Origin of the sequence: Luteibacter sp. Sphag1AF (assembly GCF_014192715.1) — a bacterium.
Taxonomy (GTDB): Bacteria; Pseudomonadota; Gammaproteobacteria; order Xanthomonadales; family Rhodanobacteraceae; genus Luteibacter.
The window spans coordinates 564,575-619,612 of sequence record NZ_JACHYH010000001.1 but is presented as its reverse complement, the minus strand read 5'-3'; the positions used below and the strand labels follow the sequence as shown (position 1 = coordinate 619,612).

Annotated in this window: 56 protein-coding genes (2 of these 56 only partly in view); 32 read left to right on the top strand and 24 right to left on the bottom strand. The window is 62.6% G+C overall.

Annotation, left to right across the window (positions count from 1 at the left end):
- The 3 genes from FHW69_RS02855 to FHW69_RS02845 all read left to right on the top strand — a co-directional run.
- Positions 1–161: the 3' portion of a Gfo/Idh/MocA family oxidoreductase gene (locus FHW69_RS02855; protein WP_183421497.1), read on the top strand. It extends 859 nt beyond the left edge of the window; 161 of the gene's 1,020 nt are visible here — the last part of the coding sequence; its start codon lies beyond the left edge, outside the window; it ends in the stop codon at positions 159–161.
- A gap of 104 nt (positions 162–265) precedes the next feature.
- The gene (locus tag FHW69_RS02850; RefSeq protein WP_183421496.1) at positions 266–1,483 is read left to right on the top strand and encodes an MFS transporter; all 1,218 of its coding nucleotides are present in this window, start codon (positions 266–268) and stop codon (positions 1,481–1,483) included.
- 32 nt (positions 1,484–1,515) lie between these two features.
- The gene (locus FHW69_RS02845; RefSeq protein ID WP_183421495.1) at positions 1,516–1,908 is read left to right on the top strand and encodes a hypothetical protein; all 393 of its coding nucleotides are present in this window, start codon (positions 1,516–1,518) and stop codon (positions 1,906–1,908) included.
- Here FHW69_RS02845 and FHW69_RS02840 read toward each other — a convergent pair.
- Complete coding sequence (locus tag FHW69_RS02840; RefSeq protein WP_183421494.1) at positions 1,905–2,675, bottom strand: prolyl oligopeptidase family serine peptidase; 771 nt, start codon at positions 2,673–2,675, stop codon at positions 1,905–1,907. The two genes, FHW69_RS02845 and FHW69_RS02840, sit on opposite strands and share 4 nt — an antisense overlap.
- Before the next feature lie 59 nt (positions 2,676–2,734).
- Positions 2,735–4,156 carry a cardiolipin synthase gene (cls, locus tag FHW69_RS02835; RefSeq protein ID WP_183421493.1) on the bottom strand — a complete coding sequence of 474 codons (1,422 nt, stop codon included), beginning with the start codon at positions 4,154–4,156 and terminating at the stop codon, positions 2,735–2,737.
- 178 nt (positions 4,157–4,334) lie between these two features.
- On the opposite strand from cls, the gene FHW69_RS02830 reads away from it, so the two are divergent.
- Complete coding sequence (locus FHW69_RS02830) at positions 4,335–5,348, top strand: zinc-binding alcohol dehydrogenase family protein (RefSeq protein WP_183421492.1); 1,014 nt, start codon at positions 4,335–4,337, stop codon at positions 5,346–5,348.
- Positions 5,349–5,359: 11 nt separating this feature from the next.
- Here FHW69_RS02830 and FHW69_RS02825 read toward each other — a convergent pair whose 3' ends face one another.
- Positions 5,360–5,611, bottom strand: a complete 252-nt coding sequence (locus FHW69_RS02825; protein WP_183421491.1) for a hypothetical protein — start codon at positions 5,609–5,611, stop codon at positions 5,360–5,362.
- Between the two features lie 130 nt (positions 5,612–5,741).
- On the opposite strand from FHW69_RS02825, the gene FHW69_RS02820 reads away from it, so the two are divergent.
- Positions 5,742–7,625 (top strand): tetratricopeptide repeat protein, encoded by a 1,884-nt coding sequence (locus tag FHW69_RS02820; RefSeq protein WP_183421490.1) that lies wholly within the window; start codon positions 5,742–5,744, stop codon positions 7,623–7,625.
- Between the two features lie 9 nt (positions 7,626–7,634).
- On the opposite strand, the gene FHW69_RS02815 is transcribed toward FHW69_RS02820, so the two are convergent.
- The gene (locus FHW69_RS02815) at positions 7,635–8,537 is read right to left on the bottom strand and encodes a LysR family transcriptional regulator (RefSeq protein WP_183421489.1); all 903 of its coding nucleotides are present in this window, start codon (positions 8,535–8,537) and stop codon (positions 7,635–7,637) included.
- Between the two features lie 128 nt (positions 8,538–8,665).
- Between FHW69_RS02815 and FHW69_RS02810 the strand changes: the two genes are divergently transcribed.
- A complete protein-coding gene (locus FHW69_RS02810; RefSeq protein ID WP_221195355.1) occupies positions 8,666–10,021 on the top strand; it encodes an MFS transporter in 1,356 nt (451 codons plus the stop codon).
- 44 nt (positions 10,022–10,065) lie between these two features.
- Here FHW69_RS02810 and FHW69_RS02805 read toward each other — a convergent pair whose 3' ends face one another.
- Complete coding sequence (locus FHW69_RS02805) at positions 10,066–11,433, bottom strand: FAD/NAD(P)-binding protein (RefSeq protein WP_183421487.1); 1,368 nt, start codon at positions 11,431–11,433, stop codon at positions 10,066–10,068.
- Positions 11,434–11,473: 40 nt separating this feature from the next.
- Positions 11,474–12,052 carry a cysteine dioxygenase family protein gene (locus FHW69_RS02800; RefSeq protein ID WP_183421486.1) on the bottom strand — a complete coding sequence of 193 codons (579 nt, stop codon included), beginning with the start codon at positions 12,050–12,052 and terminating at the stop codon, positions 11,474–11,476.
- A gap of 163 nt (positions 12,053–12,215) precedes the next feature.
- Between FHW69_RS02800 and FHW69_RS02795 the strand changes: the two genes are divergently transcribed.
- Positions 12,216–12,515 (top strand): hypothetical protein, encoded by a 300-nt coding sequence (locus tag FHW69_RS02795; RefSeq protein WP_183421485.1) that lies wholly within the window; start codon positions 12,216–12,218, stop codon positions 12,513–12,515.
- Between the two features lie 52 nt (positions 12,516–12,567).
- Here FHW69_RS02795 and FHW69_RS02790 read toward each other — a convergent pair whose 3' ends face one another.
- Positions 12,568–13,239, bottom strand: coding sequence for an energy transducer TonB (locus FHW69_RS02790; RefSeq protein ID WP_183421484.1), 672 nt, complete (start codon positions 13,237–13,239; stop codon positions 12,568–12,570).
- A gap of 151 nt (positions 13,240–13,390) precedes the next feature.
- The gene (locus tag FHW69_RS02785; RefSeq protein ID WP_183421483.1) at positions 13,391–14,218 is read right to left on the bottom strand and encodes a universal stress protein; all 828 of its coding nucleotides are present in this window, start codon (positions 14,216–14,218) and stop codon (positions 13,391–13,393) included.
- Between the two features lie 290 nt (positions 14,219–14,508).
- Here FHW69_RS02785 and FHW69_RS02780 point away from each other — a divergent pair, with 290 nt between their 5' ends.
- Entirely contained in the window at positions 14,509–15,177 is a 669-nt protein-coding gene (locus tag FHW69_RS02780; RefSeq protein ID WP_183421482.1) for a hemolysin III family protein, read from the top strand.
- 10 nt (positions 15,178–15,187) lie between these two features.
- Here FHW69_RS02780 and FHW69_RS02775 read toward each other — a convergent pair whose 3' ends face one another.
- Entirely contained in the window at positions 15,188–15,670 is a 483-nt protein-coding gene (locus FHW69_RS02775) for a DUF456 domain-containing protein (protein WP_183422249.1), read from the bottom strand.
- A 5-nt stretch (positions 15,671–15,675) separates the two neighbouring features.
- Positions 15,676–16,452, bottom strand: a complete 777-nt coding sequence (locus FHW69_RS02770) for a DUF3298 and DUF4163 domain-containing protein (RefSeq protein ID WP_183421481.1) — start codon at positions 16,450–16,452, stop codon at positions 15,676–15,678.
- 85 nt (positions 16,453–16,537) lie between these two features.
- On the opposite strand from FHW69_RS02770, the gene FHW69_RS02765 reads away from it, so the two are divergent.
- Complete coding sequence (locus FHW69_RS02765) at positions 16,538–17,188, top strand: serine/threonine protein kinase (protein WP_183422248.1); 651 nt, start codon at positions 16,538–16,540, stop codon at positions 17,186–17,188.
- A gap of 4 nt (positions 17,189–17,192) precedes the next feature.
- Here FHW69_RS02765 and FHW69_RS02760 read toward each other — a convergent pair whose 3' ends face one another.
- Positions 17,193–17,969: a ferredoxin--NADP reductase gene (locus tag FHW69_RS02760; protein WP_183421480.1), complete on the bottom strand. Its 777-nt coding sequence runs from the start codon at positions 17,967–17,969 to the stop codon at positions 17,193–17,195.
- 207 nt (positions 17,970–18,176) lie between these two features.
- On the opposite strand from FHW69_RS02760, the gene FHW69_RS02755 reads away from it, so the two are divergent.
- Positions 18,177–19,340 (top strand): MFS transporter, encoded by a 1,164-nt coding sequence (locus FHW69_RS02755; protein ID WP_183421479.1) that lies wholly within the window; start codon positions 18,177–18,179, stop codon positions 19,338–19,340.
- A 34-nt stretch (positions 19,341–19,374) separates the two neighbouring features.
- Positions 19,375–19,770, top strand: coding sequence for a hypothetical protein (locus FHW69_RS02750; RefSeq protein ID WP_183421478.1), 396 nt, complete (start codon positions 19,375–19,377; stop codon positions 19,768–19,770).
- Between the two features lie 89 nt (positions 19,771–19,859).
- Here FHW69_RS02750 and FHW69_RS02745 read toward each other — a convergent pair whose 3' ends face one another.
- Entirely contained in the window at positions 19,860–20,180 is a 321-nt protein-coding gene (locus FHW69_RS02745) for a hypothetical protein (protein WP_183421477.1), read from the bottom strand.
- A gap of 463 nt (positions 20,181–20,643) precedes the next feature.
- Here FHW69_RS02745 and FHW69_RS02740 point away from each other — a divergent pair, with 463 nt between their 5' ends.
- From FHW69_RS02740 to FHW69_RS02725, 4 genes are all read left to right on the top strand, one after another.
- Positions 20,644–22,317: a type IV secretory system conjugative DNA transfer family protein gene (locus tag FHW69_RS02740; protein WP_183421476.1), complete on the top strand. Its 1,674-nt coding sequence runs from the start codon at positions 20,644–20,646 to the stop codon at positions 22,315–22,317.
- A 133-nt stretch (positions 22,318–22,450) separates the two neighbouring features.
- Positions 22,451–22,966 carry a hypothetical protein gene (locus tag FHW69_RS02735; RefSeq protein ID WP_183421475.1) on the top strand — a complete coding sequence of 172 codons (516 nt, stop codon included), beginning with the start codon at positions 22,451–22,453 and terminating at the stop codon, positions 22,964–22,966.
- 180 nt (positions 22,967–23,146) lie between these two features.
- A complete protein-coding gene (locus FHW69_RS02730; protein WP_183421474.1) occupies positions 23,147–23,647 on the top strand; it encodes a hypothetical protein in 501 nt (166 codons plus the stop codon).
- 20 nt (positions 23,648–23,667) lie between these two features.
- The gene (locus FHW69_RS02725; protein ID WP_183421473.1) at positions 23,668–25,596 is read left to right on the top strand and encodes a DUF2235 domain-containing protein; all 1,929 of its coding nucleotides are present in this window, start codon (positions 23,668–23,670) and stop codon (positions 25,594–25,596) included.
- Between the two features lie 102 nt (positions 25,597–25,698).
- Here FHW69_RS02725 and FHW69_RS02720 read toward each other — a convergent pair whose 3' ends face one another.
- Entirely contained in the window at positions 25,699–28,734 is a 3,036-nt protein-coding gene (locus FHW69_RS02720; protein WP_183421472.1) for a TonB-dependent receptor plug domain-containing protein, read from the bottom strand.
- Between the two features lie 485 nt (positions 28,735–29,219).
- On the opposite strand from FHW69_RS02720, the gene FHW69_RS02715 reads away from it, so the two are divergent.
- Complete coding sequence (locus tag FHW69_RS02715) at positions 29,220–29,678, top strand: hypothetical protein (protein ID WP_183421471.1); 459 nt, start codon at positions 29,220–29,222, stop codon at positions 29,676–29,678.
- Positions 29,679–29,712: 34 nt separating this feature from the next.
- Here FHW69_RS02715 and FHW69_RS02710 read toward each other — a convergent pair whose 3' ends face one another.
- The 4 genes from FHW69_RS02710 to FHW69_RS02695 form a co-directional block, all read right to left on the bottom strand.
- Complete coding sequence (locus tag FHW69_RS02710; protein ID WP_183421470.1) at positions 29,713–30,591, bottom strand: hypothetical protein; 879 nt, start codon at positions 30,589–30,591, stop codon at positions 29,713–29,715.
- A 30-nt stretch (positions 30,592–30,621) separates the two neighbouring features.
- Positions 30,622–32,115: an esterase-like activity of phytase family protein gene (locus FHW69_RS02705; RefSeq protein ID WP_183421469.1), complete on the bottom strand. Its 1,494-nt coding sequence runs from the start codon at positions 32,113–32,115 to the stop codon at positions 30,622–30,624.
- 12 nt (positions 32,116–32,127) lie between these two features.
- On the bottom strand, positions 32,128–34,473 hold the full coding sequence (locus tag FHW69_RS02700) for a TonB-dependent receptor (RefSeq protein WP_183422247.1): 2,346 nt from the start codon (positions 34,471–34,473) through the stop codon (positions 32,128–32,130).
- A 173-nt stretch (positions 34,474–34,646) separates the two neighbouring features.
- Positions 34,647–36,527, bottom strand: coding sequence for an ABC transporter ATP-binding protein (locus FHW69_RS02695; RefSeq protein WP_183421468.1), 1,881 nt, complete (start codon positions 36,525–36,527; stop codon positions 34,647–34,649).
- A 271-nt stretch (positions 36,528–36,798) separates the two neighbouring features.
- On the opposite strand from FHW69_RS02695, the gene FHW69_RS02690 reads away from it, so the two are divergent.
- Together FHW69_RS02690 and FHW69_RS02685 are read left to right on the top strand one after the other, a co-directional pair.
- Entirely contained in the window at positions 36,799–37,095 is a 297-nt protein-coding gene (locus tag FHW69_RS02690; protein ID WP_183422246.1) for a type II toxin-antitoxin system RelE/ParE family toxin, read from the top strand.
- A 3-nt stretch (positions 37,096–37,098) separates the two neighbouring features.
- Complete coding sequence (locus FHW69_RS02685; RefSeq protein ID WP_183421467.1) at positions 37,099–37,383, top strand: addiction module antidote protein; 285 nt, start codon at positions 37,099–37,101, stop codon at positions 37,381–37,383.
- Positions 37,384–37,389: 6 nt separating this feature from the next.
- Here FHW69_RS02685 and FHW69_RS02680 read toward each other — a convergent pair whose 3' ends face one another.
- Both FHW69_RS02680 and FHW69_RS02675 read right to left on the bottom strand, forming a co-directional pair.
- Positions 37,390–38,457: a dienelactone hydrolase family protein gene (locus tag FHW69_RS02680; RefSeq protein ID WP_183421466.1), complete on the bottom strand. Its 1,068-nt coding sequence runs from the start codon at positions 38,455–38,457 to the stop codon at positions 37,390–37,392.
- A gap of 134 nt (positions 38,458–38,591) precedes the next feature.
- Positions 38,592–40,703 carry a TonB-dependent siderophore receptor gene (locus tag FHW69_RS02675; protein WP_183421465.1) on the bottom strand — a complete coding sequence of 704 codons (2,112 nt, stop codon included), beginning with the start codon at positions 40,701–40,703 and terminating at the stop codon, positions 38,592–38,594.
- A 172-nt stretch (positions 40,704–40,875) separates the two neighbouring features.
- On the opposite strand from FHW69_RS02675, the gene FHW69_RS02670 reads away from it, so the two are divergent.
- From FHW69_RS02670 to FHW69_RS02655, 4 genes are all read left to right on the top strand, one after another.
- Positions 40,876–41,238, top strand: coding sequence for a BlaI/MecI/CopY family transcriptional regulator (locus FHW69_RS02670; protein ID WP_183421464.1), 363 nt, complete (start codon positions 40,876–40,878; stop codon positions 41,236–41,238).
- Positions 41,231–42,712 (top strand): M56 family metallopeptidase, encoded by a 1,482-nt coding sequence (locus tag FHW69_RS02665; RefSeq protein WP_183421463.1) that lies wholly within the window; start codon positions 41,231–41,233, stop codon positions 42,710–42,712. The genes FHW69_RS02670 and FHW69_RS02665 overlap by 8 nt, the downstream gene beginning before the upstream one ends.
- 132 nt (positions 42,713–42,844) lie before the next feature.
- Positions 42,845–43,372, top strand: coding sequence for a fasciclin domain-containing protein (locus tag FHW69_RS02660; RefSeq protein ID WP_255494649.1), 528 nt, complete (start codon positions 42,845–42,847; stop codon positions 43,370–43,372).
- Positions 43,373–43,455: 83 nt separating this feature from the next.
- Positions 43,456–44,211, top strand: coding sequence for a hypothetical protein (locus FHW69_RS02655; RefSeq protein WP_183421461.1), 756 nt, complete (start codon positions 43,456–43,458; stop codon positions 44,209–44,211).
- 7 nt (positions 44,212–44,218) lie between these two features.
- On the opposite strand, the gene FHW69_RS02650 is transcribed toward FHW69_RS02655, so the two are convergent.
- The 4 genes from FHW69_RS02650 to FHW69_RS02635 all read right to left on the bottom strand — a co-directional run bounded on the left by FHW69_RS02650 (position 44,219) and on the right by FHW69_RS02635 (position 48,235).
- Positions 44,219–44,899, bottom strand: a complete 681-nt coding sequence (locus tag FHW69_RS02650) for a hypothetical protein (protein WP_183421460.1) — start codon at positions 44,897–44,899, stop codon at positions 44,219–44,221.
- Positions 44,900–44,954: 55 nt separating this feature from the next.
- Positions 44,955–46,472 carry a DHA2 family efflux MFS transporter permease subunit gene (locus FHW69_RS02645; protein ID WP_183421459.1) on the bottom strand — a complete coding sequence of 506 codons (1,518 nt, stop codon included), beginning with the start codon at positions 46,470–46,472 and terminating at the stop codon, positions 44,955–44,957.
- A 12-nt stretch (positions 46,473–46,484) separates the two neighbouring features.
- Positions 46,485–46,964 carry a MarR family transcriptional regulator gene (locus FHW69_RS02640; protein ID WP_183421458.1) on the bottom strand — a complete coding sequence of 160 codons (480 nt, stop codon included), beginning with the start codon at positions 46,962–46,964 and terminating at the stop codon, positions 46,485–46,487.
- A gap of 68 nt (positions 46,965–47,032) precedes the next feature.
- A complete protein-coding gene (locus tag FHW69_RS02635; protein ID WP_183421457.1) occupies positions 47,033–48,235 on the bottom strand; it encodes an FAD-dependent oxidoreductase in 1,203 nt (400 codons plus the stop codon).
- A gap of 285 nt (positions 48,236–48,520) precedes the next feature.
- Here FHW69_RS02635 and FHW69_RS02630 point away from each other — a divergent pair, with 285 nt between their 5' ends.
- The 4 genes from FHW69_RS02630 to FHW69_RS02615 all read left to right on the top strand — a co-directional run bounded on the left by FHW69_RS02630 (position 48,521) and on the right by FHW69_RS02615 (position 50,942).
- Positions 48,521–48,802 carry a hypothetical protein gene (locus FHW69_RS02630; protein WP_183421456.1) on the top strand — a complete coding sequence of 94 codons (282 nt, stop codon included), beginning with the start codon at positions 48,521–48,523 and terminating at the stop codon, positions 48,800–48,802.
- A gap of 92 nt (positions 48,803–48,894) precedes the next feature.
- Positions 48,895–49,308 (top strand): DUF1801 domain-containing protein, encoded by a 414-nt coding sequence (locus tag FHW69_RS02625; protein WP_183421455.1) that lies wholly within the window; start codon positions 48,895–48,897, stop codon positions 49,306–49,308.
- Between the two features lie 89 nt (positions 49,309–49,397).
- A complete protein-coding gene (locus tag FHW69_RS02620; RefSeq protein ID WP_183421454.1) occupies positions 49,398–49,901 on the top strand; it encodes an ATP-binding protein in 504 nt (167 codons plus the stop codon).
- A gap of 243 nt (positions 49,902–50,144) precedes the next feature.
- On the top strand, positions 50,145–50,942 hold the full coding sequence (locus FHW69_RS02615; protein WP_221195354.1) for a phosphodiester glycosidase family protein: 798 nt from the start codon (positions 50,145–50,147) through the stop codon (positions 50,940–50,942).
- Between the two features lie 25 nt (positions 50,943–50,967).
- Here FHW69_RS02615 and FHW69_RS02610 read toward each other — a convergent pair whose 3' ends face one another.
- Complete coding sequence (locus FHW69_RS02610; protein ID WP_183421452.1) at positions 50,968–51,552, bottom strand: hypothetical protein; 585 nt, start codon at positions 51,550–51,552, stop codon at positions 50,968–50,970.
- A gap of 152 nt (positions 51,553–51,704) precedes the next feature.
- Here FHW69_RS02610 and FHW69_RS02605 point away from each other — a divergent pair, with 152 nt between their 5' ends.
- The 6 genes from FHW69_RS02605 to FHW69_RS02580 all read left to right on the top strand — a co-directional run.
- The gene (locus FHW69_RS02605; RefSeq protein WP_183421451.1) at positions 51,705–52,199 is read left to right on the top strand and encodes a hypothetical protein; all 495 of its coding nucleotides are present in this window, start codon (positions 51,705–51,707) and stop codon (positions 52,197–52,199) included.
- A gap of 12 nt (positions 52,200–52,211) precedes the next feature.
- Positions 52,212–52,559: a hypothetical protein gene (locus tag FHW69_RS02600; RefSeq protein WP_183421450.1), complete on the top strand. Its 348-nt coding sequence runs from the start codon at positions 52,212–52,214 to the stop codon at positions 52,557–52,559.
- A 93-nt stretch (positions 52,560–52,652) separates the two neighbouring features.
- Positions 52,653–53,336: a hypothetical protein gene (locus FHW69_RS02595; RefSeq protein WP_183421449.1), complete on the top strand. Its 684-nt coding sequence runs from the start codon at positions 52,653–52,655 to the stop codon at positions 53,334–53,336.
- A gap of 101 nt (positions 53,337–53,437) precedes the next feature.
- Entirely contained in the window at positions 53,438–54,418 is a 981-nt protein-coding gene (gene dusA, locus FHW69_RS02590; RefSeq protein WP_183421448.1) for a tRNA dihydrouridine(20/20a) synthase DusA, read from the top strand.
- A gap of 77 nt (positions 54,419–54,495) precedes the next feature.
- Positions 54,496–54,786: a PepSY domain-containing protein gene (locus FHW69_RS02585; RefSeq protein WP_183421447.1), complete on the top strand. Its 291-nt coding sequence runs from the start codon at positions 54,496–54,498 to the stop codon at positions 54,784–54,786.
- Positions 54,786–55,038 carry the 5' end (the start) of a response regulator transcription factor gene (locus FHW69_RS02580; protein ID WP_183421446.1) on the top strand. It continues 440 nt past the right edge of the window, so the window shows 253 of its 693 coding nt (coding positions 1–253); it begins with the start codon at positions 54,786–54,788; the stop codon falls past the right edge of the window. The genes FHW69_RS02585 and FHW69_RS02580 overlap by 1 nt, the downstream gene beginning before the upstream one ends.

Genomic DNA, 55,038 nt, shown 5'->3' with positions numbered 1-55,038 from the left:
AGCGCTTTGCACCGGCCTTCGTGACGCAGGCACGGCATTTCGTGGATGCGGTGCTGGATGACACGCCGTTTGAACTGACGATGGAGGATGCCGTGGAGGCCACGCGGATTGCGGTGGCGATGCGGGAGTCGTTGCAGACGGGCAGGGCGGTGGAGCTTTGAGCAAAGCCCTTCGCGGGCAGATTCCCTTCACGGGATGTTGCGATGCAGCAGATATGCGTCCCTTGACCTATAATCACGGTATCCCCGCGTACTGAAAAGCTCCCATGTCTCCCTCCGCACTCCCCGATCTGGTGCCCCACCGTGGGCGGCGATTTGCCATTACTGCGCGAATCCTGTCTGCCGTCGTGTTCTCGTTCCTGTGCTATCTGAGCATCGGTATTCCGCTGGCGGTAATTCCCGGGTTTGTGCACATGGATCTGGGCTACGCCACCGTGTGGGCGGGCCTGGCGGTCAGCGTGCAGTATCTTGCGACGTTGCTCAGCCGGCCGCACGCGGGTCGTCTTGCCGACATCATGGGACCGAAGAAAACGGTCTGCATCGGCCTGGGCGTGCTGGCGGTCAGTGGCGTGTTTCTGGTGGGATGCGGTCTTCTTCGCCATGCCCCGCTTGCTTCGATGGGCATGTTGCTCGGCAGCCGTCTCGCACTGGGCTTCGCCGAAAGCTGGGTGAGCACCGGTTCGATCACCTGGGGCATTGGTGGCATTGGCGGCGAACATACCGCGCGGGTCATCTCGTGGAATGGCATTGCCACCTACGGCGGCATCGCGCTGGGTGCACCGCTGGGTGTGATTCTTGCGCGCGATTACGGCGTTGTGGCGCTTGGCGTGCTGACGTTCCTGCTGGGTGCGCTGGCTCTGCCGTTCGCACTCTGGAAGCGCAAGGTGCCACCCACGGCCGGTGAGCGCCTGCCTTTCCGCAGTGTGGTTGCACGTGTGATGCCGTACGGCGTGGGCCTGGCACTGGGTTCCATCGGGTTCGGTGTGCTGTCCACGTTTGTGGCGCTGTACTACAGCAGCCGGCAGTGGCCCGATGCGGCGTTGTCGCTTTCCGTGTTTGGCGGCTGCTTCATCGGCATCCGGTTGATTCTGGGTAATGCGATCAATCGTTTTGGTGGCTATCGCGTCGCCATGGCCTCGCTGGCCGTGGAGTGCGTGGGCCTCATCCTGCTGTGGCACGCCTCGACGCCGCTGGCCGCGCTGATTGGCGCGGCGATGACCGGCTCGGGTTTCGCGCTGGTGTTTCCCGCGCTGGGCGTGGAAGCCGTGGGTCGGGTCAGCATGCACAACCGTGGCGCTGCGTTGGGCGCATATTCGGTGTTTCTTGATGTTGCGCTTGGACTCACCGGTCCTGTCGGTGGATGGGTCGCAGGACATTACGACTATCCGGCCATTTTCCTCCTGGCCAGCGGTTGTTCGATCGTGGCGGCACTGCTGTCCGGATATCTGTTCATGCGATACGGGCGGAGCAGTGCGCAGGCATAATAAGGTCTGCACCTGACCTCAAGAGCGCTTGCATGCCGTACGACAGATCGTGGATGGGTTATGGCATTGTCGGCGCGTTGCAGGCGGGCGGCATTGCGCTGGTCGTCGCTGTCATCGTGTATGCGCTGGTGCGCGCATACGGCAAACGGCATGGGTGGCATCACGGCCAGGAGCTGGCGGTGGCGTTCTGCTTCGCCGTGGTGCTGGCCGGTGGCGAAGACATGTGGAACCTCTTCTACTTCAACTTCGCGCCGCTGCAATCGCTGCAACTGCTGAAGATCAAACTGGCTGCCGTGCATGACCCGGATGCCATTGGCCTGCGCGCCTTCTTCGAGTTCGTGGGTGCCCTGACCGGCGTGTGCGTGGGCTGGAGCATCTTTTCCGGCGGGCTGCGCGATCTGCTCGCCGGTGACGACAAGCCTTAAGGGCGGGTGTGGGAGAACATCCACGGCCAGAGTTCGGCCGTGGCATATGCTTTTTCCCATGAGCCGTGATTCACCCCGGCAAATTCGGTGTACACCACTTCGCGCCCCTGCGCCTTGAGCGCGGCATTCATGCGGCGCGACTGCTCGGTGGGAACCACGTTGTCATCGCCGCCGTGGAAGATCCACACCGGCAGGTCGCCCACGCGGTCGGCTACCCAGTCGTACGGCTCGGCATCTTTGGGCACGCCACGCACGTAGAGTTCGCGCTCGTCGGTCAGTGGCGTGACGCCGCCGCAGATGACCGCCGCGGCCGCGAACGTGCCCGGGTGATCGGCGGCGAGTTGCCAGGCGCCGTAGCCTCCCATCGACAGGCCGGTGAGATACAGGCGACGCGTGTCGCCATGGAATTCCCGGACGCTGCGCTCCAGGGCCTTCATGGCGGCATCGCCGATCTTCGGGTCATTCCACTCTGCATTGGCCGGCGCCTGCGGGATGACGACGACGGCCTGGAAATCCATGTGCTGTTTCAGCCACGGCGGCAACCCTTGCGAGAGCTGGGCCTGGTTGTCGTCCCCACGCTCGCCGCTGCCGTGCAGGAACAGTACGACGGGAAGCAGCTCGCCCTTCTTCAGGTCCGCCGGCACGAACACCTGATAGCGGAACGGCTTGCCGTTCACGGTGAACTGGCGGGCCACGAAGTGGGCAGGCGCAGCCTGTGCGGCGGTGGTGAGGGTCATGGCAGCAGTAAGGAGCAGGGCGCGGATCATCGTGTGTCTCGCAGGTACGTCACGGTCATCTCAAGGCAGTAACGCGTTTCAGGCAAGTGCTACAGCACCGGATCGAACATGCGGGCAACGTGCATCGCCACCCGGCGCAGGTAGGGAAGCCGGCGGAATTCATCGGGATGGATTTCATCGGCGTTGGCGAGGTCTTCCTCCAGCATGGACGCTACCTCGCCCGCGAATGCCTCGTCGATATTGAGCGCGGCGATTTCAAAGTTGAGCCGGAACGAGCGGTTGTCCAGATTCATGCTGCCGACCACGGAGGTGTCATCGTCGATGAGCATCACTTTCTGGTGGATGAAGCCCGGCCGGTAGCGAAATATGCGCACACCCGCGATCGTGGCTTCGTGGGCATAGAGCGTCGAGGCCATGAACACCGTGCGGTGATCGGGCCGGATGGGAATCAGCACGCGCACATCCACGCCACGGAATACGGCCAGGCGCAGGGCACTGAACACGGCCTGGTCCGGCACGAAGTACGGCGTGGTGATCCACACGCGTTTCCGCGCGGCGTGAATGGCCTGGGTGAAGAACAGCGAGCAGCTTTCCTGGCGGTCGGCAGGGCCGGTGGCCGCGATCATGGTGCGCGCGTTGCCGCAGTGTTCGCGTGGGGGCTGGAAGGGAGGATGTTCGCCCGTGACCCAGTACCAGTCCTCGGTGAAGGAGCGTTGCAGATCGGCGACGGCGGGTCCTTCGATACGCATGTGTGTATCGCGCCACGGCGCAAGCGGCGGTTTCCTGCCGAGGTATTCATCCCCGGCATTCAGGCCGCCCACGAAACCCCGGTAGCCATCCACGACCAGCACCTTGCGGTGATTGCGGAAGTTGAGCTGGAAGCGATTGCGCCAGCGGCGCGTGGCAAACGGATGCACCGTTACGCCGCCATCGCGCAGTGCTGTCACGTAGTGCCGCGGCAGGTCGTGGCTGCCGATGCTGTCGTAGAGCACGCAGATGCGCACGCCTGCCGCAGCACGTTCCAGCAGCGCAGCCTGCAGGCGCCGGCCCAGTTCGTCGTCGTGGATGATGAAGAATTGCAGCAGGATGTAGCGCTCGGCCTCGCCAATGGCCTGAAGCATGGAGGCGAAGGCCGCCTCGCCGTCAATCAGCAGCGTGAGGCCGTGACCGCCGTGGAGGCGCGTTTTCAGCATGGCGCCGATGGCAGCGTAGCGTTGGTCCTGTTCGGTGGCGTGGCGTTGCAGGTACGCCCCCCGGTCGGGCCATTCGGGGCTGTCGCGCAGGATGAACAGCCGTTCCTGGCGCTGGCGGTGCAGGTCCACATAGCCGGAGAAGTGACTCTCGCCGAGAAACAGATACGGGATGAGCGTGACGTACGGCAGCAGCACAAGGCCCAGCGCCCACGCAAAGGCTCCCTGAGCGGTTCGGGCGTGGACCACGGCATGCATCGCCGCGAGGATGCCCGCCACATGCAGGGAGATGGCGGCAAACGCGATCAGGCTTATCCACATGGATGCTGGCACCCGCTCATTGTCAATTATCCGGCAAAAGTATTTCGTGGTTTTCGCGCTTGGCGCAATGCCACGCGGGGCAGAAAATGTGGGTCGTTCCGCCTTCAGCGTAGCGGATGACGTCCGGTCATGTGCATGATGTGCTGAGGCATCCTTTCCCTTTGTTCCGGAGCCATCCATGAAAGCCGTCGCTTATCGCAAGCCTTTGCCCATCACTGACGCGCAGAGCCTGATCGACATCGAGCTGCCCGAGCCGACGGCCTCGGGTCGCGATCTCCTGGTGCGCGTCGAAGCGATCTCGGTCAATCCGGTGGACACGAAGATCCGCCGCCATGTCGATCCGGAAGGCGCCGACAAGGTGCTTGGCTGGGACGTGGCCGGTACGGTCGTGGCGGCAGGCCCGGAAGCGAGCCTGTTCAAGGTGGGCGATGCGGTGTTCTACGCCGGGGCCATTGATCGCCCGGGTGCCAACAGCGAATTTCACGTGGTTGACGAGCGCATTGCGGGACGCAAGCCATCCACGCTGGGCATGGCCGAGGCGGCTGCGCTGCCGTTGACGGCCGTCACGGCGTGGGAGCTGCTGTTTGATCGCCTGGGCGTACCGGCAGGTACTGAGGGAAAGCCGGCCACGCTGCTGGTTGTAGGCGCCGCAGGCGGCGTGGGTTCCATTGCCGTGCAATTGGCGCGTCGCCTTACGGGACTCAATGTCATTGGTACGGCGTCCCGTCCGCAGACGCGTGAGTGGGTATCTGAGATGGGCGCGCATCACGTGGTCGATCACAGCAAGTCGCTGGTGGAGGAAGTGCGGGCGGTGGCGCCAGAGGGCGTGGACTATGTGCTCAGCCTGACCCATACGGAAACCCACTACGCCGCACTGTGCGAACTGCTGAAGCCGCAGGGCAAGCTGGGCCTCATTGACGACCCGGCCGGTCCCATCGACATTACGGCACTGAAACGCAAGAGCATCTCGCTGCACTGGGAATTCATGTATACGCGCTCGTTGTTCCGCACGCACGACATGGAACGTCAGCACCGCATCCTCAACGAAGTGGCTGACCTTGTCGACGCCGGTGTGCTGCGCACCACGATGCGCGAGAATTTCGGTGGCATCAGTGCGGCCAACCTGCGCCGCGCGCACGAAGCACTGGAAAGCGCAGGCACCATCGGCAAGGTCGTGCTTGAAGGATTCTGATCCTTAAGGCGTCAGTGAGGATATTCAGAGTCGTGGGCATGGCGGAGGGCGTCGCGAAGGTCGGCGCCCAGATGGTGCAGATTGAGGATGACCTTGCCCGAGTGCACATCGGCCACGGCCGAAACCGGCACCACGAAGTCACCCGCGTTCTCGATATAGATGACCAGCTCCTCGGTGTCGCGCTTCACGCCGCGCACCGAGCCGATGCCATCCTGGCCATCGGCCACGAACACCATGAAACCTTCTTCGATATCGTTGCGCATCTGCCCTTCCTCCAATCGGTGGATGAATGACTATCCGCCCGCGTTTGTGATGTTTCGGTGGTGACGCCATTGCCTGACAGGCGGACTGTCCCGAGAATGGTCGATCTCCATCGTTTTCGCGGGGTTGTACGTGGGACTGATCAAGAAGCTGTTCGGCAAGAAGGCTCCGGTGCCGCAGGCTGACGCCGCCGCGTTGCCGGAGAAGACGATTTCGGTGACCGATGCCTACGGGCGCAGGCTGGAAGTCAATCGGGAGCAATGGCGCACCAGCATTCTGCCGCATAACTTCGCGCAGAATCTTGCAAAGCCTGACTCTCTGGCCGGCCTCATTATTGACGCGTTGAACAGCGGTTTCGCTGCCGAGGCGCTGGAGCCCGCACGGCATCTCTGTCAGACCGATACCAATCCGCGCCGGGGCGCGGTGCTTCTGGCCGTGACGCTGCTTGACCTGAAGCGCTTCGAGGAAGCCCGAGCCGTTCTGGAAGAGGCCCGCGTGCGCCTGGGCGACGACGTCTCGTTGCTCACCAATCTGGCCAAGGCCCATTCGGGTCTGGGACAGGATGCACAGAGTGCGTCGATCCTGTGGCAGGCCATCGAATGCGACCCGAATTTCGAGAACGCCCTGATGTGGCATGCCGCCATGGCAACCGAGCAGGGCGGAGAAGCCGCGCAACGGGCATTCTTCGCTCGCGTCGCGGAACTGCCGGGTAGCTGGCGAGCACAGTTATGGCTGGCACGTGCGGCGCTGGAGGCGGGTGATCTGCCCCGTGCGCGCGAAATCTACGGCCTTGTGCTGGCACGCGCGATACCGGTTCCTGCCGACGCCTTGCAGCAGATCAGCGGTGATCTGGGACGCAATGGTCATCTGGAGCTGTTGCTGGAACTGGTGTCGCCCGTGTTCGACGTGGATCGGCACGGGCTTGCCGTGGGCAACAACCTGATCAAGGCCAATCTGGACGTGGGCCACATCGCGCAGGCGCGCCGTTTGCTCGAAGCGCTGTACCGGCAGCAGCGACCTGATTGGGAAGAGCATCTGCTGTATTGGGACAACGCGATTGCCACGGCTGAAAAGCGCTTTGGCCCCGTGGAAACTGAAACGCCTCTCACGGTGGGTCTGCTGAAACTGGAGCAGCCCGTGTGGGTGCGCGAAGCGCTGGATGCAGGGAGCCTTCTGCCCACGCGGGACGCAAATTCGCCCGTGGTGGTGTTCATGGCTGGCAGCTGCACGTCGCCGCAGTCAGGCGATAGCGTGATCTCACAACGAACCGACGCGCTGGGTCGTCTGTCGCGCGGCATGCCCATGTATCTTGCGGAGCAGGTGCTGCTGCGAACGTCGGCACGCACCTGCTACATCCAGCCCTGGATGAAGTCCGGCGGCTTCGTGCTGGCCAGGATGCCGTGGGACGTGGATGGCCTGCGCGCGGCACAGATCGCAGGCGATTACGCGGTGCTGTCGCACGTGGACTCCACCGTGACACCGTGGCATTTCCACCTCGACGTGATCCGGATGGCGGATCAGGCCGTGGTGGCTTCGTGGCAGCACGAGCTGGACGTGAATGATCCGTCGGCGGCTATCCGGCGTAGCGAGGATGCGCTGGTGGCGCGTCTGCTCGACGAGCCCGGGCTGTTTGCCACTGCCGTACCTGGGGGGCTGGAGCCGCCGGATCAGAACTGGCTTGCGCATGCTGTGGCGGCGATGGAGCAGGGCCTGGCTGTGTCCTGTGCATCCCTGGACGGCGTACCGGAAGAGTTTCTGTTTGCCGAGCGCAACATCTTCAATTCGATGTTGCAACTATGCCTGCAACTGCCGGCAAATGCCCGTGCGCGTCTGTTGTTGCTGGGTGCGCTTCATCGTGAAGCCATGCGCAAGCCGGCCATCGCGGCGGAATATCGTGACCGTGTTCTGCTGTTGCAGAAGGAACATCCGTTGACGGGTGTGGCGGGCGATGTGGTGGAGGAGGCGACCCGTCGCGTGGTTGAGGCGATGGCTGTCGACACGTCGCAGGTATCGTGAGCAGGGAGCTCAGCGTGCACATCCGGACGCGACCAGCGCATCAATAGTTACACGCAGCCGCGCCGTCATGCTGCGCGATGCGGGCCACACGGCATGGATGGGCAGGCCTTCCACCGCATGCTCATCCAGCACCGTGCGCAGTGCGCCACGCGCCACATGCGCGTCGACCAGCCAACCCGGCAGCTGTGCCAGGCCGTGTCCGGCCAGCGCCGCAGCGAGCACCGCTTCGATGTGTTCAAATCGCAGGCGCGCATGCGGCGACCACGCGTACGCCGTGCCCCGCGCGTCGCGCCATCGCCAGCTTTCGGTCAACCCATCGCGCATGGCGGCAAGGCACGCATGATCGCGCAGGTCATCGGGTGTGTGCGGCGTGCCGTGCGCAGCCAGATAGGCGGGTGACGCGCAGCACACCACGCGCTGCACACCCAGCGGTCGGGCTACCAGTTGATCGCTGTTGTCGAGCGTGCCGATGCGCACGGCGAGATCGACGCCGTCGTCTGCAAAATCGACAGCGCGATGGGAGAAGCGCGCGTCGATTTCCAGTGCGGGATATTGGCTGGCCAGCGCCAGCAATACAGGCATGACCCGATCCCGGCCAAACAGCACCGGCAGCGCGATGCGGAGACGTCCGCCAGGCACAAGACGCCGTGAGGTCAGCGCGGTATGCGCGTGTTCCAGTTCCGCCAGCGCGCGCAGGCAACTCTCGTGGAAGGCCAGGCCTTCGTCGGTAAGGGAGAGGCGCCGGGTGGTGCGATGAAAAAGACGCACGTCCAGACGTTTCTCCAGCCGCCCGATAGCCTTGCCCACGCTGGACGTGGAAAGGCCCAGCCGTCGTGCCGCTTCGCTGAAGCTGCCGGATTCGGCGGCGCTGACGAAGGCGCGGATGCCGTTGAAGCGCTCGGTGGAAAGCACGCAGTGCGTACCTCATTCGGGACATTGAGTCGCAAGTGTAGAGGCTCCGATGTCGCACGCGGGTGGTAATGTCGCCGATAGACTGCCGGCCTTTCACTGATCCGGACGATGCTCACGTGGACAACTCCGTGCCTTCATCGCGCGACCGCTGGCTGACGCTGGGCGGTGTCGCCATCGCCAGCTTCCTCGGCTGCATTGATTTCACCGTGGTCAACACGGCCATTCCGGCGATTCAGGCCGACCTCGACGCCAGCGTGTCGACGGTGCAATGGGTCATCACGCTGTTCGTCGTGGCACTTTCCACCTGCATGGTGGCCGCAGGCCGGCTGGCCGACCGGCATGGCCGACGGCGTGCCCTGTACGTCGGCATGGCGTTGTTCGGCGTGGCATCACTGGGGGCCGGTCTGGCGCCCGGCATCGGCTGGCTGATTGGCTGGCGGTTCGCGCAAGGCGTGGCGTGTGCGGTGCTGTATACGGCCTCGACCGCGATAGTGAGTCACGCTTTCCCTGAGCATGAGCGTGGCAAGGCCATCGGCATGTTGTTCAGTGCGAATGGCCTGGGTCTCGCACTTGGGCCGGTGCTGGGAGGTCTTCTGGTGGCCGGGTTCGGCTGGCGCTGGGTGTTTCTGCTCAACGTGCCTTTCGTGTTGCTGAGCGTGGCCCTGTGCGCGGGGCGCGTGCGCGAATCGCGCGATGAAACCGATCACGCCGCGTTCGACTGGCGTGGTCTCGCACTGTTCCTGCTGGCGCTGCCCTGCCTGCTGCTGGCCATCGTCTACGGTGGCCACTGGGGCTGGCTTTCGGTGCGCACGGGCGCGCTGGTCGCTACGGGCGTGGCCGGACTGCTGGCGCTGTGGTGGTCGAGTCGCCGTGTTGCATCGCCGCTGATCCGCTTCGATCTCTTTGCGCGTCCGCGTTTCATCGCAGCCAGCGCGGCGACGTCCGGGCTGGCGTTTTTCTACTGCGCGGCATTTTTCCTGATGCCGCTGTACCTGGGCGAACTGCGTCATCGCGACAGTGCATCCATGGGCTGGCTGTTGTTGTCGACCACGGCCGTGATGAGTCTGGTGTCGCCGTGGGCTGGCCGGATGGCAGACCGGGTGGGCACGTCGCCGCTGCTGTTGGGCGGCTTTGCCTGTCTGGCAGCCAGCGCGGCGATGCAGGCGTGTTTCTCGGCATCAACGGACTGGTGGTTTGTCCTCAGCGCATTCGCCTTCATGGGGCTGGGTTGGGGCGCGATTCTCGGGCCATCCACGGTTGCCGCGCTGGGCTCGGTGCCCGCGCAGTTGAGTGGTGTGGCGATGGGGGCGTCATGGACGCTGCATAACGTCGGTGGCGCACTGGGTCTTGCGCTGGCGACCCAGGTGTTCCAGATGCATGCGGGTGACGGCTTGCTGGCCGGCTATCGCGCGGCGATGCTGCTTTTGCTGGGCGTGTGCGCCGTGGTGTGGCTGGCGCTGGTGATGCTGCGCGGCAGGCATTGAGCCGAAGGGGAATGGCGGAAAGCACATTCCCCTTCGTTGCTTTTTCAGCTGGCGAGCAGCGTATCTGCCAGGTTGCGGGCCTGGACGCGGATCTCGGGCATCGCCGTGGATTCCCACAGCGCACCACGCAACAGCGTGCCCATGGCAAACAGGTTGCCGTGTGGCTTGCCACGGCTGTCGAGCAGGGTGCCATCGGTCTGCGCAGCGAAGCCCAGGCCGAGTTCTTCCGCCACGGCATGGCCGTTGGTGATGAGCTGACGCACCAGCGGATGATCGGTGCGTTCGGTATCCGTGTTCAGACCCACGGTCTGTACCACGACATCATAGTTCGCGGTATCCACGTGGCCGTCGGCCGCACGGCGGTGCACCGTGAGCGAGCCATCGTCGGCAAGGGTGACCGACTGCATGCGGCCCTTGCCACGAACGAAACGACCCTTTGCTTCCAGCTCGGCAACCTGCGTGGCGACCTGCGGCGGCATGCGATGACGCACGCGCTCCCAGGCCCAGCGGGCGTGACGCAGGAAACGCGCGCGCTGATCTTCGGGCAGCAGAGACCACAGGCGCGAGGTGACCGGACGCAGGCTGTCGGTGACGACGCGCCAGTCTTCCGCGTGCTCCGTGGCCTCGCGCAGGCGCGCGAACCACGTGCGGATGTTCGGATCGTCTTCCAGCGCCTCAACCAGCTCCGAGCCATCGTCAGCGGGAGCCGAAGCCGCTTCGCGATGAGCCTCGGGCAGCAGGCCGTGGCGCGACAGTGCGGTGAACGTGGCGTTGGGCCAGCGTTCCGAGAGATCCAGCAGTACGTCAACAGCGGTAAGGCCGAGGCCGATGATGAGGACCCGCAGCGGGCGTTCGTCACGTGGCGCTTCGGCCAGATACGGCCACGGATCGGTGACGTAGCGGCCGCTGGCCAGCGCATCGTCCGACACGCCGGGCAGCGAGCGCGGCGGCAGCGAGCCGATGGCAAGCACGGCCGCATCCACCTGAGTGGATTCCTCGCCGTAGCCCACCGTCACGCCGTTGTTTTCCGGCACGAGCGAGTCGACCGCAAAGGGAATGACACGTACGTCATGGCCATTGGCCGGAGCCTCTTCAATGGCCTGACCCACGCGCGATTGCAGATAGTCGCCATAGAGGCGGCGCGGCAGGAAGTCCGAGCCGGTGACCCTGGGGTCCAGGCCCTGGGCGTACTCGAGGAAGCCGCGCGGCTTGCCGGCGAACATGCCCATGGAGGCAGCACGCACGTTGAGCAGATGGTGCGGGGATGGCGTGCCATAAGCGATGCCACGGCCCGAACCGCCCCCGGTGTACCAGTAAATTTGAAGCGGCTGGTCGGTATGACGTTCCAGCAATTCGCTCACCAGCGTTGCGGCCGCAGCGCCGCCGCCGATGATGGCGACCTTTCGAAACATGTTTGATCCTTCGCCGGTGGCGGTGTTGACTGGTTCCCGGTCAGGCCGTCAGGCGTCCGGCAATTTCCGAATGCCGTGGTCGAGCGATCCAGTGGCTTGATGGGCCCGGTTGCTCGTACGCCAGATACTGTGCCAGATCGCCACCATACACGTGAAGGGTCAGCGCCGTTTCCTGCCGCGACAAATTGCGGCAGCGGTGCGTGTGGGTTTCGCTGTCTTCAAACCAGGTGGCATCGCCCGGGCCAAGCCACGTGCGACCCTGGCTGCGCAACGAGTGATCCACCGGATCATGCTCGTACGACTCCACTTCCAGTGCACCGGAAATGGCAGCTTCCAGACCCCACAGGCCGCCGTGGTCATGCACGGGTGTGGCGTAGTTCGCCGGCCAGGCCATGACCAGCACGCTGATGCCCGGCCTGGCGCGCTCGGCCACCAGCCAGCGCTCAAAGCCGCGACGGCGGTCTTTCAGGCTGCCCAGCGCGGCGTTCAGCTCGTCGCTGCGGCTGTGGATGATACGACCGATCTCCCGCCCCATGAGGGCGAGGTCGGGATGTTCCCCGCCGCTGCAGTCAAAAGCCACATCACGCAGGGTTCTGATGACGGATGAACGTTTACCCATAAGGGCCGCCCTCATACCTTGATGGGCGGGAGTGGACCATGCCGCCCGTTAAACCGGCGTAACCTTACCCGGCCGCCGGGGATTTAAACTCTTTCCGTGGCACGTGCATCCGAGCTGTACCGGACGCATGATCGGGTTGGCGTCCTTTTGCTGGAGAATGGAAATGATCGTCCTTACCGCGCTTGTGATGCTTGTCGTTTCGTTCTGGGTGGTGTTCGCGCTGATCGGCGCCGTGCTCAAGCTCGTATTTGGCATCATCGGCGGCGTGTTCAGCATTGTGGGCAGCATCCTCGGGGTGGCGTTCGGCGGGCTGGCTCTCCTGATTGCCGGCCCCATCGTGGCCGTGGCCATGCTGCCGCTGCTGGTGCCCGTGCTTCTGGTCGCGCTGGTGGTATGGCTGATTGCCCGCTCAGCACGTCGTCCGCAGGTGGTCGTGATGCAGCCGAACAACGTCGCTCATTGATCCGGGATGAATGGGGCCGGGGCCCGAAGGCCCCGACCCGCTACTGCGTTACCTAGACGCCGCGCAGGTCAAACGTGACCGGAACGCGCGCCCATGCCTTGATCTGCTGACCATTCGACTGCGCCGGCTGGAATGTCCAGCGCGACAGCACCTGCTCGCTTGCGGCACGGTCCAGCACCTCATGGCCACTGCTGCTCTCCACCACCACATCAATCGGCTTGCCGGTTTCATCGACCAGCACGCGCAGCACGACCGTGCCCGTCATGTGCATGCGGATCGCTGCCGTCGGATATTTCGGTGCCGGCGCGGCGACGTAGGCGAGTGTCACCAGGCCTGAAGGAGTGGCATCGGAGGCTACGTTGGTGGATGGAGAAGTGATGGTCAGCGGCTGGGGCGGCATGACCGCCTGGCTGCCTTCCTCCGTGGGAACGGTGACGGGTACCGCCGGGGGAACCCGTGGCACCACCAGGGCCGTTGCCGTGTGAGGCGCGGCGTGCACCGGCGGTGGCGGGTCCATCGGCGGGGGCGGCGGCGGAGGTGGTTTGACCTCGTGCCATGCCACGTCGAATGGCTTTGTCACTTGTGCAAGCGTGATGTCGGCGACCATCGGCCGCATGGCGGCAATGAGAGCGGCGGCGTTGAGGGCGATGGCAGCGCTTAAGGCAACAATGCGCGCTGCATCGGGATGGACATCGGCAAACCATTGCGGACGTACAGACGTCATGAGCCACCTCCGGTTCGATGAAGGGAAGGTAGTGCGCGGTCGGGAACGCACCGGCCGTTGGCCGGTTGGGGATGCGTTCAGGTCCAGCTACAGAACAGCACGCCTGAGAATCGTTTGCAAGTAGCGGTCTAAACGTCCGGACGCGAAAGGGTCAGTTGGCGACCAGCATGGGGATGTCGCTTTGCATGAAAAGATGGCGTGTGGTGCCGCCAAGAACCATCTCGGAAAGACGCGAACGGCCCCATGCGCCCATCACGATCAGGTCCACGTTGTCGGCGCGGGCCATTTCCAGCAGCGCAGGCCCCGGTGACGGAGCGGCTGTTTCAGGGAGCTGGCGGAACTCGGCCCTGATGCGGTGGGTTTCCAGCCAGCCGCAGATGTTCATGTCGGGGAGCGCGCAGGTGTCGTTGTCTTCGTCCCGGCTGCCGTCGATCACGGTGACCTTGCCGGCCTTGCGCAGCAACGGAAGGGCGGCGTGCACGGCCAGTGCGGATTCGCGACTGCCGTTCCATGCCACCAGCACGTTGTCCCCCACGCTGGTCACGACGGCTTGTTCGGGAACCACCAGAACACCGTGGTTGCTGCCGAACACGGTTCGCGACACCACGCCAAAGCCAACGGGCGCGTCGCCGCGCTGGCTGCCGCCGCGTTCCACGATCAGAAGGTCATATCCCGCAGCGGCATGGACCAGCAGTTGCACGGTGTCGCCGTTGCCTACCCGCCATTTGCCTTCAAGCCCCGCCTCGTCCAGCAGCGACTGCCAGGTGCCCGAGAGCGCGCGTGCATCGGTGGCGCGCTGGCGCACGGCATCCAGTTGCATGGGTACCGCTTCTGGAACGGTGAAGGCCGCCGCGGGAAGATCCACGACGTACAGGCCATCCAGTCGCGCCTCCAGGCGTTTGGCGACAGCGAGCGCGGCGCGCAGGCTGGCGCCTTGCGGCGGCAGACGACCCAGATGCAGCAGGAGTTCAGTGGTCATGGCCCGATGGAACAATGATCGGCGGCTTGCGGTCAAGCGCTTTGGCGCAAAAAAATGCCCACCGGGAGGGTGGGCAGAGAGCCGGTAAATCGGGGGAGATCGTTGCCGGCGAACACACGATATCCATGCGAAGCTTCGATGGATGTTCAGACGAAGTGAGGCCGGTCTTCACGAAAAGACGTCCAAACGTGCACAGCGGGAGTCAGGAATGTTTCTCATTTGGAAGGGTCTGGGTTACCGTATCCCTCTAGCGCCTGCTTTCGCCGGCGTTTCAAACATCCGGAGAACCCATGGCCGCCGAAGCCCCCACAGCGCAGCCGCGATATCCCATCGCTGAAGAGGTTGCGAGCAGCGTCATTCACGGGATTGGCCTGGTGGCCAGCATCGCCGGGCTTGCCGTGCTGGTGGCGTTCTCGGCGATGTATGGCAATGCCCGTACGGTGGTTGCCAGCTCGGTGTTCGGCACCACGCTGATCCTTCTGTACACCGCATCGACGCTGTATCACTCCATTCCCGGTGACATGGCCAAACGCGTGCTGCGCACGCTGGATCACATCGCCATCTTCCTGCTGATCGCGGGCACCTATACGCCATTCACGCTGCTGGCTTTGCCAGGCGCGTGGGGCTGGGGGCTGTTCACCACGATCTGGTCCATCGCCATCGTGGGCAGTGCGCTGGAGCTGGGCATGTTGAAGCGGTACCGCAAGGCGGCCGTGTTCCTTTACGTGGCCATGGGCTGGGTGGCGGTGGTTGCCATCCAGCCGCTGCGCACGCATGTGGAAACCGGTGGCCTGGTGCTGCTGTTTGCCGGTGGCCTGGCGTATACGGCGGGTGTGCCGTTCTACATGGCGCGCAAATTGCCGTATCACCACGCGATCTGGCACTTCTTCGTGCTGGTGGGCAGCGTGCTGCACTACCTCGCCATCCTGCTTTACGTGCTGCCGGACGGCCCGCACTGACCGGGATGGTTCAACCGAAAAGGAACGCCGCGGCAAACAGGCCGATCATCACGAACGAGATGACCAGCTTCACCAGCGTACCCAGCAACATGCCGAACCAGGTGCTCACGCCCACATGAGCTGAGCGCAGCGCGCTTTTGCCGGACATCATTTCGCCCGCTACGGCTCCCAGAAAGGGACCGAGCAACAGGCCGGGCAGGCCAAAAAACATGCCGACCACGGTGCCGATGGCCGCACCCCATAACGCCCGCGAACTGGCGCCCACGCGTTTGGCGCCCAGCGTGCCAGCCACGAAGTCAATGGCCACGCCCACGATGCCGGCGACCGCAATGCCTACCAGCCACCACAGGCCCACATGCCGGTAGCCATCGGTGGCGGCGGCCACCCACAGCCCGGCGAAGATCAGCGGAATGCCAGGCAATGCGGGCAGGATGGCTCCGGCAACGCCTGCGATGACCAGCAGCGCCGCGCAGATGTACAGCACGACGTCCAGGGCCATCAGCGGAAGGCGTCCCGATATTCCGGTTTCAGATGCGAGGCGAACACTTCCGTCGGTATGTCCACCGCCTGCGCCCCGGCAGCGTAGGAGGCTACCTGGTAGGGCGGGAAGATGAACGTCAGCCCGTGCACCTTGCCGTCGTCGCCGGTGAGCAGCGTGAACACGCGATAGTGGTTCTTGCCCGGCGCGGTGCCCTCATCAATCTGCTCGCTGGTGGATGCCAGCGGGTCATCCTGATCGTCCAGTGCACCCAGCAACTGGCGCCGTGACTCGGCGGCCAGCGCGGTTTCTGCCGCATTCGGATCAGTGAAAAGCTCCGGCAGCGTGACCACGCGGCCGGCTTCCCGGTCGTAGGTGAAGCTGTCCACGATGGGCGCCGGATGCGCGCCTCCGGTGAATGCCGAGCCATCGACCTGCACATTGATGAAGCGGTCGGTGTGGGCGGCCACGGCCACGTCCAGGTTGAGGTCCCACGGCATTTCGCGCGCACGGTCACGCGCGCCCGGCGCGTCCAGGCTGGTCAGAAATCCCTTTTTCTGGGCATCCACATAGTGGTTGATGGCATCCTTCAGCGGCGCCTGATCGGCAGCCAGCTCCGGAAGCTTCAATTCCATGGTGTACAGGCCTGAGGCGCTGCTTTGGTTATCCTTGGCTGTCACCGTGGCGGGCGCGGCCGGTGCCGTCGCCGTGTTGTCTGCTGGTTGTTCGTTGGCGCCCTTGCAGGCAGCCAGTCCGGCGGTCACGAAAACCAGCGACATGATCTGTCGCACAAACATTGGCAATTCTCCCTGCGAAGGCACAGTTTAGCGGCCCAGGGTGGGTATCGTGTCAACGAATTGAAGGAAAAGCGTGGATGTGACGATGACCGAAACGGTCACCCTCCTCAAAGCCGACGAACTGGGACGCATCGAGCGCGTGGAGCGCGATGGCCAGATGCTGATCCGTCGCGACATCTCGTCCGCCCGCTGGTGGGCACGCGGATTTGCGCGTCGCGCGGCGGCGCGCGAAGCCCGTGCGCTGAAGAAGCTTGATGGCATTGACGGCGTGCCGCGCCTGCTGGCGTGGGACGGCCGGCATCTTGAGCGCAGCTACATGGCCGGCCAGCCCATGCAACTGGGCCAGCCCCGGGATGGCGCCTATTACCGGGACGCGCTGCGCCTGCTTGCCGTGCTGCATCGCCGGGGCATCGTGCACAACGATCTGGCCAAGGAACCCAACTGGCTGGTTCGTGAGGACGGCTCGCCCGCACTGGTGGACTTTCAGATTGCCTGGACCCGCGGACGGCGTGGCCGCTTGTTCCGCCTGCTGGCGCGCGAAGATCTGCGCCATTTGCTGAAGCACAAGCGGACGTACGTGCCCGACGGGCTGAGTGTTCGCCAGCGGGCCATTCTGGCCCGGCCCGCTCCCCATTCGCGGCTGTGGCGCGCGACGGGGAAGCGGCTTTACAAGCTCATTGCCCGCAAGCTGTTCGGCTATTGGGACAACGAGGGGCAGGGGCGGATCAGGCGCTGAGGCCTTACTTCTCGACGAAGGCCCGTTCGATCACGTAATCACCCGGCTCGCGCGTGCGCGGCGAGGCCTGGAAGCCGCGGCCATCCAGCAGCTGGCAGATGTCCTCCAGCATGGACGGGCTGCCGCACAGCATGACGCGGTCTTCTTCCGGGTTGAGCGGCGGCAGACCGAGCGTGCGGGCCATCTCGCCATCGGCGATGGCATCGGTGATGCGGCCACGGTTGCGGAACTCCTCGCGGGTGACCGTGGGGTAGTACAGCAGCTTGTCGCGCACCAGCTCACCCAGGTATTCGTGGGCGGGCAGCTCCTTCTCCAGGTAGTCGGAGTAGGCCAGGTCGTTGATCTGGCGGACGCCGTGGGCAAGCACCACGGTATCGAAGCGCTCGTAGGTTTCCGGGTCGCGGATGATGCTGAGGAACGGAGCCAGGCCCGTGCCGGTGCCCAGCAGATACAGCCGCTTGCCGGGCTTCAGATCGTTGAGCACCAGTGTGCCGGTCGGCTTGCGGCTGACAATCAGCGGGTCGCCGGGCTTCAGGTGCTGCAGGCGCGAGGTCAGCGGGCCGTCCTGCACTTTGATGCTGAAGAATTCCAGGTGCTCTTCGTAGTTGGCACTGGCAATCGAATACGCGCGCATCAGCGGGCGCCCGTCGACTTCCAGGCCAATCATCACGAAGTGCCCGCTCTCAAAGCGGAAACCCGGGTCCCGCGTGGTGCGGAAACTGAAAAGCGTGTCGTTCCAGTGATGCACGTCGATCACGTGCTCGGTCGCCATTGCCACCATGTGCGTACTTTCCTGATAGGGGAGGGGGCTCTGGCTGGGGAGCGGCGCGAACGGCCGGATGCCTTGGCGAGCCCAACGGGCATCGCGCCCGCGTGGTAACGGCATAGGATAAGGGAGATGAGCCCGGGATGGGAGGGGCCATCCGGCCGCCGCTTGTGACGGCGCATTGTAATGGTGCGTCGCAGCAAAGCGGCGTAAACTGGCACCATGTATCTGCCTCTTCTTGCTTTGGCCATTGCCGCGTTCGGCATCGGCACCACCGAATTCGTCATCATGGGCCTGTTGCCCGAGGTGGCGAGCGATCTTCATGTGAGCGCACCGGCCGCGGGCATGCTGGTGTCCGGCTATGCCATTGGCGTGGCCATCGGCGCGCCCGTGCTGGCGCTGGTCACGGCCCGCTGGCCACGGCGCAAGGCGCTGCTGACGCTCATCGCCTTCTTCATCCTGGGCAATGCGCTGTGCGCCATCGCGCCCACGTATGAGCTGCTTATGGCGGCCCGTGTGGTGACTGCGTTCTGCCATGCCGCGTTCTTTGGCATCGGCGCGGTTGTGGCCGCCGATCTGGTGCCGGAGCGGCGCGCGCAGGCGGTGGCCTTGATGTTCACCGGTCTGACGCTGGCCAATGTACTGGGCGTTCCGTTCGGTACGGCGCTGGGTCAGGTGGCTGGCTGGCGCTCGACGTTCATGGCGGTCACGGTCATTGGCCTGGCCGCTGCGGTGGCGTTGGCGGTGTGGCTGCCGAAGAAGATTCCGATGCAGTCGGGGCAGAGTCTGCTGAGCGAGTTCCGCGCCATCGCCACGCCGCGCGTGCAGATGGCGCTGCTGGTGAGCACGCTGGCTTCGGTGAGCATGTTTACTGTGTTTACCTATATCGCGTACATCCTGCGCGACGTGACGCATTTTTCGGAGCACGCGAAAAGCTGGGTGCTGCTGCTGTTCGGTGCGGGCATCACCGTGGGCGGGCTGGTTGGCGGCAAGTTGGCCGACTGGAAGCTGATGCCGGTGCTCGCATCGCTGTTCGTGTGCAATGCGGTGATTCTTGCGATTTTCGCGTGGACGAGTCATTTCCAGATCGCCACGCTGGTAACGATGTTCGTGTGGGGCGTGTTCTCGTTTGCGGTGGTGCCGGCGGCGCAGGTGCGCGTGCTGGATCAGGCGCGCGGTGCGCCGAATCTTGCGTCCACGCTGAACCAGGGTGCTTTCAACGTGGGCAATGCCACGGGCGCCTGGCTGGGCGGCATGGTGATCGGCGCGGGATTGCCGCTGACGAATCTGCCGCTGCTGGGCGCCTTCATCGCGCTGGGCGGACTGGCGGTCGTGGTCGCGTCGGCACTGTATGACCGTCGCGGCAGCCTGATGGCGCAAGCCTGATTTATGATGTGACTTTGATCGACGGAACCGTCACATGACACAGCAGGTTTACGCCCCGGGCCAAGTCTGGACTTACCGTAACCGGCCGGGTGAAGAGGCGTCGCGTCTGGTCATTCGCGCCATCGAGGCGTTGCCTCAGGATGGCGAGGTGATTCACATTGCCGCCCATGGTCTGAATCTGCGCAATCACCGCATGGATGGCGGGATGCAGCGCACGCTGCATCATCTGGCGGTGTCGCGTGGCACGCTGGATCGCAGCGTGGTGGCGCTGGACGGCACACTCCCCGATGACGGCGCATGGCGTCCGGGCTACGACATCTGGACGCAGGCATTCGTCAACGGCGATGCCGCCGTGTTTGAAAGCGACCTTCCGGCGATCCTCGACTACATCGAAAAAGTGATCGCGGCATCGGGCGAAGCCTCTCACTGACTGCCCGCCCGGGTTCCCAGGGAAGGTTGCGGGGCTTCTCGCTCCCACACACACCTGCCCACAGGCGCCTGTTGAGGGAGTGAGCTTGTTTACGAGTCGGTGGAAGCGGGTGCCGTTCCGAATGGCCCGGCTTTCAGCATGTCGATGGCCTCAACGGGCATGAGTTTTATCCGGCTGCGCCAGAGTCCGGTGATCGGCGGCATGGCTTCAGCGAGCAGTCGCCGCAGCATGATGCTGAGTTGCGCGGCGGTCGCGGGGTCTACGTCGGCCTCAACGGCGTGTGACGAGATATCAACGATGGCCTGCGCATCGGCGAGTCGCATGACGGCGACGTCGCGTAGCTGGTCGATGTTGAGCGTGACGTTGTTCTGGCAGGTGGGGCAGGTGATGGTCTGGTCGGGCGTGTGCATGGCGGTTCCTTGGCCGCAGGTCCGCACCCTGCTGTGCAGGGTGGCGGACGTGTCGGGGTCGAAAACCGGTGCATGAGTCAAACCCGGCCAGGTGCGAGACCTGCCCGACACGCCCGCCGTAAAGGCGAACGCGCAGGACACAGGCGGCGAACCGCCTGTGTAACTCAACGCATACGGGTTTCGACACCCGGCCGCCGAAGAAGTCGGCGACGCGAAGAGCATCGCGATTCACGCAAGGCGGAACTATCCGATTATTCCGAAAAAGTCATCGGAATTATTTGAGAGTGGGGCGAGCACCCATCGCTTGCAGACTCACTCCCACAACGTCATAGGGCCTCGGGCGTGGCAGGCGTTTCGCGCAGAGTAAATTCGGCAGGCATTTTCAGATTCGCCTGAGAGTATCGGCCGATCCAGATCGCAAGAATGATCTTCGGCTCGCACCACGCGAGCAGGGAGATCAAGGATGAACAAGTTCAAGGCGGGTCTGGCTCTCGGTGGCCTGGCGCTCGCGATCTGGGCGGGCCTGTGGGTGTCTGGTCTGCTGGCGCTGCTGTTGCTCAACGGCCGTCACGTCTCCTGGGAGTGGCACACGTATTGGGCGTACTTTTCCATACGCCACAGGCCGGAAATCGCTGCCCATGTCATGACGATCAAAGGAGCTGGCATCGTTGGCTTTGGCCTGCCTCTGATCCTGTGGGTGTTTGTCGTCATCCGGTTCCTCAAGCCGACCATCCGCTCCGCGCACGGGGATGCGCGATTCGCACGACACGGCGACCTCTCCCGTCATGGCCTGCTCCAGGCCGCAGGCCATGGCATCGTCATCGGCAAGAGGCGCAACGCCTTCCTGCGCCTGCATGGCACGCGGCATGCCTTGCTCGCAGCGCCCACCCGCAGCGGCAAGGGCGTTGGCGCAGTCATTCCGAATCTGCTGACCTACCGCGACTCGGTGGTCGTGCTGGATATCAAACAGGAAGCCTTCGACATTACCTCCGGGTGGCGGTCCACGCAGGGCGAGGTGTTCCTGTTCAACCCGTTTTCGCCGGATCTGCGAACGCACGGCTGGAACCCCATGAGCTATGTCAGCGACGATCGCTCGCATCGCACATCCGATCTACAGGCCATCGCCGCGATCCTCTACGACGATGAGGGACAGCGCGATCCGTTCTGGATCAGTAGCGCACGCAATTGCTTCCTCGCCGCCAGCCTCTACCTGTTCGAGCAATGGGATAACGAGCGCACACGTGGAAAGAAGTGTCCCAACGGCAAGCCCACCCTTGGCCGGATCTACCGGCTGCTCTCGGGCGATGGGCGCGACCTCAAGGAGCATCTTGAAGGTCTGGCCATGCAGACGTTTCTGAGCGCCGACGCGCGCACCGCCTTCGCCAACCTGACTTCGCTGGCTGACAAAACACTCTCTTCCGTAGTCGGCACATTCCAGGCGCCGCTTCACATGTTTCTCAACCCGGTGCTTGACAAGGCCACGTCTCGAGACAGCTTCGACCTGAGGGAACTGCGCAAAAAGCCCATGAGCATCTATGTCGGCATATCGCCCGACAAGCTCGCCGAGTCACGCCAGATTCTCAACCTGTTCTTCAGTCAGGCTATCAACCAGAACGTCCGCGAGCTGCCAGACAAGAATCCGGAACTGAAGCACCAGTGCCTGATCCTTCTCGATGAATTCACTGCACTCGGCCGCGTGGACATCATCGCCCGCTCCATCAGTTTCCTTGCGGGCTACAACATCCGGATATTCACCGTCATTCAGTCGCTCTCGCAACTGGATGCCACCTACGGCCGTGACGTGGCGCGCAGCATGGTGACGAATCTGGCCTGCCAGATCATCTATACGCCACGCGAGCAGCGCGATGCCAACGAGTACTCGGAGATGCTTGGCTACACCACGCTTCGCAAGCGCAACGAAACACGCACGGGCGGCCGCGTTTCCCGGACAGAGGTCGAAGAACGCCGCGCGCTGATGCTTCCACAGGAACTGAAAGCCATGAGCCCTGATGAACAGATCATCTTCATCGAAGGCAGCCCCCATCCCATCCGTTGCCGAAAGATTCGCTACTACAAGGATCGGTTCTTCAAGGAAAGGCTCTTGCCGAAGATTGCGGTGCCGAGGTTGGGCGGGTGAGGGCGTATTGACGTCTGTAACGACCGTCTTCAAGTCAAAAACAGGGTTTCCTATGACTTGTTACAAGCTCCCTTCAAAAGGGAGATTTTTGATAGCGATGTTTTTTAGCCTCCTTATATCTGGATGTAAAACCATGCCTGATGATCGTTACAGCCCCGGTTCGCCGCAATCCCGAAGTAATGGCGCCTCACTAACATTCTCGGGCTACAGCTTTGGCGCGCATTGTTTCAATACGAACGGGTGCAAGGTTATCTACAGTAATCGTTATCAATGGATGGATGAGGACGGCACGATATCGCCGCCACCGAATGATAACTACCTGTCGCGTCTGAGAAGCTCGCATGTTGGTATTGAAGAATTCTCAGAACCCGCACACGTGACATGGCGTTCTCTTGACGGCACGCGCCACGAAGCGAGTATTGATCTGGATAGCATCTTCAAGGATCGAAAGATTCTTCACAACGTCGCTGATCGGGACATTCTGAAGGAGGCATTCATTGATGACCCCTCCATTATTTTGGTTGTCAATGACCGAACGATATCCGTTTACATGAAAGCCTTTATTCCTCTGGAGAGGCTGGAGGACCCCGCCAACAAGTACAGCGCCGACCGCTATGAGCCTGTACTTGCATACGAGCACACCTACTAACTTTCGAGATTAAAGGTAAGGCGAGAGTTTATGTACTTGGAGTGCGCGAGCTCGCGGCTTAATGCTTCCCCTCGGGCAAGTGGATATCTGACCATGCGAATAGCGGCTCGATTTTTCATTTCACTTGTAGTGTTTTGCAGTGTGAGTGGGTGTCAGATGACCCCATCCGGAATGGGACGAATGAAGAGTGCGCGGTCATTTGGTCAGGAAAACCCTTATCCAGCTTTTTCGGATCATAACTTTTCCGCGTATTGCTTTAGCACTATGGGTTGCCGGGTTTTTTACCACGGCAAGTACGATGTCGACGATAGAGAGGGCAAAGAATCAAGTGCATTGGTCGACGAGGCGCAATTGAAGAAATTGCATGCCGTCAGAGTGGGTATACGGAACTTTCCGCCGCCGGCTCTCGTTACATGGCAATCAAAAGACGGTATCCACCACGAGGCTGAAGTTGATCTGGGCCGAATATTCAAGGATCGGCGGATTGTTCACAACGTTGACAAGCATGCAATTCTTGAGGGTGCGGCTGTCCTGAATCCAGACATCATTCTGGTGGTTAACGACAGGACGATTAGCGTCTACATGAAGGCTTTTATTCCCCTGAAGAGTCGAGAGGATCCAGCGAACAAATATAGTGACGCGCGCGACGAGTTGGTATTGGCATATCGCAAATTGTATTAATGGAATAGTGAGTGCAAGGAATGAGCGAAAAACATAAAGTGGGTTCCGACGGTCTTCTGCTGGATGGCGTGAGTTCCAGCCCGGTTACAGCACTTGATATAGGGATCTATCACCTATCCAGCGTTCGACTGGATTCTCTTCCGGTGCCGAAGTTATATCAATCGGCGAATCCTCATCACCGTCTTTTCGTAGCAAGTTTTGATGGAACAGGGAACGACGTGGATGGAGATCCAGAGCACGCGACAAATGTGGCTATGTTTAGTGCGTCCCTCAAGGATGTCGGTCTAAGAAATCCGAATGTCTATGTTGAATATCTTGAAGGCCCCGGTACTCAAAGCAATGCAGTTGTACGTGTTGTTGACGGGGCGCTTGGATATACCTATGACTCCAGGCTGGAGGCGATGTACGAGCTATTCAGCCGACAGGCACGTGATTGGCTAAAAGAGGATCCTCGGGCCGAAATTCGGGTTCTGGCGACAGGCTTTAGTCGTGGAGCCGACCAGGCAGCCGGCTTCACGCGTATGGTGCATGAGCGTGGCATCAAGGATCCGAGGGCAATAGATCGAGCAGATCACCGGGATGGTCCAGATGAAGTTGCTGTGCCGCGACCCCTGCTGGTCTCTCCAGGTCGCATTCCTCAGGCCGTCGCCCTATTCGACCCCGTCGGCACCGGCACGCCGCATAGGCGTGATCGCCACCTGCCGTCCTCTGTCGTTTCCGGGTTCCAGATCGTGGCGCGTGATGAGCGTCGCAACCAGTTTCCGTCCAGCCAGATCATTCCTCAGGGTATGTCCGCCGACGGGCGCTTCCTTGGCGTGACCGTGCCGGGTGCCCATTCGGATATTGGTGGCAGCTATCACGTGGATGGGCTCGCGCGTTTGAATGGCAATCTGATGGCCGATTACATCAATGCGTTGAGCGACGTTCCGCTGGTGCACAAGCGTGAGCTGCCTTCGGACCCGGAGCGCTACGTGATTCATCGCTCCGAGGAGCATCTTTTCATCTATGGCACGTCGACCTTCGAGCGCGATGGCATGCGTGACGTGATGGGCGCGCAGATTTCGCCGCCGCATTGCCGGCTGGTGGTGACGTGTGCGCCGCCCGATCCCGTGGACCCCGTGCTTGCTGCGTCGCTGGGCGAGCGACGTCCCGTGGGGCAGCTTTCCATGGCCGTGGCGTATGCCACGTCGCGCGAATTTCCAATGCAGGCTCCCGACCATCGCGCCATGGAGCAGCCGCCAGCGCGTCGCTTCTACGACCTGGACCGCAGTCACGCCATTGGGAATATCCCGTTGCCGGGCGAGCGCATGCTTCCCGGGTGGAGCCCGCCGAGTCCTGCCGTGAGCGGGGGCAGATACGTTGATCACGCGCATGAGCCCGTCCCGGGCCATCCGGGTAGCCGCCACGACGCATCCATGTCGCGCGAGCGTGCGCCGCTGCATGCCCATGATTCGATCCACGTTGCCTCACCGCAGATGGGTGCGGCGAGGGGACGGTCAGAGCTGCCCGAGGCGATGCCCTCATCACCTCCCGATCCGCGGCATCCGCAACATCCGGCCCACGCGATGTACCGCAGCGTGCGTGGCCAGTTGCACGAGCTTTATGCCGAGCAGAGCATCAGCCTTTCCGATACGCGTCTGGAAAACATGACCGCCGCGATCATGGCGGACGCCCGCCGCGCCAATATCACGCGGGTGACGTCAATGGAATTCAGCTACGACGATAACGATCGTCCGGACGTGAACCGCTACATCTTTGTGTACAACGGTGATCCGAGAAGGGACGGCACGCCGGAAAGCTCCACGGACGTTCAGGCGGCGTCGGTGACTCCGCCGGAACAGTCCTATCAGCAGTTTCACCAAGCCGCCGAGCATCATCACGAGCGTGCGTTGCAAAGGCAGCTTCAGCAGGCGAGGGAGCATTCACACGGGATGGGGCACTCGTTGTAGTGGTATCGGGTAGTGGGTGCAGAAGCAAAAAAAGCGCCCGGTGATCACCGCCGGCCATGGGGAATGGCGGCGGTGGCCGGGCGCAACAGGGGACGGGTGCGATCAGAAGTCGTAGTTGACGCTGAAGCGGACGTAGCGCGGTGCTTCGGACAGAAGCGGCATGCCGTACTGCGGGTTGACGGTGCGCGGTGAATCACCTTCGCCGTTGGGCTGGAGGAAGGTGGCGCGCTGTTCGTTCAGCACGTTGAAGACGTTGGCGCTGAAGGCTAGCTTCTGGTCGCCCCAGTTGGGGCGATAGGTCACGCCCAGATCCAGCTGGAAGGTCCACGGCAGGCGGCCCTGGCTTCCGGGCGGCGACGGTTCGCCATTACAGAAGTGGTAGGCGTTGTTGTAGCCGGTGGGGTTGCTGTGGTCGGCACCGAAGTAGCCCAGGCAGATGCGCGGGTTGCCGGACTGCGCCGAGAAGTTGCCGGAGACCTGCCACTCGGGAGCGACCTGGTAGTAGCCATAGGCTTTCAGGACATGGGTATGGTCGTTGTTCTGCACGCCGTTGGCGTTGACCATGATGGCGTAGTTGTCCCAGTCCTCGCTGGCGGATGCGCCGTTCTGGCGAAGGTCGGAGCGAAGCTGGCCTTCGGTATTGCCGTAGCTACGCGAGAAGACATAGTCGATCTTGCCGTACCACTTGCCGTTGAACGGGTGCTCAAGGAAGGTTTCAAGACCGTAGTAGCGGCGCTTCAGCTGCGGGAAGCCAAGCTCTTCGCGGCTGAGCGGCACGCGGAAGGGATTGCCTGAGGTGTCCAGCAGCACGAAGGTGTTGGCCGCGCCGCCGTCGATCAGGTAGCAGCTGTTGGTGGAGCCAACGGTGTAGCCCAGCGCTTCGGCTTTCGCTGTAACACGGCCGATGTCGCAGAAGTCGTCGATGGCCGCGCGCAGGATGCGCTGGGTGGCTTTCATGCCCCATACGTAATCGGTGCCAAGCGTCTTGTCGAAGCCCAGGATGAATTCGTCCTGATGCTCGGCCTTGAGGTTGGCGGCCGTGACAGTGCGCGGGTCGGGCTGCACGCCGTAGGAGTTGTTGGCTGAAACCAGGCCGCTGATCGGCGTGAGGCCGGTGGGCGTGCCGTCGGCAGCGATGCCGGTATAGGTGAAGTACTGCTGGGTGGCAATGTAGCCCGCTGCTGCGCCGGTGGCGGGATTGAGCGGCAGGCCGAGGTAGTAGCGGCCCGCGTTGGCGAAGACCTTGAAGCTGCCATCGCCGTTGACGTCCCAGCTTGCACCCAGGCGCGGAGCCCACTGCGGCTTGGTCTGGCGGATGAACGCCTGACCGGCAGGGTTGTAGTCGGTGAACTGATCGTTGCGAAGGCCCAGCGACAGCAGCCAGCGATCCGAGACCTGCCACTTGTCTTCAATGTATTGCGCACGCTGTTCTGAACGCACGCTCACCGCGTTGTTGGCGATGTCCTGATAAACGTAATAACCCGTCTCGCCACCAGGAAAACCGGCCGGTGCGGGTACGTTGTTCGGGTTGCCCGGGCCGCCATCGGAGATGGGCGTGTTGGGCGTGTCGGTGCGGCGATAGGCCCAGCTGTAGCCGGGGCCGGACGTGCGGGTGCCCTGGTTGTTGGCCTGGGATTTCTGGTTGTCCACGCCAACGCTGATGGTGTGGTTGCCCAGATGGTAGGCGAGGTCGAAACGGAAGTTCTGCGTCTTGTTGCCACGCGCGGGATCAGCGAGGTTGGCCACCTGGCTGTTGCCGCGCGGGCTGCCGCCATTGAGCAGCGGGTTCTGGCTGGTGATGCCGCTGACATAGGTGAGGCTGGGATCGTAGGTGCCGGGCACATCACGATTCTTGGTGTTCATTTCGCCGTACATCGCACTCACCGTCAGATCGTCGGTGATATAGCCGGTGTACTTGGCCACGTACAGATCACCGCCGGTCTTGGTGTCGTTGAGCGGTTTCAGATACGCGCCACGTTCGCGGTTGACGAAGTCGTATGCGTAGCGCGAACCGCTGCCTGAGCGCTTGTCTGATGCGCCCGTCAATTCGAGGATGTGGCTGTCGGTGATGTTCCAGTCGATCTTCGCGTACATGCGCGGGCTGTTGTACCGATAGTCGGACGACGGCGTGGCGGTGTTGTCTACCGCGTTGACGTTGGAACCCTGGCGGCGCTCGGCTTCGGCGGCCACGAAGACGAACAATTTGTCCTTGATGAGCGGGCCACCTGCGTAGGCGCTGACGGTGGTGGTCCACTCAGAGTTTTCGCTGCGCGGGTCGTACAGGTTACCGGCCACGGCTGACTTCGGCGTGCTGGTGTAGTAGTAATCGCGGTAGTTGCTGCGTGCGAATGCTGGTTCCCACAAGACCTGCGCACCGAAGTGCCAGTCGTTGGTACCGCGCTTGCCTACCTGGTTGATGACGCCGCCGTCGGAACGTCCGTACTGCGCGCTGTAGCCGCCCGTATAGACTTCCTGCTGGTCGATGGCGCCGTACGGCAACTGAAGTCCACCGGCACCATTGAGCGGATCGGTGACGTTGAAGCCGTTGACGTAGTACGCGTTCTCGCTGGCAGCGGAGCCGCCGAAGCTGACGAGCGAACGACCCGTGTCACTGGTGAAGCCACCCGTGTTGGCAACGACCCCGGGGGCGAGCTTTGCGATGGCTTCGGCATTGCGGCCCAGAGGCAGGCGGGCCAGCTGCTGGGACGTGATGACGGTGCGCGAGTCGACTGACGTGACGTCAATGGCAGGCAGGCTGTTGCTGGTAACGGTCACGCCGCCAAGATCGGTGGCGTCTGTGGAGCTTGTGGCCGCAACGGCAAACGACACATCGGTACTTGAGCCGACACGAAGCTGAACGTCTTTGCGCGAGTCGATAGCGGCACCATCGCGGCGCAGCGTGATGGTGTAGGTCCCCAGCGGCAACTGGGATGCCACGTACTTGCCCATCGCATCCACAGGCACTTCGCGCTTCAGGCCCGTGGAGCTTTCAATGAGCACCGTCTCGCCCGCGCCAACGGGCGCGGTGCCGTAGAGGTTACCCGTGGTGGACTGGGCGTATGCGCCCGTCGCCACGCCCAGGCACGTGGCAACGGCCAGTGCGAGTGCGTGCCTGCGTGTCAGCAACTTCTTGTTCATGCCTTCCCCGAATGTGTCGTAAGCCCCGAAACGGTGCGATCACCGGGCCGCACGAACGACGGGCAAAACTTCCCCCTCGCCGCCAAAGCGCGTACCCGGAACCGTCACCTCATGAAACGCCTATTTGTCACGATCCAAATAGGCTGTGGCGAAGATGTACAGCACAATTTTCTTCGTGTCCAGACGCACTGCGGGAAGGAAAAGCAGACGTCCAGACGTCCTGGGTGCGTGTTGCAAAGCAACACATAATTGGCTTTGAACCGCTATTTATGTCGATCTAAATGAGAACGCAAGGCGACGAGAAGCACGTTTTGGGTGGCTTGAATTGACCGTAAGAAAAAGATCAAAAAACTTTCGCCCGGCCACCCGAAAAGGCCTCCGCGATGACGGCCAGGGGCGCCTTTTATGGATCGTGCTAAACGGCCAGCAACTTTCGTCTTCGTTCTGCCGTGGCCGTTGGCCCGGCCTCAGGTACGCTTGGGGCCATGAAAACCTTCCCGGTAATGCGCCTGACAATGCTTGCCCTGGTCATGCTGATCGCTGCCTGCGGATTCCGGCAGCGGGTGTACATGCCCCAGGACTGGATCGAAGGGGCGGACGGCAGCTATGCGTTGGGCGGTGAAGACTGGCGCATCACCATGCCGGTCATGGTCGTGGCGAAGTCGGATATCACGCTGCATCCGGCCATCACGCTGTCACCAGGCAAACACACGGTGAGCATCACGCGTGCGCGCTGGGTGCTGCACGGGCAGAGCATCGCGCCGAAAGACGCCGACTACGAAGGCAAGCCGATCACGGGGCCGACGTTGCTCAACCTCAACTGGGAGTTCCCGAAGGGCACGAAGGCCGTGGATGAACTGGGCGCCGATTCGATCATCCGGCTCGACATGGTCGTTGACGGGGAGCCCCGTTCGGTCGATGTGCCCATGGTGCTGAAGAAATGACCGGAGCCCTCGCGGGCTCCGGTCATCGGGTCGATCAGTTGCAGAAGCCGTTCGGGTACGCGGAGGACGCGTAGTTGTAGACCCATGCCGTCTTGGTGGTGGACGGGCTCAGGGTCCAGCCGCTGAGGCTGCTCATCGCCTTCATCAGCGTCTGCGAGCGGGTCAGGACCGGCGTGGTGAAGTAGGAGCTGCTGTCGGCAGCCACTTCAAAGGACAGCTCGGCCAGCGCAGGCGTGTTGCTCGTGCCCACGTACCACAGTGAGACCGTGAACTTGGCCTTCGACGCGCCGATGTCGGACACCGGGCCTTCGTATTCCTGCTGCGTGATGGTGAGGCCGTTGACCGGAACCAGCGACTGGCTGCTGTAGGTGCTGAGGGTGGAAGCACCCGGGAATTCCGTGATCAGGTTGCTGACCTTGGCCGGGGCGCCGGTGTCGGCCTGGTTCTGCTTGGTGGAGTGCGAGTACACCAGGTTGGCCGGGCTCACATCCGTTTCCAGCTTGCTGCTGGCCTTCTTGCCTGCGCCCGTTACGACGGTGGCGGCGGAGAGTTCTTCGTCCGGATGCGAGAACTTGAACTGGATGTCCGTATCGTCACCGTTGCGCAAGCGCACGGCGTAACCATTGCTGCGAACAGCGCAGGTGCCGGCGGTGTCCAGATACTGCACGGTGTCGCGCTTGCTGGCCGTGAAGTTGCCGGTCACGGTCTTGTCGAACCCAAGGTTGGACAGACGGATGGACAGATCGCTGAGCAGGGTGGATGTCGCTGAAGCCGGATTGCTGGCGAAGCGGGAAGGATCGAGCAGAACCTTGTATTCCTTGCTGTCGACAGCAGCCGGTGCGTTGGCGGCATGTGCAGCGGTGCCGGCGAGCGCGGCGGCGACAATCAACGAGCTGACGAGCGACTTCTTCATGCGCACTTGTTCCTTGCAGGTGGGATGGCGTCAGTGAGGCAGCGTGAGTCGATAGACAAGGATCATGCTGTCGTTGTCGAAGTCCGAATCACATGCCTGCCCCTGCATCACACAGTGGCGAGCGATGAAGTCATTGTCGTTACCGACAAGCAACAGATAGTCATCCGGGTGTGATGGATCTCTCATTGGAAGAAGGTCCATCGCTTCCCATTTTTCAGAGAGCGTGAGCGGCTGGTTCTTCGGCGACGTACTCACGTTGAGGCCAAAACGCGAAAGTTGTGCAGGCGCGAGCAGATTGACCAGCTCAACCCACGGCGCAGGCGTGATGCCTTCCACCAGATCATTGCGATCCGGCTTGCGCAGGACGGACGTGGTGGAGGTTTCGTACGTGCCACCCGCGAGATTGGTGGCAGTGGATGTGTCTACGAGAAGCACGGCCTTGTAGACGATCGGTTTGCCGTTGTCGCTGCCCAGTCCGTTGCCATCGCGCGCGAGCATGAGAAAACGCTGGTTGTCGATGGCACGCACTTCGCTCTGTGCAGCGGTGCGATTGGCCGGACTGCCGTCACCCTTGTCGTTGTACACAGGCAACTGCACCACGTAGTGCGCCACAGGCTGCCTTGGCGTCGGATCGCGGCTGACGTCATAGACGATCACACGCGTGTTGGAGCGGCCGCTGGCTTCACCGGTTGCGGTGTCCTGAATCAGCGCGCTCTGCAACACCACGAACAGCCGCGTGCCGTCGGGTGAGAGCGACATGCCTTCCACGCCCTGGTTGTTGCGGCGTCCGGTCTGCGGTGGCTTCAGCGAATTGAAGTCCAGCTTGCCGTCACGACGAGGCACCACGGCAACCGGCGGAACGATCACGCCTTTGAGCTTGCCTTTGGGGTCGAAGAAGAACACGTTCGCGCCGTACTCATCGCCGATGTAGAAGCTTCCATCGGCCGTAAACTGAAGTGACTCCGCATCCATCGACACTTTGCCAGCACCCGTGCCACTGGCTGGCGCGGGAAGGGTGATACCGTTCTGCACGACAACACCGGCTCCCGGTTCTGCTCCGGTAAACGGCTTGCCGTTGAAATCGTGAAGTTCCAGGCCGCCGTCGGGAATGATCTCGACCTGACGCTGCGACTTCGTTGAGGCGGGAAGATCCGCGCCGCTATATGGCGTGACCTTGATGCGGAAGCGGTGAAGGCGTGCTGCATAGTCGTAGAAGAGGCCGGCACCCGGATCATTGCGACCCCGATCCGGAAGTGTCCACAGCGTGCCTTCGTAGTGGTCGCCCACACGCTTCCAGCTGTGGCGGTCTACGGCCAGGGACGAGAATGACCCCAGTGTGTCGCCCATGAAATCCACGGTGCCTGCCGGCAGGCGACCGGTGGCAACCAGCCCGTGATTGACGGCAGTGATGCCGCCAATCCGGGCTGTGATGTCGCCTTTTGCATCACTCAGGTGCGGACGGTCGAACTCCGCTCCCAGTGCCAGCAACGGCAGCAATGACAGCGAGAAGATCCATCCGCGCATGGTGATTGTTCCTTAGAAACGAATGTCGAGCGTACCGAACACCTGAGCGGGAGCCGAGGCGTGGAACACATAAGCCGTGCCGGCCGGATCCGACGGGAGGAATGCGCTGGAATCAAGGTTGCTGGCGTAACGCTTGCCCGTGAGGTTGGTCACGTTGAGCGAGAGGCGAACGTCCTTGGCCCATTCGGTTGCGCCGAAGTCGAAACCTGCACCCAGGTCAAAGGTGGTGTAGCCACCGAAGTTCTGGTCGTTGGTGTAGGTGTAGTAACGCTTGCCCGTGTACTTGCCGCGCAGCGATGCGAACCAGCCGGCATAGTTGAACGACACTTCGCTGGCGAAAAGCTTTGTCGGCGTATCGGTCTGGATCTTGCCCTTCGTGTGCTGCACCACGCCGGCCTGCACGTAATCGTTAGCATAGGTGGAGCGGTTGAAGGACGCGGAGTTGTACCACTGGAAGTACGTGGCAGGCGTCCACACAAAGGTAAGCTCGACACCGTGGCTGTCAACGCCGCCGACGTTGTAGAAGCGGTTGCCGCACGTCGGGCCCACGGCCTGACGCGAGTCGCACGGGTTGTACTGAAGCAGGCGGTTGTCGAAGCGCACCTTATAGGCGGCTGCGGAGGCCTGGAACATGTCGCGTTCGATGCGGTAGCCGGCTTCCAGCGAGCGGGACTTCTCCGGCTGCAGGCTGCCCTGGCTGTCCCACGTGGCCTGGCTCACGGCCTGCGGACCCAGCTTGGGACCACCCTGGAACATGGCGATGTTCTGCGCATAGCTCACAAAAGCTTCCTGTCCCTGCGCAATGCGATAACGCACGCCGGCTTCGGGAAGGAAGGCCTTGCTGGCGGAAAGCTTGCCCGTGGAGAACTGATTGTTGGACGTGGGCAGGATGGGCGTCTTCGCAACGCCCGGCAGTGCGCGGGCATTCGCGGTGGAGTGCGGGCTCTTTACGCCAACATCGACGACGAGGCTATCGTCGAGGAACTTCATCGTGTCCTGCAGGTATGCCTGGCGGGTCATCACGAGCGTGCGCTGGGCAAACACGCCGACGTCCGGCTGTTCCTTCGTCGGGCTGCTGAGGTCACGCGGGCCGGTTACGGCGCTGGTGTAGCGCGAGGACGTATTGTTGTTGTTCTCGTACCAGACGCCGCCTTCAATGTGGTGGTTGCCCACTTCCCAGCTTGCCGAGAGGATCGCGCCGGTGCGGTTGATGCCGTACAGGGTGTTGCGGAAGGCCAGCGGAAGGGCCTGCGGCGTGCCCTTGTTGGACCACGTACCGCTGGTCCAGTTGTGGCCTTCGCCTGCATCTTCGTGATGGTAGACCTGCGCGTGCACGGTTACCGTGTCGGTCGGGAAGAGGTCGCCGGCGATGTAATACAGATCGTCGGAACGAAGGATCTGGCCCGCCGTGAAGGCGCCATCGGCGTCTTTATCCACGCCGCTGTTGTCGCACAGTTTGGCGTTGAGGGTGGCGGTGTTGCAGTACGCCTTGCCGACAGCCCTCGTCCAGTTCGGAGCGTAACCGCCCCAATCCCAGCCGAGGCCGCGGGCCAGTTCGCTCTTGGACAGATAGAAGTCGTCGGCCTGCGACATGCGCGAGGTATCGACGAATGCGGTGATGCGGCCCATGCCGAAGTCGTAAACGGCCTTGCCGTTGAACTGCTTGTTGGTCGACTGGTTGTACGCGGACTGGTCAGTAAACAAGTCCGACGTGGCGCGCATGCCAGACAGATACATCGAGAAGCCGTTGTATTCGCCGCTGTCGAAACGGGCGAAGCTGCGCTTGGTGTTGTCGCTGCCGAAGGTCTGGCTGACGCGTGCACCCATGACCTTGGCCGGATCATTGGTGGTGTATTCCACCGTACCGCCGAGGTCGCTGGTGGATGCGGTGCCCAGTGCGCCAATACCGCCAGCCAGTGCGGCGCCGCCCAGGTTCTCGGAGATCAGCGCGCGGCTGATGCTCAGGCCGTTGTAGTTGTTGTATGCGCTGTCGCCAAGCGGCAGGCCGTCCAGCGTGTAGCCCAGGCGCGTGGAGTTGAACCCGCGCAGGCTCATCGTCAGGGACTGTTCGTTCAGGCCCAGCGCGTCGATGGACTGAGCATTGACGCCGGGAAGAATGTTCAGCGCTTTCTGCACGCTGGTGCCGGGCGGCAGCACGTTGAGGTCCTTCGGACGAATGCGCTGGACCTGGCGCGACTCGCCGCTGCCAATGACCGACACAGCGTCCAGATCGGTGGCAGCATTGCGTGCCTTGTCCTTCGTGTCGGTGGTCGTGGCCGTGGTGTCTTGCGTGGTATCTGCCCAGGCAGAACCAGACAGCGCCATACCCAAAGCAAGCGCGAGCATCGATTTCTTCAGCACGTAGCAATCCCCTGATGATTGACGGGCGTGCGTGCGGCACGTGCCGTCGTGAAGCCGGGGATGCTTTCATCAAGGGATGTATGTTTCGTGACGACCCTGTGACATTCCTTAGGATTCGTCACAATGCGGGAACATCATGGACGCATGTAACGTGTTACATGCGTCCGCTATCAACGGTAGCCTGCGGCTTGCAGCTCGAAGAGCTCCGCATAGTGACCGCCTTGTGCCAGCAGTTCGTCGTGGCTTCCCACTTCCATCACCTTGCCGTGGCCAAGCACGAGAATGCGATCTGCCATGCGCACGGTGGAGAAGCGGTGCGAGATGATGACGGCGGTCTTTCCGTGCGACAGATCCTTGAACCGCTGAAACACGCCGTACTCCGAACGCGCATCGAGCGCGGCCGTGGGTTCGTCCAGCACAAGCAGCGGTGCTGCGCGCATGTACGCGCGGGCGATGGCAATCTTCTGCCACTCGCCGCCTGAAAGATCCACGCCACCCTTGAACAGCTTGCCCAGCATCTGGTCGTAGCCCTTGGGCAGGCGCTCGATCACCGCGTCAGCGAGGCTTCTTTCTGCCGCATCGCGGATGCGCTCCTCGTCATCGCGTGCCTCGATCCGGCCGACGGCGATGTTTTCGCCTGCCCGCAGGTAGTAGCGCACGAAGTCCTGGAAGATCACGCCGATGTGCGAGCGCAGCTCGTCCAGGTTGTATTCGGAAAGCGGATGCCCGTCGAGAAGAATCTGCCCTTCGTCCGGGTCATACAGCCGCGAGAGCAGCTTCACGATGGTGGTCTTGCCTGCGCCGTTTTCGCCCACCAGCGCCAGGACCTCGCCCGCCCGCAACGTGAAAGAGAGATGGCGCACGGCCCAGCGCTCCGCTCCCGGATATTTGAAACCCACATCCTCGAAGCGGAAGCCTTCGCGGATGGGCTCGGGGAAGGGGCGCGGATCGGCAGGTGAGAGGATTTCGGGCTGAATGCGGAAGAACGAGAACAGGTCGTCGAGATAGAGCGCCTGTCCGGCCAGTTGCGAGAAGCCCGTGAGCAGCGATTCCAGCAGCGTGCGCAGGCGACGGAACGACGCGGAAAGAAAGGTCAGGTCACCAATGGTGAAGTCGCCGCGCACGGTGCGCCACGCAATCAGCGCATAGGCGGCGTAGTAACCGAGCGTGCCGATGGTAGTGAACAGGCCACCCCACGCTGCGCGATGCACGGCAATCTTCCGGTTGGCGGCGTACATGGCCAGCGAGAGCTGGCGATAGCGGGTGATGAGAAAATGGTTGAGTCCGAAGCTCTTGACCTCTTTCGCGGTCTGCGTGCTGGCGCCCACCATGCGCAGGTAGTCCAGTTCACGGCGCTCCGGCGTCCATTCGTAGCTGACCGCGTAGCTTCTGGCGTTGAAGTGCATTTCGCCAAGGAACGCCGGCACCAGTGCGACCAGCAACAGCACGATGAGCCAGGGCGCATAGACAGCCAGGCCCACTGCGAAGCTGACAATGGTGACCATGTCCTGCGCCTGGCCGAACAGTTGCGACAGAAGTCCGCTGCGTCCGGCGACCTGGCGACGTGCGCGGTCCAGGCGGTCCTGAAGGTCGGCATCCTCGAAGTCCTCCAGATCGAGGCTGGCCGCATGCTCCATCAGCTCGACACTGGTGTTGTTGGCGTATAGCTCCGACAGCAGCGAGTCCACCAGCGACACCAGCCGGCCCAGAAGATCGGAAGCCACCGCTAGCGCGAATTCGAGCCCGAGCAGCGCCCAGAGGTGATTGAGGTCACCGCTGGTGATCCATGTGGCGGGGCTTTCGTGGCGGATGCCCGAGGCAATGAGATGGGTGACCTCATCAATGATGAGCTTGCCCACATACAGCGTGATCACCGGCAGAAGCGCGCGCAGCAGCCGCAGGAACAGGTTGCTGAGGGTCAGCGTGCGACTGGTTTTCCAGATGGCCCTGAGGAAGGGCGGCACGTTGGACAGTGCGCCCAGTCTCTCGCGCATCCCCAATGGAGGCGTGGGTTCGGGACGACGTCCGCCCGTACGGCCAGGGGGTGGCATGCGTGTGTATGTCCGCTGTGGAAGGCGCGCAAAGGGTACATCGGGTGATGTGCACATGCGATCACATGAAGCGGGGAGAGGGCGCGATGGCTGTGACGTGAGCGATCCGCACGGGTCCCCCCGCAAGGCCGGCCTGGCGTCGCGGGCGAAGGGCGCGTGTCGGCGGGATGCGTGCCGATGGGGCTCATGGATTCAACACGTTTGAATGGCCTTCGGCGCAAACCGCGTCCGGAGGCGTTTACGGGATGTGAATCATGGATTACACTTCGTGATGTTCGACATAGTGCAGAGCGACACATTCCGTCGCTGGCACGAGGGCCTTCGTGACAGGCAAGGCGCCATGCGCGTTACCGCGCGCATTCGCCGTCTGTCACTGGGCAACCCGGGTGATGTGAAGCCGGTAGGTCACGGCATCAGCGAGCTTCGGGTGAACTGCGGTCCCGGCTATCGCGTGTATTACGTACACCGGGGTCCGAAGCTTGTGGTGCTGCTTGCGGGCGGCGACAAGAGCTCGCAGTTCTGGGATATCGAACGTGCACTGTCCATCGCCACTCAATGGAAGGAGTAAACCATGGCCGAAAAATTCTCCCGCTGGGACGCCGTCGATCACCTCGCCACTGAAGAGGATCGCACCGCTTACCTCAACGCCTGCCTCGACGAAGATCCCGGTGATGGCAGCCTTGTCCGTGCCGCTCTTGGTGACATCGCACGCGCACGCGGCATGACCCGTGTTGCACGCGACAGCGGCATCTCCCGCGAAGGCCTCTATCGCGCCCTGTCCGCTGATGGCAATCCTGAATTCGCCACCGTCATGCGCGTCATCAAGGCACTGGGCCTGCAGCTTCACGCTGCCTGATATTCCTTACTGCTTCAGCGTGCTGTCGAACAGCGCTCGTGCGGCGTCGATCGCTGCCTTGTGCGTCGGCTCCTGCGGCTGGCTGATCTTGCACAGAGGCGTCGCTTCGCGCCCGGCCTCCGTGCACTGGCCAAGGAAATCGTAGTGGCCAACGCCGGGCAATGTTTTCATAGTGGCGTGGGGCAGCAGTGATGCCGCCACCACGCCGTTGGTTGACGGCGGCGCGACGACGTCAGCGTCGCCCAGGAGGATCGACGTGCGCAGCGGAATGGCCTTCAGGCTCTCAGGCACCAGCGCCTGAACGATGGCGGGGGCCATGGCGAAAGCGGCACGTACGCCCGGCACCGAATGGTCGTTTCCAGCCTGGCTCACCCAGGGTTTCAGCGCCGGGTCCTTCAATGCCTTCAGGCCTTTTTCGCCGGTGAGTTCCGGCGCTTCCTTCTGCGGCTCACACACCCCATCGGCAGGATGGGCTTTGCAGAACGCCAGCAGGCGATCAATGTTTACCCGCGCCCCCGACGCTACCAGGGTGGTGAATCCACCCGCGGAAAAACCGCTGACTCCCAGGCGCGACATATCCATGTGAGGCCCGATCACCGCATCGTGACCGGTTACCTCAAGCGCCTGCTTGAGGTCTTCCGCCCGCTCCCACCAGAGCATTGCACCTGCCGCCGTCATGGTGTCCATGCCGTTGTTGCCGGGATGATCCACGGCCACCACGACGTAGCCCGCTCGCGCCATGGCAGTGCCGAACCAACCCATCATGCGGGCGGTGCCACCGAAGCCATGGGATAGCAGGATGACCGGGTAGCGGCCCTGCGCAAAGGGTGCTTCATTGGCCGCGCTTCCGGATACAAAGAACGGCCGGCCGGGCGGTCCCATGTCCAGCGGAAGTTCTTCTGCATCGCCCTGTGCGGGATACCAGACGGTGATGCGAAGTGCGGTGGAATGGTCTGCGTTGCGCACGACGCCACTGGCAACCGTACCTTGTCGGTGCGTCTCACCGACGGTGTTCGCATAGGCCGTTGTTGTGGCCGCGAACGCCATGACCAGGCTGAGAATCCAGACGCGCATACGCTCTCTCCGTGAAGGTGTTGGCGCAGGCCCGGTGCGTTGATGAGGGGCGGCGCAAGTCCCGAAATTACAATCGGTGGGGCGTCAGCAGCGCCTGCCAAAGGTCACAGCGACCTCTGGCAGGCATGGTGCGGTCAGAAGCGATAGCGCACGTTGCCCACGATGCTGCGGCGAGGGCCCATGAAGCAGTCACCGCGTGCGAGGCAGCTGGCCGGGTAGATCTGGTTGGTCAGGTTGGCAATGTTGAGCGATATACGCCACGGGCCCATGTCGTACGCGGCCATGACATCGAACAACGTCTTCTGCGGTACGTGCAGCGTGCCGGTTTCGTCGGTGTTCCTGCCGATGTAGCGGGCACCCGCACCAAAGCTCAAACCGTCGCCGTCGGCCGAATTGACGTGGTACACGCCCCAGACCGACGCCTGGTTCTTCGGGAGGCCAGCCACGATGGTGCCGTCATCCGGACGGGCGTTGGTCCAGGTGTAGGTGGCCAGCAGGTCCAGATGATCGGCGATGCGCGTCGACCCTTCCAGTTCCACACCATGGGTGCGCATGCGGCCTGCCTGAATCTGGTTCAGCGGATTGGTCGGGTCCGGTGCGAGACGATTCTCTTCGCGCAGGTCATACCAGGTGGCGGTAAACAGCGACTGGCTGCCTACCGGCTGGTATTTGACGCCCGCTTCGTACTGCTTGCCGCGCAGCGGCGCGTACGGATGGTTGTAAAAGTCCAGTGTGTCCAGCGGCTGGAACGACTCGGTATAACTCACATACGGCACGATGCCGTTGTCGAACTTGTACATCAGGCCAAAGCGCGACGTCGTGGCCTGGTCCTTCATTCTGTCGCTGCCTTCGGTCTTCGTCGAGGCTGCGTCGTGACGCAGGCCGACCGTGGCAAGCCAGTGGTCGTTCCACTCCAGTTGGTCCTGCACGTACGCGCCCACCTGCCTGGTTTCCGTGGAAGGCGCGCGAGCTGTCGCCGGGCCAACGAAGTTCGGGTTGTATGTGGGGGCGTACAGATCGAACGGCGTGGCATCGAAGCCCGAGCCCTGGACGCTGTCGGTATGCGAGCGGCCGGCATCGAGGCCGATGAGCACGCGATGATGCACCGGGCCGGTGCTGAAGTCCGCCTGCGCATTCGTGTCCGCAACCAGTCGGCGATGCTTGCTGATCGCCACGTAGCTATAGCGGCTCACTTCGCGCTGCGCTTCGTCGAGGAACGGGTTTTCAGGGTTGGAATAGACGTTCGGATAGAGCGCGCGGTAGTCCACGTTGTCGCGGGTGTAGCGAAGATTCTGGGTGATCTTCCATGTTTCGTTGAAGCGATGTTCAAACAGCGACGTGACCGAGCGTTGATCGGTGTTGTAGCGGTCGAAGCTCGGTTCGCTGGTGTTGCGGTTGGCCGGGATGGGCCCGTTGGGATTGGGCAGCAGCGTGCCGGAATGCGGCAGGAAGTTCAGTGTCGAGCCGTTGCGATCAAACTGAAGGTTGGTCAGGACGGTCCAGCGGGTGTCCTTGTCCGGCGTCCAGGTGATCGACGGAGCCAGTGCCTTGCGATCATCCGGCGTGTAATCGACCTGCGAATGCGCATCGCGTGCCACGCCGATCAGGCGGTAACTCCAGTGACCCTGCGTATCCAGCGGCCCGGTGAAATCGAATGCAATCTGCTTGCGTGCGTGGTTGCCGAACTGGACGTCCACTTCGTGCATCGGAGTGGACTGCGGCAGCTTGGAGTTGAGCGCGATCAGGCCACCCGTGGTGCCCTGTCCATAAAGCACGGACGAGGGGCCACGCACGATTTCGATGTGATCGAGGAAGTACGGCTCCGTGCGTGCATACGCGCCGCCGAAGTACTGACGAAGACCATCCAGGTATTGCGAAAACGACGTGCCGCGCAGGAAGGCGTCGTCGCCGCGGCTGTCCACACCGTACGCCTCAGCGCGCACGCCGGCGGAATAGCGCAGGGCGTCCTGCACGGTCAGTACGCCCTGATCGCGCAACTGCGCGGCGGACACCACCGAGATGGCCTGTGCCGTGTCGATCAGCGCAGTGTTGGTTTTGGTGCCTGCCGTAGCGTCATTCTTCGTGTACCCGACATCGGCGGTCTGGCTGGTCACGGCAACCGTGCCGAGCTGAACGGCCTTCTGCTTCGCGTCGGTACTGTCAGGCGTGGTCGTTTGAGCAAACGCTGCGACGGGCAGCAACAGGCTCGCAATAGCGCACGCGAGGCGTGTCTTCTGGGGCGTCATGGCAGGGTTCCCAATGGATATGAACAGGCAGGGATAGCAATGCGAATCAATCGCATTCCGTAATAATGCCAAATTTTCACAATGCTGAGAAGAATCTGAGGAAACTTCGGGTTGACACGTCCGATTACGCATGTGATCGTAATTTTCGATTACAAGTGTAAGCGGAGCCGTCATGTCCATCAGTGAAGCCGAATCAGCCGTCATGTCCGTGTTGTGGGACAGCGCCCCGCGCACGTCAGAAGAAATACTTGCCGTGCTGAGTCAGTCGCACGGATGGCAGGAAGGCACCGTCAAGTCGCTGCTCAATCGCCTTCTGAAGAAGCAGGCGGTCAAGGCTGATCGCGATGGCAAGCGCTATCTGTACAGCCCGTTGCTGGAGCGCGCCGATTACGTGTCAGAGGAAAGCGCAGGTTTGCTTGACCGCCTGTTTGACGGCCGGGTTGCCCCGTTGGTGGCGCACTTTTCTCATCACCGGAAGCTCTCGAAGAAAGACATCGCCGAGCTTCGCCAGTTGCTGGACAAACTCGATGACTGACTTCTTCGCTTTTTCAGGAGTGTGCGCGACGGTGCTTCCCTCTGTGACGGTGGTTCTGGTCGTTGTGGGGCTGTTGCGCAAGTCATGGCGTCGCAGGTTTGGTGCCGAGCGCGCGTATGCCCTGTGGATCATGCCGCCGCTGGCGCTGTTGATGGCGTGTCTTCCGCATGCCTCCGGGATATTGTCGGCAGGTATTGAGGTGCCCATGGTTTCCGCATGGCATGCGCTTCCCGGCGTGGATGCGCCCGCTGTACTGGAGCGCGTGTGGATCACGCCCTCACACATCGGGGCGGTGTGGCTTGCAGGTGTCTGTGTGTGGCTGGCTTTCGTGGCGCTGGCGCAGGTGCAGTTCCGCCGCCGAATGCGCGGCGCCGTTGCCGTGAATACGCCGGAAGTCGAAGCGTGGCTCAGTACCTCGGCGTTGGCCGGTCCTGTTCTGGTAGGGGTCTGGCGTCCCCGTATTGTGCTTCCTGCGGACTTTTTCACACGCTACGACGCTGACGAACGCGCTTTGATCCTGGCGCACGAAGCCACGCACGCGCGGCGTGGCGACGTGTTCTTTCTTCATGTCGCTCAGGGAGTGGGTGCGCTGCTCTGGTTTCATCCGCTGGTCTGGTGGGCGCTGCGTGCCTTTCGCCACGATCAGGAACTTGCATGCGATGCGGCTGTGCTTCGGCATCACCCGGGACGCCGTCGCTCGTACGCACATGCCATGTTGAAGTCGCATGACTCCCTGTTTTTACCTGTCGGTTGTACCTGGTCTTCCCGTCACCCATTGAATGAGCGAATTGCCATGTTGAATACCACGAGTTTTTCGAGTCGTTCCCGCCGCGTTGCCACCGCGTGCCTCACTGTGACCGTCGCGGCAACCAGCATGGTTGCCTATGCGGTGGCACCGTCTGCTGTTGAGGCATCGACGGGGCAGACCTATCAATTGGCGGCGGCGTTCGAGCACAACGGCACACTGCTGAGCCCCACCACGGTCTGCATGCCGGACCATGTGCCTGCCACCATCGTGGATAACGGCGACCATCGCGTGGAACTTCGTTTCGTCGTGTCTCCGGTCAGCAACGACACCGTAAAGGTCGATATCGACGCTACGGAACAGGTGAACGGCAAGGCGGTGACGAAACATCAGTCGCTGTCGGGCCCCCTGGGACAACCGCTTGTGCTGGAGAATGCCGGACAGTCCCGGATGTCGATCACGCCGCAGAAGGGATGCCCGGCGGCGGAGGCCACGAAGACGGCAAACCTCGTCAGCCAGGTGGTCGACAAGGGATCCGCGCGTGGCGCGGCGATGAGCGTGGCGATGAATTCCGGGTTCGTGCTCGACAATCCGGAGGTGCTCGACGAACAGCCGGTGGGCTTTGGTTTCGCCCATCTGGACGCGCGCAAGGCACTGGAACTGATCGCCGACATCGACGGCCGCACGGTGAGCTTTTCCGGCAATCATGCCCGTTTCAGGGTTAAATGACGGCAGGCTGCATCCGGATGCGAATCCGCAACGTATAGCTTCATACCCCACCTCCGGGGCATGACTGAAGGATTCGCAATGAACAAGTATCGCGTACGTGCCCTTTGTCTTTCCCTGTCCCTCGCGGCCGTGATGGCTGGGAGCCTTCCGGCGCTGGCTGCCGACAGCATGGGTAGCGCAAAGACGGTCATGGTGGGTGGGGCGGCCATGTATCCCAGCAAGAACATCATTCAGAACGCGGTGAATTCTAAGGATCACACCACGCTGGTGGCGGCTGTGAAGGCCGCAGGTTTGGTGGATACGCTGTCCGGGCCGGGTCCCTTCACGGTCTTTGCGCCCACCAATGAAGCGTTTTCGGCACTGCCGGCAGGTACGGTCGACACGCTGGTGAAGCCGGAGAACAAAGCCACGCTGACCAAGATTCTCACCTACCACGTTGTGTCGGGAACCTATACCGCGAAAGACCTGATGGCACTCGTGGCGAAGGGCGGCGGCAAGGCGACGCTTGCTTCCGTGCAGGGCGAGCCACTGACGGTGACGCAGGCGGGCAGTGGCCTTGAAGTGACTGACACCAAGGGCAACACGGCACACGTCACCATCGGCGACGTGATGCAGTCCAATGGCGTTATCCACGTCGTCGACAAAGTGCTGATGCCGTAAACGGCCTTGGGGAGGCGGCGATTCGTGCCGCCGCCCATCTGGCATATGGCTGGTGCACGGCGTGGCAGGCAGAATGCGGTCCCATGACCACACTCTTCCTGCTTCGCCGTGCTGCTCCCTTTTTTCTGTGCCTGTGGGCCGCTGCGGCGGTCGCGCAGCAGGCAGCGGCGTCCGACACAGACGCCGTTGTCAAAGCCGTGATGAAAGATCAGTACGGCGACTACGTGGCGAAGCACCATTGCTGGGCGTTTACCTACGAAGGTGAGGATGGCCGGTCGGTGGATTACTGCATGCGTGCCGGCAAGCCGCAGATTGTGGAGACGCCAGTCGGCAAGGTCCTCTACCTCATGGCTGCCAGTGCCACAGATGCAGGCGACGACGAGCGCTTTCGATACGCTCATGCGCAGTCGGGTCTGATGGGCGCGTTCCGCATCAAGCTGGGCGGGCCGCAGGGCTGGACGTATACGGCCAGGGAGAGTGGCATGGCGTTCGGGTCGTCCGGCGATTGCGGTTGCAGCAAGGCGGAACTGGTGAAGGTGAGTGCCAATGGAAACTATGGTTGGCTGTTCACGCACGGGGGTGTCTGGCAGGGGACGGTGGTGTCCCTGTATGCGCTGGTGGCGCCGGTCGGGAACCAGTTCACCAACGTGAGCACGATTCCGCAGATTGCCGAGGACGAACAGGATGCCGAGTACGCCCTGTCGATCCAGTCCGATGCGAACGTCACCGGCATGTATCCGTTGAAAGTGGTGAAAACGCGCGAAGGGGCGAAAAGCCAGACCTTCACCGTCCTGTTCAACACGAAAACGAAAACCTACGTTCTGCCCCGGGCGCACTGAGCGCCCGTCAGATCATCATCATTGATTCGAGCGTCTTGCCATCCGTGCGCTTCCACTGCGTGCCGCAGTAGTAGAAATCGAAGTCATAGGCCTGAAGGGAGCAACGCGCACCCTTGAACGCGGCGCTGGTGTCGTGGCGCAAGCCTTCGGGCTTGAAGTTGGCCCGACCGGTCAGGTAGTTCACGTCGCTGTCCAGTACGCGCAGCGGTTCGTCATCCAGGCCGCCATCCGCGAGATGAAGCGTCTGGCCGATCAGATCGAAGCGGCCGTCACGAAGCTTGAACTGCTGCGTGCCCCACGCCCCCCGGATCGCGTCCAGGCTGACGAAAACACTTCCCCGCCTGATTTCGACTTTCGCGTCCACGTCGCCGGTCTGTGTTTCGGCAGTTTGCACCAGCACGCGAAGGCGATCGCCATCGTGCCCCTTGAACAGGGTGAGCCTCTTCTTGTGCGGATAGCCGCGATTCGTGATCGCGACGGCGTCGGCTACGCCATCGCCATCCACGTCACCGACCGCCCAGATGATCTCTTCACTTTTCGCGCAAAGTGCTGCCTCGGCGGCGGCACGGTTGCTGAAATCCGTACCCGCCGGGAGGGCGGGGCACGGTGCATCGTCTGCGTCGTTCGCGCGCGCTTCGTGGGTGACGCCGGCCATGACCAGGGCCAGCAGCGCAACGGATGCTTTCATGTTCTCTCCTGTGTGACGGCGCGTTATAGCACGCGCCGTCCACACCCCCGGTGCGTCACTCCATCGCAGCGGCGGCTTCTGCTGGCGCCGTGTTCACCAGTTTGTTGCGTGGCAGGAAGAGTGCAGCGACAAAGCTCAGCAGTGCGATGGCGAGTGACCATGTGAACGTATGACCAAATGCGCGGCCAAGGGCGGGCAGCGTGTCCGAATGTACCGCCGGCGCCAGGCTGCGCACCATGCGCAGGCCAGACTCGCTGTCGACCGTCGCGGGCATGATGTGCGCCATTTCGTGCGACAGCACCACAGCCAGCAACGCCGTGCCCATCGAACCACCCACGCGCTGCACTACGTTCATGGCGCTGGTGGTGCGTGCGATCTCGTGGCGCTGAAGCGTGCCGAGCGCGGCCGTCATGCACGGCATCATGGTGGAGCCCATGCCCAGTCCCATCAGGAACAGCGTGCATTCGAGGATCCAGAAAGGCGTATCGCTCTGCACCTGGGTGAGGCTGAGCATGCCCAGGGTGACGCAGCTCAGACCGGTGAGCACGATGCGCCCCGGCCCCATGCGGTCAGTGAGTCGCGCGGCAATTGGCATCGCGATCATGGCGCCGAAGCCCTGCGGCGCCAGCAACATGCCCGAACCGAAGGCGGTCTCACCACGGACCAGCTGGAAGTAAAGCGGCAACAGAAGCGCCGTGCCGAAGAAGGCCGTCATGAACAGGAACATGGTTAGCGCGGCCGAGCCTACGGTGCGGCGCTTGAACAGCTTCACGTCGATCAGCGGACCATGGCGGTGAATGGCATGGCGGATGAAACCGAGCACCATAACCAGACCAAGGCCCACGCCGCCGATGGAATGGAGGGAGTGGAAACCACCTTCTGCCGCCGTTTCAGCCAGGCCGTACACAAACAGCGCCAGACCCGGGGAAAGCAGCAGCAAGCCCGGCCAGTCCAGTGCGTGGTGAGGTTTTGGCGGTTCACTCCGAAGGACGCGCGAGGCGGCGATCAGCGCAATGATGCCGATGGGAATGTTGACGAAGAAGATCCAGCGCCACGAAGCGTGATCCACAAACCAGCCGCCGAGAATCGGACCCACGATGGGTGCGATCAGCATCGGCACGCCCACGATGCCCATGACCCGGCCCATGCGTGCGCCACCTGCGGCATGCGAGAGGATGGTCATGCCCGCTGGCATGATCATGCCGCCGCCAAACCCTTGCAGCACGCGGAATACGATGAGCGACGTTGCCGACCAGGCCAGGCCGCACAATGCAGACCCAATGACGAACAAAGCAATGGATGCAATGTACAGGCGCTTGGTGCCGAAGCGATCCGCCGCCCAGCCGGTCAGTGGAATGACGGTGGCCAGTGCGAGCATGTAGCCGGTCGACACCCACTGCGTCGTGGAAAGCGAGACGCCAAACGAGTGCGACAACTCGCGGATCGCCACATTGACGATGGTGGTGTCCAGAATGGACATGAAACTGCCGAGCACGACCACGGCAGCGATGCGCAACAGCGCCCGGTCGAGCGCCGGCGGAGCCGCTGCGGCGGGTGAGGAAGGTGTGGTCATGGGAAGTGAATCCTACAAGGACGTGGGGACGTGTTCGGCAAGATGCTTGCGGGTGAGCTCGCCCAGCGTGGCGACAGCCGACGCAAGCGCGTTGCGCTCCGCGTCCGACAACCCCTGCACGAAGGACTGGACGACGCGCTTGCGCGCCGCGTGGATGGTGTCGATGGCCCGATGCCCGGCGGGGGTCATGCCAATGCGTTTGATGCGCCGATCCGCTTCGTCTTCGCGTCGCGAGACCATGCCCATGCGCACCAGAATCTCGACAGCGCGGCCGGCGGCCGCCAGCGACAGTGACACCTGATCGGCCAGTTCACCCAGCGTCATGTCGGCGCCGTGATGGTCCAGCACGAACAGCATGCGTGTCTGCGAGAAGGTGAATTCAAAGTCCGCCGTGGCGGCCATCACCTGCGCCTGGCTGCTCTTGATGAGCGGCTTGATGGCGTCGATCAGGCCAGCCGCGAGCGGGTCCATGTCGGCGAGGTGCTTGTTCATGGGGGGCGATCATACGCGCTCTTGCAATAGTTGCAATGGCGCAAGTAATTGTTGTCGCAGACAAGGATTCAGCTTTTCCGCAGGCGGGTCATCAGGTCCGCAATCTGCCTCACCGCCGCCTCGGAGTCGGCCCGGCGGGGCGTCGTGTCGGCGTTGTTGTAATTGCCGGTGTCGTTGAGCACCTGAACCAGCAGGCCGTCACTGCGGGGAATCATGCTGAACTGGTGGGTCGACAGGGCGTAGGTGACTTCCGGCTGAGGAATCAGGCGCGCCGTCTGGCCGCGGACGGGAATGATGGAGTCGTCGCGGAACAGTGCCTTTGCGCCGTAGCCGGTGCAGTTGATGAGCGTGTGTTCTGGCAGCTTCTGAAGCTGGTCCGGATCGGTGAATTCGCGGATTTCGATCTTTCCGCCGGCGGCGAGGAAGTCGCTCATCAGCGTGCGGGCCAGCGTGCTGATGTTGAACATCATGGTGGTGAAGCGGCGCACGTAGGGCTGCGGAAAAGGCGTGCTTCCCACGGGCAGTTCCACGGAGTGTGGCGTGAGGTCCGGCACGCTGTCACGAAAGCTGCCGTAGTCCGGTTCGTCGTCCGGTTCTGCCGGGCCCTGGCCCGGTGGTGTATCGGACAGGGAGTAGCCGTCGATCCACTCCACCGGCTTGCCCGGTATGCCCAGCATGCTCTGGTACATGGCGTGTGAGGTGCGGGTCATTTCTTCCCATCGCGCCGCCAGTGCAGACTCGTGTTGCTCGTCGCAGATGCGCGAGTCGGGTGTCCATACGCCGGATGCCCGCATCGAATACACGTCGGGCGGAAGCTGCTTTGCATAGATGGTGACCGGATGACCCGCGCGGCGCGCCAGCAGGGCAGACGTCAGGCCCAGTGCGCCGCAGCCGATGACTCCGATTTCGCGGGCACCCGTGGCCTGCGCCATGCGCAGTGCCAGCGTGCTGGAACCCCACGAGAGCGACCAGCCGCTGCCACCATGACCATAGTTGTGCACGACGGTCTTGCGACCCAGGCGCTCTGCCTCAATGCGCGGACCTGCTGCGCGAAAGGGCCGGGTGCAGACATACACACCTGTGATGCGGTCCACGCTGGCCTTGACCGGCGCGATGGTTGCTTCGCCGCTCACCATGCGGGCCTGCGGCAGCACGGGGGTGTCCTGTGGCACGGCGGCCGCCACGGGCTGCCGCGCACAGGCAGCGAGACCTGCGGTGGAGGCCAGCGCCAGTGTGGTGCCGGCCTGCCGCAGAAAATGACGTCGTTCCATGAGTTCCCCGTATGCAGTGAGCGTTGCGCTTCGTGTATGTATCCGACGAACGGCTCAAGCGCAACGTGTCGTTGGCCGGGGCATGGGCCGCAAACGATCCTGCGGCTAGTTGAGCCAGGCGACGGTGTGTCTGTGATGGGCGCCCTTGTGATCTTCCCCGTCGCGGCGCAGTCTTGCGCGGATCAATGTCGGGCGGGGGCTGTGTCGACATCTGACGTAAAGCCCGGCGACCCGATGTACTTGGCGCCGGAAGATGGCGTCCGCGTCTGGTAATCAGGGAGAGGCGTGTTGAGCTGGGATGAAAAATACGGTGGCATCTGGGACGTGCAGTTGCGTGATGGCGAGTCGATCCACTCCGAGCGCCATCTGCCTGATCGTGACCTCGTTGCGCTGGTGATCCGGCGCGTCGATGGCTGGTTTGCTGTGGCCGTACTCCAAAAGGTGGCCGATCCACAATGGCGGCTCCCGTTCTGGACGGCTATCGAGCCTGCGGCCGTTGTGGCCACGCAGGCGGATGCCGACAGCTATCTCGCTGGCGCGCTTGAATCGGCGGACTACGCCGGGTGAGCCGGTTCAAGTGTCTGTGGCGTTGCATATTCCGAAGCATTACGCGTTGAATCTGATCGGTTAGGATGGTCGTTCACATGCAGGAGGCAGTCATGACGAAATCTGATTCGATACAAAGCGAACCGGCGTCCAAACTCATCGACCAGCGCATCGCGGATCTGGGCGACTGGCGTGGCGACATGCTTGCCAGGATGCGCAAGCTGATTCATGACGTCGTGCCTGATGTTGAGGAAACGTGGAAATGGAGAGGCGTTCCCGTCTGGGAGCATGACGGCATCATCTGCACGGGAGAGACCTACAAGGCAAAAGTGAAGCTGACCTTTGCCAAGGGTGCTTCGCTTGACGATCCCAAACACCTTTTCAATTCCAGTCTCGACGGCAACGTGCGGCGCGCGCTCGATATCGAAGAAGGACAGCAGATCGACGAGCGCGCGTTCAAGGAACTGGTTCGTGCTGCGGTGGCGCTGAATGCGGCGAAGAAGTCGGGCAGTGCGCGGAAGCGTTGAGGTCATCAGCGGGGAAGGGCGGCATGGTGCTGTGCGTCAAGGCATCCGGATACTGATAGATTGATGACTCCCCTTGAAGAGTGCCACGCATGTCCTCCCCCCAGCTTTATATGGTCTGCGGAAAGATCGCCGCCGGTAAGTCGACCCTGACCCGCCAGCTTGCGGGGAAGCCGCAGGCCGTGGTGCTCAGCGAAGATACGCTTCTGTCTCAGCTTTACCCCGGGGACATCCGCTCCATTCCTGACTATGTGCGCTGCGCGGGTCGACTGCGTACGGCACTGGCTCCGCACATCGAATCGCTGCTGCGCGCGGGCATGGTCGTTGTGCTCGATTTTCCCGCGAACACGCCGGACAGTCGCCGCTGGATGAAGCAACTGATTGACGAGACGGGCGTGGCGCACGAGCTGCACTTTCTGGACGTGCCTGACGAGATCTGCAAGGCGCGCCTGCGTCAGCGCAATGCTTCGGGTGAGCACGCCTTTGCTCCCACGGACGCCGAGTTCGACGAAATCACCCGTCATTTCGTGGCACCCACCGAGGCTGAGGGCTTCCACGTCGTTCGCCACAGCGTGGCCGAACCTGCCCTCGGCTGAGCCGTCCTCCCATGCCCCCTGGCCGATTTTGCGAGATGGTGCGTCGATGGCCAGGCGTAGAGTCGGGCAAACGGCGGGGGGATGCTCATGGGTGAGAAAGAAGATCGCGCAGCGACCATTATCCAAAGCCGGATTCGGGGTTTTCTCACGCGCAGGCAGGTTTCTGTCCGCACGGAAGCGCCGGGCATCGTAAGCACGACGATCCGGCCGCCCGGCGAGGGCAGTCGTGCGGTGTCACATTTCATGACGCCGCTGTCGGGCATCCAGCAGAACATGCAGCGCGGGGCCACTTACCATCGCCTGACCGTTGACCGCGGCGCCCAGCGCGGCAACGTGTTCGGTACCCGTGAGGGCGAAGCGCCCAGATCGCCTCAGGAACTGGCGCTTTCTGCGCCACGGCATTCGGCGGTCATCAACGGCGGCTACTTCGTTCACAAGGGTGGCCTGCAAACCGACACAGGTGAAACCATTCATGGATTGGGCAGGCCGGTAGGTCCAACGCACACGCGCTCCGACCACACGCCCGTTCCGTCGCCCTGGCAAGGTGACTATGGGCGTTTGACCGTGGGCCACAACACGGGCCTCAGCAGTGGCCCCCTGTTGATGCACGGCGGAAGACTGCCCGATATTCCCGACCACGACCGCTTCAAGTATCGACTGGGCTCAGCCGGCGAGAATCCACTGAATTCCCGCGCCGGAGCACTGACCCACGCCAGCGATCACAACGAACGCGCGGCCGTATCCATTGATCTGGATAGCCGGACGCTTCGCATGCATACCCTGACTGCGGGTGGCCAGCGTCATCTCGGTGGCACGATGCGGCAGTGGCAACAGATTGTCGCGCATGGTTCCGGTCCTCGCCGGCAGGTCGACGGTTTCACGCATGTGGCACGCGCATCCGCCCTGAACCTGGATGGCGGTGGCTCTGTGTTCATGGGTGTGCGCACGTCGACAGGTATCCGCCAGATCTCCCGTGGCGGCAATCCGACCGAGGCGATCCGGCCCGTGGCAAATGTGATCGCCTCGAAGAGTCCGCGTTAGTTGGCCGACACGCGCGCATCGTCATTCAGTGCGGTGCGCGCAGATAGCGCGCAAAGCCTGTGACCGGCTGTGTGTCTTCGGGAACGTCGTTCTTGAAACCCGGTTCGTATATCTCACCGGAGTAGACATATTCGTCAGGGTTGCAGCGCAGCTTCGAAAGCAATCGCCCGTTCTTCTCCACGAGCAGCCCTGCCTGCATGAAGCCGTCGCTGCCGCTCTGTGCCACGACGTTGTAGTACACCGTATATGTCGTCTGGCCGTTCTTCATGCGCACGAGAGACAGCGATCCTCTGAGGCCATCGCTCCGGGTATCTGTGGATGCATACGATGCGATGGGCGGGTCGCCTTCAGGAAACGAAAGCTCCAGATGTCCGGGCATGCCGAACCGGTAGGCAAGTGCGCCATAGCGATGTTCGCCTTTCTGGCGGGCGCAGACGGCCACGCTCTTTGCTTCTGTGTGGCAGGAGAACACGATCCGCTCGCCCGGCTCGCAAAGCGTTCCCGGAACGGGGCCGTCGTGGAAATAGTCCTGAGCCCTGGCCGCCGAGGACAGCAATGCAAGTGCAGCCCACACAGCGAGGCGGCCCCACGGTCTGATCGGTTTGCGCATTGTTTCCAGCCCCTGGCATCCGGTGCCACTGTGCCTGAATCGTGCTTGCGGCACGAGCGTTTCTTCCTGGCTTGCGCGCGCTTGCCGGGTTCAGCGAGGTCTTGCGGCGGGTCGCTCATCCATTCAAGCTTGCGCCACTACAGGGAGTGGCTATGGCCTTTGAATACAGCAAGGAAATTCGCGGTGCCCTGGACCCCGATACCCAGGCCACCGTGACGATTTGCCAGCGTTTCATGGATATCTATCCGCAACCCATGGAATACGTCATGGCGGGTCGAAAACTCCTCCTCATGTACGAAGAAGAAAGCGTGAAGCGGCCCATCGTGCTGAACGACGGCAGTTCCGCCGACACGCGCCAGGTGGTCGCCATCCACATGACCGACTGGGATATCCGTTGCGAGTTTGTGCATGAACTGCACCGCAGGTTGGGGACCGGGAGCAAAGGCCAGATGCGCATGCCCGAATACTGGGCGTACATCCGCGACTCATTCTTCGATTTTGAGCGCCGTGGCTACGGGAAAGATTATGAAGCCACGAAGAACTACATTGCCGATGGCGTGCGTGTTCTGTGGGGCGAGGGTGGCAAGTTCCCTGTGCCGCAGGTGGGGTACAAGGAGTGGTGGCCGGCAGGTGTGCTGAGCGGTTGATCGGGAGGGTGTGTGATAGCGCGACTTCTGTTTGCAGCAACATGCTTTCTTGTCACGGGCTCAGGCGTAGCGCAGACCTCTGCGCCCGATCCCGCGACGCTGTACGTCGTTGTGTTCCAGGCGACGGTCAATGCGTCGGGAAGAGCCGGGCAGATCGAGCTTTCGCGGGTCATAGATACCCGGCCTGGGGCGACTGCCCCGATGGCGTCCTTCATTCCGGACCAATACACCGCTGCGGCACGAACGATGCTGTTGCAACGAACGTATCCGACTGACTCGAAGCAGCTACTCGTTTATACGTTCTACGACCCGGCGCAGCCCGGACGGGTGGACATCAGTCCGGCGGCGAGCCGTCCGTAGCGCGTCGTCGACGACTTCACGCCTCGCTCAGTGGGGATGATTGCCTGTCGGTGGCGCGACAGATACGCTTCGTGCCCACAAGGGGACATTCAATTGAATAATTACGTTGCCGTACTTAAACGGGTAGGGACGGTTCTTATCGTCCTGGGCGCTGTCGACGTTGCTTACTTCACGTACTGCATCGCCACGGGGAAAAGCTACTCGTCCGGCTTCAATGTGTTCGCTATTCTGGCGGGCATCTTTTTATGGCGCGGCAATCTGGCAACCGCCCGGCTTGTCACCTGGCTTGCCGCATTTTTCCTCGTTTTAGCGATTGCCTCGGTCCCGGTGTATCTCTCGATCATGCCCAGGGACCTGGTGTGGTTGCAGTTCAGGCTCCAGTTCAGGTTCCAGCCGGGCGATACGCTTACCAGTTTTGTGATTGCGGCGCTGATTATCGCGCTTAGTGTGTGGGTTTATCTGCAACTCCGCTCTCCGGTGGTTATCCAGGCGCGCGCGGATGCGGGCAAGTCCACGTCGGCGCCAGTCAGCGCGTTGGTTGCCGCGATGGCGCTTTCGTCCGTTATGTTTTTTTTCCTGCACGCATTGTTCGGGGGCGAAAGCGGGAAAATGGCCATGGAGCTTGTAAGAGCCCAGTACGGTGATCAGTACCGATATGCCGTGCAATCGGTAAGTACAAAGAAATCCTTTGACACAAACGAAAGCTCCGTCACGGCAGTAGTGTTCGTCTACGACGATAAAGAAATCTCGACAGTGAACGTTAACTGGACGGAGTGAGCCAGCGCGCCCATCCCGGTGCGGGTTGCTCAGGGGGAGATCGTCCGGCGAGGGGCTGGATGCCGGGGCAGCCGTCGCACCGGGGCGGGTACAATGGGCGCATGTATCAACTCCATCAAAACGACTTCCGCCTTACCGTTGCCCCCATGCTGGACTGGACAGACCGTCACTGCCGGTATTTCCACCGGCTTCTGTCGCCTCACGCCCGGCTTTATACGGAAATGGTGACCAGCCCCGCGCTTGTACGCGGTGGGCAGCTGCGGTTGCTGGAGCATAGCCACGAGGAACACCCGGTGGCCTTGCAACTGGGCGGCAGTGATCCGGTGGAGCTGGCGCAGGCTGCCCGGATGGGCGCGGATGCGGGTTACGACGAGATCAACCTCAACGTGGGTTGTCCTTCCGATCGCGTGCAGTCGGGCAAGTTTGGCGCCTGCCTGATGCGTGAACCTTCGCTGGTGGCCGATTGCGTCCGCGCGATGGCGGAAGCCGTGGACGTGCCGGTGACAGTCAAATGCCGTATCGGAGTGGACGACCAGGACGAGTACGCCGACCTTCAGCACTTCACCGAACAGATGGTCGGGGCCGGCGTGCGCATCATGGTGGTGCATGCCCGGAAAGCGTGGCTGAAGGGTTTGAGCCCGAAGGAGAACCGGGAGATTCCGCCGCTGGATTATGAGCGGGTGTACCGACTGAAGCGGGAATTCCCGGAGCTGGTGATCGTCATCAACGGCGGCATCACCACCGTGGAAGCCGTGCGCGAGCATCTGGCGCAGGTCGACGGGGTGATGCTGGGCCGCAGCGCCTACCACGACCCCTACCTGCTGGCCCGGCTGGAAACGGAGCTTTACGGCGCGCCGCTGGTGGACCGGGCGACCATCCTGGAGCACATGCGCATCTATATAGAAGCCGAAATGGCCCGCGGCACGGCCCTCAAGCACATCACCCGGCACATTCTTGGCCTGTACCAGAATGAGCCGGGCGCTCGCGGATTCCGGCGCACGCTGAGCGAGGGTGCCCACCTTCCGGGGGCCGGTTGGGAGCTGGTGGAAGCGGCCATGGCACCCCTGCGGCAGGCCGCATGAGATTTGTTCAGGGGCAATTCAATTCAGCACGGCATGATCGACCGATTAGCCTGACGGTTCACGTGCCCGTACCAAACATGAAAATCACGTTTCGTCCGCTATTTTTCGCCGCGCTGCTGCTGGCTGGCGCGTCCGCCTGGGCCGGTTCGGACCAGGCGCTGACGCTGGAGCAGGCGGTGAGTAAAGTTCAGAAAGACACGGGGGGTAAGGTGCTGTCGGCGGATACGCGGCTCGTTGAGCGCGGCCGGATCACCGAATACCGGGTGAAGGTGCTCACATTGGATGGGCACGTTCGCGTGGTGCCCATCCGCTCAGAAACGGCCAAGATCCCGGATTCGACCGACCGGGACACTAAGGAGAAACATTGATGCGCATCCTTCTGGTAGAGGACGAAGCACCGCTGCGCGAAACCCTCGCCGCGCGCCTGAAGCGCGACGGCTTTGCGGTTGACGCCGCGCAGGACGGCGAAGAAGGCCTGTACCTCGGCCGGGAAGTACCGTTCGATCTGGCCATCATTGACCTGGGCCTGCCGAAGATGTCCGGCATGGATCTGGTCAAGGCCCTGCGTGAGCACGGCCAGCGCTACCCCATCCTCATCCTCACCGCTCGCAGCAGCTGGC

What these genes read in the sequence shown, in the direction of transcription:
- FHW69_RS02850 (WP_183421496.1), top strand. Translation starts at nt 266, where the DNA reads ATGTCTCCCTCCGCACTCCCCGATCTGGTGCCCCACCGTGGGCGGCGA.
- FHW69_RS02845 (WP_183421495.1), top strand. Translation starts at nt 1,516, where the DNA reads ATGCCGTACGACAGATCGTGGATGGGTTATGGCATTGTCGGCGCGTTG.
- FHW69_RS02840 (WP_183421494.1), bottom strand. Translation starts at nt 2,675, where the DNA reads ATGATCCGCGCCCTGCTCCTTACTGCTGCCATGACCCTCACCACCGCC.
- cls (WP_183421493.1), bottom strand. Translation starts at nt 4,156, where the DNA reads ATGTGGATAAGCCTGATCGCGTTTGCCGCCATCTCCCTGCATGTGGCG.
- FHW69_RS02830 (WP_183421492.1), top strand. Translation starts at nt 4,335, where the DNA reads ATGAAAGCCGTCGCTTATCGCAAGCCTTTGCCCATCACTGACGCGCAG.
- FHW69_RS02825 (WP_183421491.1), bottom strand. Translation starts at nt 5,611, where the DNA reads ATGCGCAACGATATCGAAGAAGGTTTCATGGTGTTCGTGGCCGATGGC.
- FHW69_RS02805 (WP_183421487.1), bottom strand. Translation starts at nt 11,433, where the DNA reads ATGTTTCGAAAGGTCGCCATCATCGGCGGCGGCGCTGCGGCCGCAACG.
- FHW69_RS02800 (WP_183421486.1), bottom strand. Translation starts at nt 12,052, where the DNA reads ATGGGTAAACGTTCATCCGTCATCAGAACCCTGCGTGATGTGGCTTTT.
- FHW69_RS02795 (WP_183421485.1), top strand. Translation starts at nt 12,216, where the DNA reads ATGATCGTCCTTACCGCGCTTGTGATGCTTGTCGTTTCGTTCTGGGTG.
- FHW69_RS02790 (WP_183421484.1), bottom strand. Translation starts at nt 13,239, where the DNA reads ATGACGTCTGTACGTCCGCAATGGTTTGCCGATGTCCATCCCGATGCA.
- FHW69_RS02785 (WP_183421483.1), bottom strand. Translation starts at nt 14,218, where the DNA reads ATGACCACTGAACTCCTGCTGCATCTGGGTCGTCTGCCGCCGCAAGGC.
- FHW69_RS02780 (WP_183421482.1), top strand. Translation starts at nt 14,509, where the DNA reads ATGGCCGCCGAAGCCCCCACAGCGCAGCCGCGATATCCCATCGCTGAA.
- FHW69_RS02770 (WP_183421481.1), bottom strand. Translation starts at nt 16,452, where the DNA reads ATGTTTGTGCGACAGATCATGTCGCTGGTTTTCGTGACCGCCGGACTG.
- FHW69_RS02765 (WP_183422248.1), top strand. Translation starts at nt 16,538, where the DNA reads ATGACCGAAACGGTCACCCTCCTCAAAGCCGACGAACTGGGACGCATC.
- FHW69_RS02760 (WP_183421480.1), bottom strand. Translation starts at nt 17,969, where the DNA reads ATGGTGGCAATGGCGACCGAGCACGTGATCGACGTGCATCACTGGAAC.
- FHW69_RS02755 (WP_183421479.1), top strand. Translation starts at nt 18,177, where the DNA reads ATGTATCTGCCTCTTCTTGCTTTGGCCATTGCCGCGTTCGGCATCGGC.
- FHW69_RS02750 (WP_183421478.1), top strand. Translation starts at nt 19,375, where the DNA reads ATGACACAGCAGGTTTACGCCCCGGGCCAAGTCTGGACTTACCGTAAC.
- FHW69_RS02745 (WP_183421477.1), bottom strand. Translation starts at nt 20,180, where the DNA reads ATGCACACGCCCGACCAGACCATCACCTGCCCCACCTGCCAGAACAAC.
- FHW69_RS02740 (WP_183421476.1), top strand. Translation starts at nt 20,644, where the DNA reads ATGAACAAGTTCAAGGCGGGTCTGGCTCTCGGTGGCCTGGCGCTCGCG.
- FHW69_RS02735 (WP_183421475.1), top strand. Translation starts at nt 22,451, where the DNA reads ATGCCTGATGATCGTTACAGCCCCGGTTCGCCGCAATCCCGAAGTAAT.
- FHW69_RS02730 (WP_183421474.1), top strand. Translation starts at nt 23,147, where the DNA reads ATGAAGAGTGCGCGGTCATTTGGTCAGGAAAACCCTTATCCAGCTTTT.
- FHW69_RS02725 (WP_183421473.1), top strand. Translation starts at nt 23,668, where the DNA reads ATGAGCGAAAAACATAAAGTGGGTTCCGACGGTCTTCTGCTGGATGGC.
- FHW69_RS02720 (WP_183421472.1), bottom strand. Translation starts at nt 28,734, where the DNA reads ATGAACAAGAAGTTGCTGACACGCAGGCACGCACTCGCACTGGCCGTT.
- FHW69_RS02715 (WP_183421471.1), top strand. Translation starts at nt 29,220, where the DNA reads ATGAAAACCTTCCCGGTAATGCGCCTGACAATGCTTGCCCTGGTCATG.
- FHW69_RS02710 (WP_183421470.1), bottom strand. Translation starts at nt 30,591, where the DNA reads ATGAAGAAGTCGCTCGTCAGCTCGTTGATTGTCGCCGCCGCGCTCGCC.
- FHW69_RS02705 (WP_183421469.1), bottom strand. Translation starts at nt 32,115, where the DNA reads ATGCGCGGATGGATCTTCTCGCTGTCATTGCTGCCGTTGCTGGCACTG.
- FHW69_RS02695 (WP_183421468.1), bottom strand. Translation starts at nt 36,527, where the DNA reads ATGCCACCCCCTGGCCGTACGGGCGGACGTCGTCCCGAACCCACGCCT.
- FHW69_RS02690 (WP_183422246.1), top strand. Translation starts at nt 36,799, where the DNA reads ATGTTCGACATAGTGCAGAGCGACACATTCCGTCGCTGGCACGAGGGC.
- FHW69_RS02685 (WP_183421467.1), top strand. Translation starts at nt 37,099, where the DNA reads ATGGCCGAAAAATTCTCCCGCTGGGACGCCGTCGATCACCTCGCCACT.
- FHW69_RS02680 (WP_183421466.1), bottom strand. Translation starts at nt 38,457, where the DNA reads ATGCGCGTCTGGATTCTCAGCCTGGTCATGGCGTTCGCGGCCACAACA.
- FHW69_RS02675 (WP_183421465.1), bottom strand. Translation starts at nt 40,703, where the DNA reads ATGACGCCCCAGAAGACACGCCTCGCGTGCGCTATTGCGAGCCTGTTG.
- FHW69_RS02670 (WP_183421464.1), top strand. Translation starts at nt 40,876, where the DNA reads ATGTCCATCAGTGAAGCCGAATCAGCCGTCATGTCCGTGTTGTGGGAC.
- FHW69_RS02665 (WP_183421463.1), top strand. Translation starts at nt 41,231, where the DNA reads ATGACTGACTTCTTCGCTTTTTCAGGAGTGTGCGCGACGGTGCTTCCC.
- FHW69_RS02660 (WP_255494649.1), top strand. Translation starts at nt 42,845, where the DNA reads ATGGCTGGGAGCCTTCCGGCGCTGGCTGCCGACAGCATGGGTAGCGCA.
- FHW69_RS02655 (WP_183421461.1), top strand. Translation starts at nt 43,456, where the DNA reads ATGACCACACTCTTCCTGCTTCGCCGTGCTGCTCCCTTTTTTCTGTGC.
- FHW69_RS02650 (WP_183421460.1), bottom strand. Translation starts at nt 44,899, where the DNA reads ATGAAAGCATCCGTTGCGCTGCTGGCCCTGGTCATGGCCGGCGTCACC.
- FHW69_RS02645 (WP_183421459.1), bottom strand. Translation starts at nt 46,472, where the DNA reads ATGACCACACCTTCCTCACCCGCCGCAGCGGCTCCGCCGGCGCTCGAC.
- FHW69_RS02640 (WP_183421458.1), bottom strand. Translation starts at nt 46,964, where the DNA reads ATGAACAAGCACCTCGCCGACATGGACCCGCTCGCGGCTGGCCTGATC.
- FHW69_RS02635 (WP_183421457.1), bottom strand. Translation starts at nt 48,235, where the DNA reads ATGGAACGACGTCATTTTCTGCGGCAGGCCGGCACCACACTGGCGCTG.
- FHW69_RS02625 (WP_183421455.1), top strand. Translation starts at nt 48,895, where the DNA reads ATGACGAAATCTGATTCGATACAAAGCGAACCGGCGTCCAAACTCATC.
- FHW69_RS02620 (WP_183421454.1), top strand. Translation starts at nt 49,398, where the DNA reads ATGTCCTCCCCCCAGCTTTATATGGTCTGCGGAAAGATCGCCGCCGGT.
- FHW69_RS02615 (WP_221195354.1), top strand. Translation starts at nt 50,145, where the DNA reads ATGACGCCGCTGTCGGGCATCCAGCAGAACATGCAGCGCGGGGCCACT.
- FHW69_RS02610 (WP_183421452.1), bottom strand. Translation starts at nt 51,552, where the DNA reads ATGCGCAAACCGATCAGACCGTGGGGCCGCCTCGCTGTGTGGGCTGCA.
- FHW69_RS02605 (WP_183421451.1), top strand. Translation starts at nt 51,705, where the DNA reads ATGGCCTTTGAATACAGCAAGGAAATTCGCGGTGCCCTGGACCCCGAT.
- dusA (WP_183421448.1), top strand. Translation starts at nt 53,438, where the DNA reads ATGTATCAACTCCATCAAAACGACTTCCGCCTTACCGTTGCCCCCATG.
- FHW69_RS02585 (WP_183421447.1), top strand. Translation starts at nt 54,496, where the DNA reads ATGAAAATCACGTTTCGTCCGCTATTTTTCGCCGCGCTGCTGCTGGCT.